Source organism: Amaricoccus sp. B4, from assembly GCF_043226085.1.
Classification (GTDB): domain Bacteria; phylum Pseudomonadota; class Alphaproteobacteria; order Rhodobacterales; family Rhodobacteraceae; genus Amaricoccus.
Genome location: NZ_CP171225.1, coordinates 954158 through 1010127, shown reverse-complemented (window position 1 = coordinate 1010127; position 55970 = coordinate 954158). Strand labels below are relative to the sequence as shown.

General features: G+C 67.2%; 50 protein-coding genes, 1 tRNA gene, 1 pseudogene and 2 riboswitches (2 of these 54 running past the window's edge). Of the genes and pseudogenes, 20 read left to right on the top strand and 32 right to left on the bottom strand.

Going from position 1 to position 55970, the window contains the following annotated elements:
* The 3 genes from ACF66B_RS04830 to ACF66B_RS04820 all read left to right on the top strand — a co-directional run.
* Positions 1–550 carry the 3' portion of a cytochrome b gene (locus ACF66B_RS04830; RefSeq protein WP_111430288.1) on the top strand. It extends 11 nt beyond the left edge of the window, so only the last 550 of its 561 coding nucleotides appear in the window; its start codon lies off the left edge, out of view; its stop codon occupies positions 548–550.
* Positions 551–637: 87 nt separating this feature from the next.
* Positions 638–1807, top strand: coding sequence for an exo-alpha-sialidase (locus tag ACF66B_RS04825; RefSeq protein ID WP_111430289.1), 1170 nt, complete (start codon positions 638–640; stop codon positions 1805–1807).
* Positions 1808–1843: 36 nt separating this feature from the next.
* Complete coding sequence (locus tag ACF66B_RS04820) at positions 1844–3091, top strand: AGE family epimerase/isomerase (RefSeq protein WP_111430290.1); 1248 nt, start codon at positions 1844–1846, stop codon at positions 3089–3091.
* A 9-nt stretch (positions 3092–3100) separates the two neighbouring features.
* Here the strand turns inward: ACF66B_RS04820 and ACF66B_RS04815 are convergent, their stop codons facing one another.
* The 9 genes from ACF66B_RS04815 to fdnG form a co-directional block, all read right to left on the bottom strand.
* Positions 3101–3814, bottom strand: a complete 714-nt coding sequence (locus ACF66B_RS04815; protein WP_392664190.1) for a DUF1003 domain-containing protein — start codon at positions 3812–3814, stop codon at positions 3101–3103.
* Between the two features lie 74 nt (positions 3815–3888).
* Positions 3889–4653 (bottom strand): SDR family oxidoreductase, encoded by a 765-nt coding sequence (locus ACF66B_RS04810; RefSeq protein WP_111430291.1) that lies wholly within the window; start codon positions 4651–4653, stop codon positions 3889–3891.
* Between the two features lie 26 nt (positions 4654–4679).
* A tRNA-Sec gene (locus tag ACF66B_RS04805) sits at positions 4680–4775 on the bottom strand.
* A 17-nt stretch (positions 4776–4792) separates the two neighbouring features.
* Positions 4793–6709: a selenocysteine-specific translation elongation factor gene (gene selB / locus ACF66B_RS04800; protein WP_111430292.1), complete on the bottom strand. Its 1917-nt coding sequence runs from the start codon at positions 6707–6709 to the stop codon at positions 4793–4795.
* Positions 6706–8082, bottom strand: a complete 1377-nt coding sequence (gene selA, locus ACF66B_RS04795; protein ID WP_111430293.1) for an L-seryl-tRNA(Sec) selenium transferase — start codon at positions 8080–8082, stop codon at positions 6706–6708. The genes selB and selA overlap by 4 nt, the downstream gene beginning before the upstream one ends.
* 13 nt (positions 8083–8095) lie before the next feature.
* Entirely contained in the window at positions 8096–9007 is a 912-nt protein-coding gene (gene fdhE / locus ACF66B_RS04790) for a formate dehydrogenase accessory protein FdhE (protein WP_111430294.1), read from the bottom strand.
* Between the two features lie 50 nt (positions 9008–9057).
* Positions 9058–9744, bottom strand: a complete 687-nt coding sequence (locus ACF66B_RS04785) for a formate dehydrogenase subunit gamma (RefSeq protein ID WP_111430295.1) — start codon at positions 9742–9744, stop codon at positions 9058–9060.
* Positions 9741–10721 carry a formate dehydrogenase subunit beta gene (gene fdxH / locus ACF66B_RS04780; protein ID WP_111430296.1) on the bottom strand — a complete coding sequence of 327 codons (981 nt, stop codon included), beginning with the start codon at positions 10719–10721 and terminating at the stop codon, positions 9741–9743. Before fdxH ends, ACF66B_RS04785 begins: the two co-directional genes overlap by 4 nt.
* Positions 10718–13801: a formate dehydrogenase-N subunit alpha gene (fdnG, locus tag ACF66B_RS04775; RefSeq protein WP_111430297.1), complete on the bottom strand. Its 3084-nt coding sequence runs from the start codon at positions 13799–13801 to the stop codon at positions 10718–10720. Before fdnG ends, fdxH begins: the two co-directional genes overlap by 4 nt.
* 186 nt (positions 13802–13987) lie before the next feature.
* Between fdnG and selD the strand changes: the two genes are divergently transcribed.
* The 7 genes from selD (at position 13988) to ACF66B_RS04740 (ending at position 19852) form a co-directional block, all read left to right on the top strand.
* Entirely contained in the window at positions 13988–15076 is a 1089-nt protein-coding gene (selD, locus tag ACF66B_RS04770) for a selenide, water dikinase SelD (RefSeq protein ID WP_111430298.1), read from the top strand.
* 32 nt (positions 15077–15108) lie between these two features.
* A complete protein-coding gene (locus ACF66B_RS04765; RefSeq protein WP_111430299.1) occupies positions 15109–15789 on the top strand; it encodes a sterol desaturase family protein in 681 nt (226 codons plus the stop codon).
* Between the two features lie 203 nt (positions 15790–15992).
* On the top strand, positions 15993–16211 hold the full coding sequence (locus ACF66B_RS04760; protein ID WP_111430300.1) for a hypothetical protein: 219 nt from the start codon (positions 15993–15995) through the stop codon (positions 16209–16211).
* A gap of 231 nt (positions 16212–16442) precedes the next feature.
* Entirely contained in the window at positions 16443–17207 is a 765-nt protein-coding gene (locus ACF66B_RS04755) for a glucose 1-dehydrogenase (protein WP_111430301.1), read from the top strand.
* 36 nt (positions 17208–17243) lie between these two features.
* The gene (locus ACF66B_RS04750) at positions 17244–18443 is read left to right on the top strand and encodes an acyl-CoA dehydrogenase family protein (RefSeq protein WP_111430302.1); all 1200 of its coding nucleotides are present in this window, start codon (positions 17244–17246) and stop codon (positions 18441–18443) included.
* A gap of 3 nt (positions 18444–18446) precedes the next feature.
* Positions 18447–19505 (top strand): phosphotransferase family protein, encoded by a 1059-nt coding sequence (locus ACF66B_RS04745; protein ID WP_111430303.1) that lies wholly within the window; start codon positions 18447–18449, stop codon positions 19503–19505.
* Positions 19502–19852 (top strand): DUF6285 domain-containing protein, encoded by a 351-nt coding sequence (locus tag ACF66B_RS04740; RefSeq protein WP_392664181.1) that lies wholly within the window; start codon positions 19502–19504, stop codon positions 19850–19852. Before ACF66B_RS04745 ends, ACF66B_RS04740 begins: the two co-directional genes overlap by 4 nt.
* Before the next feature lie 11 nt (positions 19853–19863).
* Here the strand turns inward: ACF66B_RS04740 and ACF66B_RS04735 are convergent.
* A pseudogene (locus tag ACF66B_RS04735) lies at positions 19864–20031 on the bottom strand (GntR family transcriptional regulator); the annotation flags it as partial.
* Positions 20032–20171: 140 nt separating this feature from the next.
* A riboswitch (TPP riboswitch) is annotated at positions 20172–20288 on the top strand.
* Between the two features lie 96 nt (positions 20289–20384).
* Between ACF66B_RS04735 and thiC the strand changes: the two are divergent.
* Together thiC and ACF66B_RS04725 are read left to right on the top strand one after the other, a co-directional pair.
* On the top strand, positions 20385–22199 hold the full coding sequence (gene thiC, locus ACF66B_RS04730; RefSeq protein ID WP_111430305.1) for a phosphomethylpyrimidine synthase ThiC: 1815 nt from the start codon (positions 20385–20387) through the stop codon (positions 22197–22199).
* A gap of 213 nt (positions 22200–22412) precedes the next feature.
* Complete coding sequence (locus tag ACF66B_RS04725; RefSeq protein WP_111430306.1) at positions 22413–22850, top strand: organic hydroperoxide resistance protein; 438 nt, start codon at positions 22413–22415, stop codon at positions 22848–22850.
* Positions 22851–22902: 52 nt separating this feature from the next.
* Here the strand turns inward: ACF66B_RS04725 and cysG are convergent, their stop codons facing one another.
* The 11 genes from cysG to ACF66B_RS04670 form a co-directional block, all read right to left on the bottom strand.
* Positions 22903–24297, bottom strand: coding sequence for a siroheme synthase CysG (gene cysG, locus ACF66B_RS04720; protein ID WP_111430307.1), 1395 nt, complete (start codon positions 24295–24297; stop codon positions 22903–22905).
* Between the two features lie 32 nt (positions 24298–24329).
* Positions 24330–26951, bottom strand: a complete 2622-nt coding sequence (locus ACF66B_RS04715) for a nitrate reductase (protein ID WP_111430308.1) — start codon at positions 26949–26951, stop codon at positions 24330–24332.
* Positions 26952–26956: 5 nt separating this feature from the next.
* Positions 26957–27295 (bottom strand): nitrite reductase small subunit NirD, encoded by a 339-nt coding sequence (nirD, locus tag ACF66B_RS04710; RefSeq protein WP_111430309.1) that lies wholly within the window; start codon positions 27293–27295, stop codon positions 26957–26959.
* Positions 27292–29736, bottom strand: a complete 2445-nt coding sequence (gene nirB, locus ACF66B_RS04705; protein WP_111430310.1) for a nitrite reductase large subunit NirB — start codon at positions 29734–29736, stop codon at positions 27292–27294. Before nirB ends, nirD begins: the two co-directional genes overlap by 4 nt.
* Positions 29737–29741: 5 nt before the next feature.
* Positions 29742–30191: a globin family protein gene (locus ACF66B_RS04700; RefSeq protein WP_111430311.1), complete on the bottom strand. Its 450-nt coding sequence runs from the start codon at positions 30189–30191 to the stop codon at positions 29742–29744.
* A 4-nt stretch (positions 30192–30195) separates the two neighbouring features.
* Positions 30196–30636, bottom strand: a complete 441-nt coding sequence (locus ACF66B_RS04695) for a globin domain-containing protein (protein WP_111430312.1) — start codon at positions 30634–30636, stop codon at positions 30196–30198.
* Positions 30636–32285 (bottom strand): nitrate ABC transporter ATP-binding protein, encoded by a 1650-nt coding sequence (locus ACF66B_RS04690; protein WP_111430313.1) that lies wholly within the window; start codon positions 32283–32285, stop codon positions 30636–30638. Before ACF66B_RS04690 ends, ACF66B_RS04695 begins: the two co-directional genes overlap by 1 nt.
* 22 nt (positions 32286–32307) lie before the next feature.
* Positions 32308–33387, bottom strand: coding sequence for an ABC transporter permease (locus ACF66B_RS04685; protein ID WP_111430314.1), 1080 nt, complete (start codon positions 33385–33387; stop codon positions 32308–32310).
* 14 nt (positions 33388–33401) lie between these two features.
* Positions 33402–34769 (bottom strand): CmpA/NrtA family ABC transporter substrate-binding protein, encoded by a 1368-nt coding sequence (locus ACF66B_RS04680; RefSeq protein WP_111430315.1) that lies wholly within the window; start codon positions 34767–34769, stop codon positions 33402–33404.
* A gap of 219 nt (positions 34770–34988) precedes the next feature.
* Positions 34989–36176, bottom strand: coding sequence for a CmpA/NrtA family ABC transporter substrate-binding protein (locus ACF66B_RS04675; protein ID WP_111430316.1), 1188 nt, complete (start codon positions 36174–36176; stop codon positions 34989–34991).
* Positions 36173–36757 carry an ANTAR domain-containing protein gene (locus ACF66B_RS04670; RefSeq protein WP_111430317.1) on the bottom strand — a complete coding sequence of 195 codons (585 nt, stop codon included), beginning with the start codon at positions 36755–36757 and terminating at the stop codon, positions 36173–36175. The genes ACF66B_RS04675 and ACF66B_RS04670 overlap by 4 nt, the downstream gene beginning before the upstream one ends.
* 352 nt (positions 36758–37109) lie before the next feature.
* Between ACF66B_RS04670 and ACF66B_RS04665 the strand changes: the two genes are divergently transcribed.
* Positions 37110–37907 carry a GH25 family lysozyme gene (locus ACF66B_RS04665; RefSeq protein WP_111430402.1) on the top strand — a complete coding sequence of 266 codons (798 nt, stop codon included), beginning with the start codon at positions 37110–37112 and terminating at the stop codon, positions 37905–37907.
* Between the two features lie 7 nt (positions 37908–37914).
* On the opposite strand, the gene ACF66B_RS04660 is transcribed toward ACF66B_RS04665, so the two are convergent.
* From ACF66B_RS04660 to thiD, 10 genes are all read right to left on the bottom strand, one after another.
* Entirely contained in the window at positions 37915–39507 is a 1593-nt protein-coding gene (locus tag ACF66B_RS04660; RefSeq protein WP_162683299.1) for a metallophosphoesterase, read from the bottom strand.
* A 570-nt stretch (positions 39508–40077) separates the two neighbouring features.
* Positions 40078–40827: an ABC transporter permease gene (locus ACF66B_RS04655; protein WP_111430319.1), complete on the bottom strand. Its 750-nt coding sequence runs from the start codon at positions 40825–40827 to the stop codon at positions 40078–40080.
* Complete coding sequence (locus ACF66B_RS04650) at positions 40824–41552, bottom strand: ABC transporter ATP-binding protein (RefSeq protein WP_111430320.1); 729 nt, start codon at positions 41550–41552, stop codon at positions 40824–40826. Before ACF66B_RS04650 ends, ACF66B_RS04655 begins: the two co-directional genes overlap by 4 nt.
* The gene (tenA, locus tag ACF66B_RS04645) at positions 41549–42238 is read right to left on the bottom strand and encodes a thiaminase II (RefSeq protein WP_111430321.1); all 690 of its coding nucleotides are present in this window, start codon (positions 42236–42238) and stop codon (positions 41549–41551) included. The genes ACF66B_RS04650 and tenA overlap by 4 nt, the downstream gene beginning before the upstream one ends.
* The gene (locus tag ACF66B_RS04640; RefSeq protein WP_111430322.1) at positions 42235–43173 is read right to left on the bottom strand and encodes an ABC transporter substrate-binding protein; all 939 of its coding nucleotides are present in this window, start codon (positions 43171–43173) and stop codon (positions 42235–42237) included. Before ACF66B_RS04640 ends, tenA begins: the two co-directional genes overlap by 4 nt.
* On the bottom strand, positions 43170–43787 hold the full coding sequence (locus ACF66B_RS04635) for a thiamine phosphate synthase (protein ID WP_111430323.1): 618 nt from the start codon (positions 43785–43787) through the stop codon (positions 43170–43172). Before ACF66B_RS04635 ends, ACF66B_RS04640 begins: the two co-directional genes overlap by 4 nt.
* Before the next feature lie 73 nt (positions 43788–43860).
* Complete coding sequence (locus tag ACF66B_RS04630; RefSeq protein WP_111430324.1) at positions 43861–44625, bottom strand: thiazole synthase; 765 nt, start codon at positions 44623–44625, stop codon at positions 43861–43863.
* A 4-nt stretch (positions 44626–44629) separates the two neighbouring features.
* Positions 44630–44827 carry a sulfur carrier protein ThiS gene (thiS, locus tag ACF66B_RS04625; RefSeq protein WP_111430325.1) on the bottom strand — a complete coding sequence of 66 codons (198 nt, stop codon included), beginning with the start codon at positions 44825–44827 and terminating at the stop codon, positions 44630–44632.
* Positions 44811–45791 carry a glycine oxidase ThiO gene (thiO, locus tag ACF66B_RS04620; protein WP_111430326.1) on the bottom strand — a complete coding sequence of 327 codons (981 nt, stop codon included), beginning with the start codon at positions 45789–45791 and terminating at the stop codon, positions 44811–44813. The genes thiS and thiO overlap by 17 nt, the downstream gene beginning before the upstream one ends.
* On the bottom strand, positions 45784–46608 hold the full coding sequence (gene thiD, locus ACF66B_RS04615; protein ID WP_111430327.1) for a bifunctional hydroxymethylpyrimidine kinase/phosphomethylpyrimidine kinase: 825 nt from the start codon (positions 46606–46608) through the stop codon (positions 45784–45786). Before thiD ends, thiO begins: the two co-directional genes overlap by 8 nt.
* A gap of 68 nt (positions 46609–46676) precedes the next feature.
* Positions 46677–46778: riboswitch (TPP riboswitch) on the bottom strand.
* 116 nt (positions 46779–46894) lie between these two features.
* Here thiD and ACF66B_RS04610 point away from each other — a divergent pair.
* The 5 genes from ACF66B_RS04610 (at position 46895) to ACF66B_RS04590 (ending at position 53890) form a co-directional block, all read left to right on the top strand.
* Positions 46895–48079 carry a serine hydrolase gene (locus ACF66B_RS04610; protein ID WP_111430328.1) on the top strand — a complete coding sequence of 395 codons (1185 nt, stop codon included), beginning with the start codon at positions 46895–46897 and terminating at the stop codon, positions 48077–48079.
* Positions 48080–48194: 115 nt separating this feature from the next.
* On the top strand, positions 48195–50468 hold the full coding sequence (locus tag ACF66B_RS04605) for an EAL domain-containing protein (RefSeq protein ID WP_162683300.1): 2274 nt from the start codon (positions 48195–48197) through the stop codon (positions 50466–50468).
* A 146-nt stretch (positions 50469–50614) separates the two neighbouring features.
* On the top strand, positions 50615–51631 hold the full coding sequence (locus tag ACF66B_RS04600) for a zinc-dependent alcohol dehydrogenase family protein (RefSeq protein WP_111430330.1): 1017 nt from the start codon (positions 50615–50617) through the stop codon (positions 51629–51631).
* A complete protein-coding gene (locus ACF66B_RS04595) occupies positions 51624–53204 on the top strand; it encodes a bifunctional aminoglycoside phosphotransferase/ATP-binding protein (protein WP_111430331.1) in 1581 nt (526 codons plus the stop codon). Before ACF66B_RS04600 ends, ACF66B_RS04595 begins: the two co-directional genes overlap by 8 nt.
* Positions 53201–53890: a class I SAM-dependent methyltransferase gene (locus ACF66B_RS04590; protein ID WP_111430332.1), complete on the top strand. Its 690-nt coding sequence runs from the start codon at positions 53201–53203 to the stop codon at positions 53888–53890. The genes ACF66B_RS04595 and ACF66B_RS04590 overlap by 4 nt, the downstream gene beginning before the upstream one ends.
* Positions 53891–53893: 3 nt before the next feature.
* Here the strand turns inward: ACF66B_RS04590 and meaB are convergent, their stop codons facing one another.
* Positions 53894–54901, bottom strand: a complete 1008-nt coding sequence (gene meaB / locus ACF66B_RS04585) for a methylmalonyl Co-A mutase-associated GTPase MeaB (RefSeq protein WP_111430333.1) — start codon at positions 54899–54901, stop codon at positions 53894–53896.
* Positions 54902–55078: 177 nt separating this feature from the next.
* Between meaB and ACF66B_RS04580 the strand changes: the two genes are divergently transcribed.
* Together ACF66B_RS04580 and hrpB are read left to right on the top strand one after the other, a co-directional pair.
* A complete protein-coding gene (locus tag ACF66B_RS04580) occupies positions 55079–55804 on the top strand; it encodes a DUF3108 domain-containing protein (protein ID WP_162683301.1) in 726 nt (241 codons plus the stop codon).
* An 11-nt stretch (positions 55805–55815) separates the two neighbouring features.
* A protein-coding gene (hrpB, locus tag ACF66B_RS04575) for an ATP-dependent helicase HrpB (protein ID WP_111430335.1) crosses the window boundary here: on the top strand, positions 55816–55970 show its beginning. The gene runs 2353 nt beyond the window's last position; only the first 155 of its 2508 coding nucleotides appear in the window; its start codon is at positions 55816–55818; the stop codon falls past the right edge of the window.

Here is a 55970-nt window from a genome sequence, read left to right as displayed (position 1 = left end):
TCTGACCGGATACCGCAGGACGGCACGCCTGTTTCATTGGGGTGTGGCGCTGCTTGTGCTCCTGATGATCCCGGCGGGCCTCGTGATGACCACGAAGGGGCTCGACCGGACCGTGCAGGACACGCTCTTCCTCTTTCACAAGAATGTCGGCGTGCTGCTCTTCTTCCTCGTTCTCGGTCGGCTGATCTACCGGCTGCGCCATGCGCCGCCGCCTCTGCCCGCGTCACTGCCGGCGTGGCAGCGGCGCGCCGCGGACCTGAGCCACAAGGGGCTCTATGCGCTGCTGCTCCTGATGCCGGTCTTCGGCTATGTGCGGGTGCGGGCGGGGCGCTTTCCGATCGAGGCGCTCGACGCGTTCGGGATCGGGACGCTGCTGCCGAAATCCGACATGCTGGCCAATACCGCGAAAGCGCTGCATTACGCCGGCGCGCTCGCGCTGATCGCGCTTCTGGGTCTGCACATCGCGGCGGCGCTCCAGCACGCGCTCATCCGCCGGGACGGGGTCTGGTCGCGCATGTGGCCGCCGCTCGGAACCGGGCGGGAGGGATAGGCTCCGCCCCCCGCGCGCATCCTTGAGCACGGGAGGCGGCAAGGCCGGGGCAAACCGGCCGCGGTCGAACGGCAGGAGGTATTTTCCATGTCTGCGGTTTCATCGGAGGGTGTCACCCTTCTGGTCGGCACCACCAAGGGCGCCTTCCTGATCGCGGGCGGCGTCGGGCGCAGCGGCTGGCGGCTTTCGGGGCCGCTTTGCGGCGGCTGGCCGATCAACCAGCTTGCCGCCGACCCGTCGACAGGCGCGCTCTGGGCCGGCGGCGGCAGCGACTGGCACGGCGCCGGGGTCTGGCGTTCGGAGGATGGCGGCGGGAGCTGGGAGCTCTGCCGCCTCACGCGCGGGCAGATGGATGACTGGGCCGAGAAGGATCCGGATTTCGCGGCGATGATCGGCTGGAACGCAGAGCCGCTCCCGTTCGGGGCGGCGTTCTCGCAGGTCTGGTCGCTCTCGCAGGCGCATGGCGTGCTCCGGGCGGGCACCAAGCCCGCGAGCCTGCTCGAAAGCCGGGACGGCGGGCGGAGCTGGGTGCGGCTCGACGGGCTCAACCGCCATCCCTCGGCGGAGAGCTGGATGCCGGGCGGGGCGGGGCTCGTGCTCCACACCATCGTTGCAGACCCGGATGTGCCCGAAAAGCTCTGGATCGGCATCTCGGCGGCGGGAGTCTTTGCCTCCGAGGATGGCGGCGAGACCTGGGAGCGGCGGAACCGGCTCTCGAACGCGGGGGCGACGCTCGAGGCTGGACATCCGGCGGGCCCGCGGGATGGTGAGGTCGGGCATTGCGTCCATAATCTCGCGCGCGCGTCCGGATCTGGTGATCTCCTCTACCAGCAGAACCACCACGGCGTCTGGCGCTCGGCCGACGGCGGCCGGAGCTGGGAGGATGTGACCGCCGGGCTGCCCTCGACCTTTGGCTTTCCGATCGCGGTGCATCCGCGCGACGGCGAGACGGTCTGGACGCTGCCGCTCAATGGCGACAGCGCCGGCCGCTTTCCACCCGATGCCGCGGCGGCGGTCTGGCGCACGCGGGACGGCGGGGCGAGCTGGACGGCACAGCGCAAGGGGCTGCCGCAGGAGAACTGCTTCTTCACCGTGCTCCGCCAGGCCATGGCGGCGGATCGGCGCGATCCGGCGGGGATCTATTTCGGCACCAACAGCGGTTCGGTCTTTGCCAGCACCGATGAAGGCGAGAGCTGGGACGAGATTGCGCGGCATCTGCCGACGGTGCTTGCCGTGGACGTGCTCGACCGGCATTGATGCCCGTGTGCGAGGAAGCAGGAAAAGAGAGCTGGCATGCAGGTGAGCGATCCGATCGGCAATGACACGCAGAAGGGAAGCTGGCTCGACGACCCGGCGCACCGGGACTGGCTCCGGCGCGAGGCGTTCCGGCAGCTTGATTTTTTCCGGGCAAGCCTGCGGCCCGATGGCGGGTTCGATGCGCTCGACGCGGCGGGGCGCGCGATGCCCGGTGTGGCGCAGGAGCTGCATGTCACGACGCGGCTCGTGCATTCCTATGCGCTCGGCAAGGCGCTGGGCGCGGACGGGTGCGATGCGATCATCGATGCGGGCATGGAGGCGCTCTGGCGGCGGCACCGCGATCCGGTGCATGGCGGCTATGTCTGGGCGGTCCGGGGCGATGCGATCGCGGATGGCACCAAGCTCGCCTACGGGCATGTCTTCGTGCTGCTGGCCGCGGCGAGCGCAAGACATGCGGGTCATCCGGATGCCGACCGGCTGCTTGCCGATGCCTCGGAGATCCTGGAGCGCCATTTCTGGGAGGAGTCGCGTGGGCTCTTCTGCGACGAGTTCCGCCGCGACTGGACGGAATTCTCGTCCTATCGCGGGATGAACGCGAACATGCACGGCGTCGAGGCGCTGCTCGCGGCCCATGAGGTGACCGGCGAGGGGATCTACCGTGACCGGGCCGGGCGGATTCTCGACTTCTTTACCGGGCGGATGGCGCCGGAGCACGGCTGGCGGATTCCCGAGCACTACACGAAGGACTGGCAGGCCGATGCGGCTTATGCGGGCAATCCGATGTTCCGGCCTGCGGGCACCACGCCGGGCCATTCCTTCGAGTTCGCGCGCCTTGCCCTGCAGCACTGGGACCTCTGCGGCCGGAGCGGGGGCAGCGCGCCGGAGCGGGCGCGGAATCTCGTGGCGCGCGCTCATGCCGATGGCTGGGATGAGGCCGCGGGCGGCGGCTATGTCTATACGCTGGGGGCCGATGGCGCGCCCGCGATCCGGTCGCGCTACTGGTGGCCGGTGACGGAGGCGATCGGGGCCGTCTCGGCGCTGCTGAAGGTGGATGGCCGCGCGGAGGACGAGGCGCTCTACCGCCGCCTCTGGCATTTCGCGGACGCCCATTTCATCGATGAGACCCGCGGCGGCTGGTTTCCCGAGATTGATGCGGCGGGCCGCCCGGCGGCGACGCAGTTCGCGGGCAAGCCCGACATCTATCACGCGCTTCAGGCGACGCTGCTGCCGCTGGTGCCCGGTCTGTCGCGGCTTCCGGACGAGCTCGAGGCCCTCGCGCGGTAGCCGGCGGGCTCAGCCCCGGCCTTCGCCGCGGTGTTCGAGCAGGTCGATCTGGATCTGCTGCAGCTCGGCCAGGCGCTCCCACTGCCGGGCGATCTGGTGGTCGATCTTCTCGTGGAGCTGGCGGATCTCGAGTTCGGCCTTGAGGTTCACCCGGTAGTCGTTCTCGGCGCGGCGGCGATCCTTCTCCTCCTGCCGCTTCTGGCTCATCATGATGATCGGCGCCTGGACGGCGGCGAGGCTCGACAGGACAAGGTTGAGCAGGATGAACGGATAGGGGTCGAAGGGGTGCGCGAGCAGCCCGGAGACGTTGAGCGCCATCCAGGCGATCAGCGTGACCGAAAAGCCGAGGATGAAGGTCCAGCTGCCGCCGAAGCTCGCAACGCGGTCGGCCATGCGCGCCCCGAGCGTGTCGGCTTCGTCCATCTCGACGGGGTTCTGCGAGACGAGTCCGCCGGTCTCGAAGCTCTCCGCCACCTGGCGTTCGAGCTGGCCGAGTTCGCCGCGCTCCTCGGCGAGCAGCTCCTCGACATAGGCGCGGCGGAAGCGGGCGAGATCGGAGCGGCAGATGAACTTGCCCGGCCCCCAGTCCGGGGTTTCCTTCGCGATCAGCGCGGAGACGCCGGGCCGCATCTGATCCCAGCTCACCAGATCCTTGCGGGCGTGCTCGCGGCCGCAGATCACGCATCTCTCACGGTGGGTCCGTTCGCGAATCAGCTTTTCCAAGATGTCCTCGTTCCAGCGGCCGGCAGTCCGGCGGGACCCTTTCTTGCCATCGGATGGCAGGGCGGTCCAGCGGATCAGAGGCTTGCGGTGATGCCGCCGTCGACGAAGAGCGTGTGGCCGTTGACGAAGGACGAGGCCTCGCCCGCGAGAAAGACCGCGGCGCCGACCAGCTCCCCGACCTCGCCCCAGCGGCCGGCCGGGGTGCGCCCCGAGAGCCATTCGGTGAAGGCGGGATCCTCGACCAGCGCCTGATTGAGCGGCGTGCGGAAATAGCCCGGTGCGATGGCGTTCACCTGGAGGCCGTGGCGGCCCCAGTCGGTCGCCATGCCGCGGGTGAGGTTGCGGACCGCGCCCTTGGTGGCGGTGTAGGGGGCGATGCCGGGCCGGGCGAGTTCGCTCTGGACCGAGGCGATGTTGATGATCTTTCCCCGCCCGCGTGCGATCATGCCGCGGGCCACCGCCTGGCCGACATAGAAGAGGCTCGAGATGTTGGTCTCGAGGAGTTGCCGCCAGCGGTCATGAGGAAAATCCTCAAGCGGCGCGCGGAACTGCATGCCGGCGTTGTTGACGAGGATGTCGATCGGCGCTTCGGCCTCGAGCGCGGCAATGGCGTCGGCGACGGCGCCGGGGTCCGTCACGTCGAAGGCTGCGGTGGCGACGGCATGGCCCTCGGCGCGGAGTGTTTCGGCCGCATCCTTCAGCCTGTCGCGGCTCCGGCCGTTCAGCACGACCTCGGCGCCATGCGTGGCCAGCCCGGCGGCGAGCGCGAAGCCGATGCCCTGGCTCGAGCCGGTGACGAGCGCGCGGTGGCCGCTGAGGTCGAAGAGGGGAAAGCTCATGAGCGGGGTCTCCTTCTCGGGGGCGCTGGCGGAGGGGAGCGGGAGTCGAACCCACCCGGGACAGGCTCGCTGCCCCAACCGGATTTGAAGTCCGGCCGCCCCACCGGGGACGATTCCCTTCCTTCGAGCGCCGCGCGGCTCAGCCGTCGAAAAGATCGGCTCGGTGCGGATTTATGCGGCGCAGATCGCCGCGGCGCAAGGTCAGGCCTTGGCGGTCGAAGAAATCGAGGATCTCGATCGCGACCTTCCGGCCGTTCTGGAGCCTGTCGCGGAAGGCGGGTGCCGCAAACCAGCCGTCCCTTGCGCAGGCCGCAACATCAAGCAAGATCCCGACCATTTCAGCAGTGACCGAGCGGTCGAAGAAATGGTCGCGGGCGATCTGGTCGGTGCGGCCGAGCTTCTGGGTGAGCTTGAAGACGCGGCGGATCTCGCGCTCCTCGATGCCGGTCTCCTTGGCAAAATCGCGTACCCGCGGTGGGCGAAAGCGGGTTTCGCCCTGAAGCTGAGGCAGAAGGCGGGTGAACAGCGCTTCGTCCTCGGGCGAGAGACGCACCTCGTGGCCGGGCAGGCGGACGAAGGCGCCGTCGAGAACGGCACGCCCGGCAAGTGCCTCCTGTCGGAGGAAGATGAGGAAGGCGTCCTTGGGCAGGCGTGGCGTGAGCGCAAGGCGCAGGCGCTCGCGGCTCATCCCGGCGAGATCGGGCTCTTCGGCGTGGAAGGCCGCGAGGGTTGCGGCCGCCCCGGTCCGGAGATCCGCAAGACAGCGCTGCGAGAGGACGAGAGCGCCGATCGGCTCGAGACCGGCGGCGGTCGTGAGCCCGGGCCCGGTCTCCGGGGCGAGCGAGCGGTCGCGGAGGAAGGCGGGGAGATCGACCGGGCCGATGGCGGCGAGGTCCGCAAGCGCGCAGGCGGGATCGGCGGTGCGGGCGGCCGCGATGCGGGCGATGCGCTCTGGGGTGCGGCGCTTGCGGGCCGGGCCCCGCAGGTCGAGGAAGCGGCCGCCGCCGATGGTGCGGCTGGCGGACACGTCGCGGAGGATGAAGCGCTCGCCCACCGCGGCGGCGATGGGGCGGTCGAGCACGAGCTGGACGAAGCCGCGCTCGCGCGGCGCAATCGGTTCGGCGAGCGGCACGATACGCGCGCCCGTCTCGACGGAGTGGCTGTGGAGACGGGCGGGGAACCATGTACCGAGCGCCCTGGGTTCGGAGCCCAGCGCGGTCAGTTCGGCATCGATCCGGTCGGTCGGGGCGTGGAGCCCGGGGGAGAGCACGACATTGCCGCGCCGGAGCGCCCCCTTGGTCACGCCCTCGCCGGTGAGGTTGAGGGCGCAGCGCTGCCCGGCGCGGCCTTCCGCCACCTGGCGGTTCTGGGCGTGAATGCCGCGGACGCGGGCGGCGAGGCCGCTCGGGCTCACGATCACCTCGTCGTCAAGGGTGACGCGGCCCGAGAGCAGGGTGCCGGTGACGATGGTTCCGGCGCCCGCGAGCGTGAAGCTGCGATCGACGGCGAGGCGGAAGGGGCCATCGGCAGGACGTGCGGCGGTCTCCGCCTCTGCCGTGGCGAGAGCGGCGCGGAGGGTCTCGACCCCTTCGCCGGTGAACACGGAGACAGGTGTCACCGGGGCGCCTGCGAGCCCGGTCGGGGCCAGAGCCTCCTGGATCTCGGCGGTAATGGCGGCGCGACGGGCTTCGTCGGCGAGATCGGCCTTGGAGAGGGCGACGATGCCGCGGGATATGCCGAGCAGATCGAGGATCGCGAGATGTTCGCGGGTCTGCGGCATCACGCCGTCGTCTGCGGCGATGACGAGGAGGGCGAAATCTATGCCACCCGCGCCCGCGAGCATGGTGTGGATGAGCCGCTCGTGGCCCGGCACGTCCACGAAACCGGTGATGGCGCCGGTGGGGGTGCAGGCGCCGAGATCGGCATAGGCAAAGCCGAGATCTATGGTGATGCCGCGCAACTTCTCCTCGGCAAGCCGGTCGGCATCGGTGCCGGTGAGCGCTTTCACCAGCGCCGTCTTGCCATGATCGATATGGCCCGCTGTTCCGACGATCATGGCGCGGGCAGCGCGTCCAGCAGGTCCGCGTCCCGTTCGAGGCAGCGCATGTCGAGGATCAGCGCGCCGTCCCGGATATGGCCGACGATCGGGCGAGGGAGTGCCCGGAGCCAGGCGGCGATCCGGTCCGGCGCATTGCCGCCGTGCCCCGTGAGCCGCAGGCCCGCGCTCGGGATCGTGTCGACCGGGAGTGCGCCGGAGCCGATCTGGCTTGCGCAGGCGCAGGGCTCGGCGGCGAAACTGAAGGGTGCGAGGCGGCGATGGACCTCCGGGGCGAGGCGCGCGGCCTGGGCTGCGATCTCGGCCTGCTGCCGGGCGAGGAGGCGGAGTGTGGGCAGGCGTTCGGCCAGTCGGTCGGGATCGCGGTAGAGCCGGAGCGTTGCCTCCAGCGCCGCGATGCGGATCTTATCGAGCCGGACTGCACGTTTCAGCGGGTTGCGGTTGATCGCGGCGATCAGATCGCGCCGTCCGACAAGAAAGCCTGCCTGCGGCCCGCCGAGCAGCTTGTCGCCTGAGAAGCTCACCAGTTCGGCGCCCTCGGCGACGGCCTCGGCCACCGTCGGCTCGCGCCTGAGGCCAAAGGCGGAGAGGTCGGCGAGCGAGCCCGAGCCGAGATCGTTGAGGAGCGGCACGCCCGCGCTGCGGGCGATGGCGGCAAGGCGCGGGGCGGGGACCTCGGCGGTGAAGCCCTCGATGCGGTAGTTCGAGGTATGGACCTTGAGGATGAGGCCAGTATCAGGTCCGAGCGCGGCTTCGTAGTCGTGGGGATGCGTGCGGTTGGTTGTGCCCACCTCGACGAGGCGGACGCCCGCCCGCGTCATGATGTCGGGCATCCGGAACGCGCCGCCGATCTCGATCAGCTCGCCGCGCGAGACGATGGCCTCGCGCCCCGCCCCGAGCGTGTTGAGCGCGATCAGCACGGCAGCGGCGTTGTTGTTGACGATGGTCGCATCCTCCGCGCCGGTGAGCTCGCAGAGCAGCCCGCGGAGATGGTCATCGCGCTGGCCGCGGCCGCCGCTTTCGAGGTCAAACTCGAGGGCGAGGGGGGCGGCCATCGCTGCGGTCGCCGCCTCGATCGCGGCCTCGGCGAGGATCGCCCGGCCGAGGTTGGTGTGGAGCACCGTACCGGTGAGGTTGAGGATCGGGCGGAGCCGCGAGTGCGCCCGGGCCGCGAGATCAGCTGCGACCTGCCCGGCGAGCCCGGCAGCGAGCCCGTCGCCCGCCTCGCCCGCACGGATCGCGCGCCGGGTCTCGTCGAGCCGGGCGCGCAAGGCGGCGAGGACCTCGGTGCGGCCGTGTTGCGCGATCAGCGCCCGGCCCGGCTCCGAGAGGAGGAACTGATCGACTGAGGGCAGCGCGCGCAAGGCCTTCATGCCGGAACCTGTTTCAGTAACCCACGAGGAAGGGATTGAACCCGCCGCGATTGAGTGCCGTCTCCTTCATCAGGAGGTCGAGACCGAGGCTTGCGACGTCGTCGGCGATCGGCTCGATCGTCGGGTTCTTCATGCTGTAGAAGATCTTCACCCAGCTCGCACATTCGCTGCAGACCTCGGCTTTCACGGTCGCATCGACCGTTTCGGCGGACCGGTAGCTGATCCCCTTGGTCGAGCCGCAGCAGAGGCATTTGATCCGGACCTCGTTCCAGCGCGTGGAGCAACCGGCACAGGCAGCATAGCGGATGTTCTCGATCCCTGGCGCGCCGGTGACGCTCGACGTGGCCGGTCGACCGCCACAGGCGGGGCAGATGCCGACATGGACCGGCACGAGCGCGCCGGCTTCGAGCTGGGCCGCGAGGCGCGCAAGGTGGATCTGCGCGGCCGCTGCTACGAAGAGATGCGGCGCGGCGCTGTCCTCGGGGATCGAATCCGTGAGCACGTTGGACATGAGCCAGCGCCTGTCCTCGGGCGGGGCCGCGGCGACGGCCTCAAGCGCCTTGCTTGCCGGATCGGGCATCGAGAGCGCGCTCGCCTCGGCACAGAGGCGCGCGAGCGTTTCAGCCAGTGCCGGATCTTCGATGAGCCGGCTCCGGTCTATCGGGGGCCGGTGGTCCGTTCGTGCTTCCGCGACCGCCCGTGCATCGAGCGGAGGAAGCGACGGCAGCTCGGCAGAGAGTCGGGCCTGAAGCTCCGAGAGCTCGCCCAGAAACGAGAGGTAGGGGCCGAGGCGGCTCGTGCCGGCGAGGAAGGCAAAGCGCTTTGCGCGGGTGGGGAAGATCTTGCCGGGATCAGGAAGAAACGCAAGCGGTGCGCTGGGAACGCCGCCCACGACCGAGGGGTCGGGCTTGATATCTGCTGTCATACTCTCACTTCCGGGCCGACCGGCCACAAGGATTGAGGTGTCTGGTCGAGCTACTCTGCCGATCCGGAGCCGCCGCGTCCAGCAAGTTCGCGCAGCCATTTCCGATGATGTTTCCAGGCCCAGCCGCCGGTGACAGTGCCGCGGGTCATCGCGCGGAGCGAGCCGCGGGTCCAGATCGCGGCATAAACGTGGAGGATGAAGACGAGGATCGCGAGTATCGCCGCGATGGAATGGACGAGCATGGCCGTCCTGCGGACGGGGATCGAGACGAGATGAGGGAAATACTGCTCCCAGATCATGACGCCGCTCGCGACGAGCAGGAGGATGAGCCCGGCCATCGCCCAGAAGACCACCTTCTGGCCGGCGTTGTACTTGCCGACTTCGGGCACGCGCTCCTCGTGACCGCTGAGGTAGTCGCCGAGATGCGTCGCCCATTGCACGTCCTCGCGCCGGGGCAGGTTGAGCCGCCACATCTGCACGAAGAGCAGGGCGAAGCTTGCGGTGAGCAGCAGGCCCGCGAGCGGGTGCAGCCAGCGCGTCGTCTGCCCGCCGCCGAAGAGGCCGGTGAGAAAGAAGAGTGCAGGGTGGAAGAGCGCAAGACCCGAGAGCAGCAGCACGACGAGCGCGGCGGCGGTGATCCAGTGGTTGATCCGGGTAAGGCCGCGGTAGCGACTGACCGCTATCGGGTCCTGCTTCTCGAGGTGATCGCCGGGAGCGGAGAAGGTGCGACCGGTCATTGTTCATCCTTTCCCTCGCCACTGCGCGCGACAAGCTCCGCGGCGTCCCATTCGTCTTCCACCGAGACCCGGTTGGCGCGGGCGAAGAGCCCGTGGAGCAGGGCGCCGGCGGCGGCGAGGCCCATGGCCGCGAGGCCGATGGATTTCGTCGCACCCTTCCAGGTCTCGACCAGCGGCGAGATCCGGGGTTCGTCGGGAAGGTTCGCGTAGAGCGACGGCTTGTCGGCGTGGTGGAGCACATACATGACGTGGGTGCCACCGACGCCCTCCGGGTCGTAGAGTCCGGCGTTCTCGTAGCCGCGCGACTTCAGGTCCTGGATCCGCTCCGCGGCATGGGCCTTCATGTCGTCCTTGGTGCCGAAGACGATCGCCTGGGTCGGACAGGCCTTGGCGCAGGCCGGGCCTTGGCCCACGGCCACGCGGTCCGAGCAGAGCGTGCACTTGTAGCTCTTGTGGGTGACCTTGCTGATGCGGGGAATGTTGAACGGGCAGCCGGTGACGCAGTAGCCGCAGCCGATGCAGTTGTCGTGGATGAAATCGACGATGCCGTTCGAATACTGCACGATGGCGCCCGGCGCGGGGCAGGCCTTGAGGCAGCCCGGATCCTCGCAATGCATGCAGCCATCCTTGCGGATCAGCCATTCGAGATCGCTCGTCTCGGGGTTCTCGTATTCCGTGAAGCGCATCAGCGTGAACATCTCGGGCGTGAGGTCGTGGGGGTTTTCGTAGACTCCCACGTTGGTCTCCAGCTCGGGATGGGTGTCGTTCCACTCGATGCAGGCCGACTGGCAGGCCTTGCAGCCGATGCATTTCGAGACGTCGATGAGCTTTGCGACCTTGGTGAGCTCGCGATCGGGCGGCGGCAGATCGGCCATGGCCGAAGCGCGCACGACGTCGCCCGCGCCGAGATTTTCCTCCATGGGCTGGACCGGCGGGTTGGCGACCGCCGTGGTTGGCTGCGGCGCGCGATCGGTCATGCCAGGGGCCCTTTCTCCACCGGTTCGATGTTGACGAGGAAGGCCTTGTATTCCGGGGTCTCGATGTTGGCGTCGCCCACGAAGGGGGTGAGGCTGTTGGGCCCGAACCCCTTGCGGGCGGCCCCCATGAAGCCCCAGTGCAGCGGAATGCCGATCACGTGCACGATCTTGCCGTCACAGGTGAGCGGCCTGATGCGCTTGGTGACCACGGCCTTGGCCCAGACCTCGCCGCGGCGGCCCCAGACCCGAACCTGAGATCCCCTGACAATGCCCTTCTCCGCCGCGAGTTCCTCACTGATCTCCACGAAGAACTCGGGCTGGAGCACCGCGTTCACCGGGTTGTGCTTGGTCCAGTAGTGGAAGTGCTCGGTGAGGCGGTAGGAGGTGCCCACATAGGGGAACTCGTCGCTGGTGCCGAGCTGGGCGAGGTCGTCATGGAAGATGCGCGAGACCGGGTTGCCGCGGATTGCCGGGTTGAGCGGGTTGGCGACCGGGCTCTCGAAGGGCTCCATGTGCGTCGGGAACGGCCCGTCGCGCATGAGCTTGCGCGAGAAGAGCCGGCCCACACCCTCGCCGGTCATGATGAAGGGCATGACCTCCTCGGGTTTCGAGGTGACGCCGATGTCGGGCACGTCGTAGCCGGTCCATTTCTCGCCGTCCCACTCGATCAGCAACCTCTCCGGATCCCAGGGCCGCCCCTGAAGGTCGGCGGAGGCGCGGTTGTAGAGGATGCGCCGGTTGAGCGGCCAGGCAAAGGACCAGTTGAGGAACATGCCTGCGTCGCCCGGGTCGGAATTGTCCCGCCGCGCCATCATGTTGCCATCCTCGTTCCAGCAGCCAGAGAAGATCCAGCAGCCGCACATGGTCGAGCCGTCGTCGCGGAGCTGGGTGAAGTTCTTCACCTGCTGGCCGGGCTTCGCGATGACGAGCGTCGGATCCTTCGCGTCGTAGACGGTGCCGAGGGCGCGGCCGTTCATCTCCCTGGCCAGTTCCTCGGGCGTCGGTTCTTCCGGGTCCGCATACTCCCAGGAGAGGTTCAGGATCGGGTCCGGGAAGGCGCCGCCTTCTGCCTCGTAGAGCTTCCTGAGCCGAAGGTGGATGTTGGCCATGATCCAGGTGTCGCGCCGCGCCTCGCCCGGCGGGGTCGCCCCAGCCCAGTGCCATTGCAGCCAGCGCCCGGAATTTACCAGCGCGCCTTCGTCCTCCGCGAAGCAGGTGGTGGGAAGCTCGAGCACCTCGGTCTGAATCGCGCCCGGGTCCACATCGTTGAAGACGCCGTGGTTTTCCCAGAAATGTGCCGTCTCGGTCTGGAGCGGGTCCATGACCACGAGCAGCCTGAGATTCGAGAGCGCCTCGGTGAGCTTCGTCCGGTTGGGGAAGGAGAGCAGCGGATTGAAGCCCTGGCAGAAGTAGAGGTTCACTTCCCCGTTCTTCATCATGTCGAACATGCGCAGGATGTCGTATGTCGGCACGTCGAGCTTGGGAAGGTAATCGTAGGCCCAGTCGTTCTCCGCCGTCGCGGCGTCGCCCCACATTGCCTTCATGAAGCTGACCATGAACTTGCGGTAGTTCTGCCAGTAGCTGGTCTGGTTCGGCCGGAGCGGCAGGTTTGCCCGGCTCGACATGTAGGTCTCGAAGTCGGGCTCGCTGTCCCTGGGAATGCTGAGATAGCCGGGGATCAGGTTCGACATGAGGCCGAGGTCGGTCAGGCCCTGGATGTTGGAGTGCCCGCGAAGTGCGTTCACCCCACCACCGCGCATGCCGACATTGCCGAGGATGAGCTGGAGCATCGCCATGCCGCGGATGTTCTGCGCGCCCTTGGAATGCTGGGTCCATCCGAGCGCATACATCGAGGTCATGACGCGGTCGGGGGCGGCACAGCCGGCGATCATCTCGCAGATCGCCGTGTAGCGCTCCTTCGGCGTGCCGCAGACCCGCTCGACGAATTCGGGGGTGTAGAGGTCGACATGCGCTTTCAGGAGGTTCCAGACGCAGCGCGGATCCTCGAGACTCGGGTCGATCTTCGCGTAACCGTCCTCGCCCATCTGGTAGTCCCAGTCGGACATGTCATAGCTGCGGGTCTCGGCGTCATAGCCGTTGAAGAGGCCGTCACTCCAGCCATACCCCTCCTTCACGAGGAAGGCGGCGTTGGTGTAGTTCTTCACATATTCCCACTGCACCTTGTCGTTCGCGATGCAGTATCGGATCACGCCCATCAGGAAGGCGATGTCCGAACCCGGCCGGATCGGTGCGTAGTAATCGGCGACACTCGCCGTGCGGGTGAAGCGTGGATCGACCACGATGAGCCGGGCGCCCCTTTGCGCCTTTGCTTCCGTCACCCATTTGAAACCGCAGGGATGCGCTTCGGCCGCATTGCCGCCCATCACCAGCACGAGGTCGGTGTTCTTGATGTCCGTCCAGGCGTTGGTCATCGCGCCGCGACCGAATGTTGGAGCCAGACTGGCCACCGTCGGTCCGTGTCAGACGCGCGCCTGATTATCAAATCCCACAATGCCGAGAGAGCGCACCACCTTGTAGGTGGTCCAGGCCGACTCGTTCGTCGAGCCCGACGCGGCGAGGAAACCCGCGGTCGTCCAGCGGTTCACCGTCACGCCCTCGGCGTTCTCCGCGATGAAGTTCGCGTCGCGGTCGTCCTTGATCGCGCGGGCGATCTTGTCGAGCGCCGCTTCCCAGGTGATGTCTTCCCACGCGGTTCCGCCCGGACGGCGGTAGCGCGGTGTGGTCGCCCGGGTCGGGGCGAGCGCGAAATCCTTGATCGCCGCCCCCTTGGGGCAGAGCGTGCCGCGGTTGGTCGGATGGTCGGCGTCGCCCTCGACGTGGAAGAGCTCGGCCTTCTCTCCGGCCCGCAGGTCGCCCTTCGAATAGAGGATGATGCCGCAGGCCACGGAGCAGTAGGTGCAGGTGTTGCGGGTCTCGGTGGTGGTCGTGAGCTTGAAGGCACGCACATGGGCGGCCTCGGCCGCCTCTGCCGCGCCGAAGCCCATCGCTCCCAGCGAGGTCCCGGCAACCCCCGCGCCCGCAAGGCCCAGAAAGCCGCGCCGCGAAAGGTCAATGTTCACGAAAATCTCCCTCTGTCATTCTCCAGTGACATGTCGGGGAATGCTCGGGCTTTCCCCGGTGCAAGTCAAGAAAGCCGGGCATCCGCCCGAAAAAGTGATCGCTCCGGCGGCTCTCCGGCCGGAGTGGCTTGCGCATGGCGTGCACCTGTTGTGATGCTGGCGGACGTTTCTGCAAGGAAGTCGGACATGACCGAAAGTCTCTCGCTCAGCGTCGCCGCGCCGGAAGCCGGCCCCTCCGCCGAGCCGCGTCTCACCTCGCTGGCCCATGGCGGCGGCTGCGGCTGCAAGATTGCACCGGGCGTGCTCGAGGGCATCCTGCGCGGAAGTGCTGCCCTGCCGGTTCCGCCGGATCTTCTGGTGGGTATCGAGACCTCGGACGATGCTGCGGTCTACCGGGTGAACGAACGGCAGGCCGTGGTGGCCACCACGGATTTCTTCATGCCGATCGTCGACGATCCGGAGGATTTCGGCCGGATCGCCGCGACCAATGCGATCAGTGATGTCTATGCCATGGGCGCGACGCCGATCCTTGCGCTTGCCATCGTCGGGATGCCGATCAACGTGCTTTCGGCGGCCACCATCGGCCGCATCCTCGACGGCGGGGCGTCAGTCGCGCGCGCAGCGGGGATTCCGGTGGCGGGTGGGCACACGATCGACTCGGTCGAGCCGATCTACGGGCTTGTCGCGCTGGGCCTGCTCGATCCGGCCCATCTCAAGCGCAATGCCGATGCCCGACCCGGCGACGTGCTGATCCTCGGCAAGCCGCTCGGGGTCGGGATCTTCTCGGCAGCCCTCAAGAAGGGCGCACTCGATGCGGCGGGCTATGCGCAGTTGATCGCGACGACGACCCGGCTCAACCGGCCCGGCCCGGATCTCGCGCGGCTGCCGGGTGTTCACGCGATGACCGATGTCACCGGCTTCGGGCTGGCTGGGCATGCGCTCGAGATGGCGCGTGGTTCGGGCTGCCGCGCCGTCATCGACTGGGCTGCCGTGCCGCTGCTCGAGGGCGCGCGGGCGCTGGCAGAGGCAGGACATGTGACCGGCGCTTCGGGACGGAACTGGGCGAGCTATGGCGCCTCGGTTGCGTTTGACCGCGAGTTTCCCGCGGTGGATCAGGCGCTTTTCTGTGACCCGCAGACGAGCGGCGGGCTGCTCGTGGCCTGCGCGCCCGAGAGTGCCGATGCAGTGCTCGGGCTCTTCCGTTCCGGTGATTTCGCGGAAGTCGCCGTGATCGGTCGGATGGAGGCCGGTGCGCCGGGGGTGACATTCGCCTGAGCTGGCGCAACCGCGTCTTGGCGACCCGGCGCATGGCGCGCCGGAAACTGGCGGCGGTCTGGCACCTGCTGCTGATCGGGCCGGAGTCCTGGGTCGGCTGGCCGCCGCTTGCCGTGGTGGTCGTCGCGATCCTTGCTGGAGATTTCGCCGGCTACTGGCGCCACCGGTTCGAACATACGCCGCTCCTCCGGCCTGCGCATGCCGTCCATCACTCCGACGACGAGATGACCTGGCTCACTCTCGAGCGCTTCCATCCGGTAAACCGGATCACGACCTTCGTGCTCGACAATGCGGCGCTGCTTCTGCTCGGGTTTCCGCCCTACGCGATCATCGCGAACAATCTCGTCCGGCATTACTACGGCTATCTCATCCATGCCGACCTGCCCTGGACCTTCGGCCGGGCCAGCCTCGTCCTCGTTTCCCCGGCGATGCACCGCTGGCACCACGCCGCCGATCCGCTGTATTTCCAGACCAATTTCGCCACCGTCTTCTCGATCTTCGACCGAGCTTTCGGAACCTACCGTGTGCCGGGGCCCTGCACGGCGCCGCTCGGGGTAACGGAGGCGCTGCGGCCGACGCTGGGCGGGGAGTTCGGCTACATGTTCGAGCCTCGCGCCTATCGCGGTTTGCGTTCGGGCGCCGCCGGGCTCTTTCGCTGGCCGCGGCGGCAGGGGCAGCCCCGTGGCGAGCCCCAACGCGAAATGATCGAGTGAGCGTTTCCGGGTCACTGGATCGGGCACTCGCGGCAGCGTAACCGGGAAAGCCCCACGCGTCGGACCAGCCCGGCGGGCGTCCCGGCCGACAGTGCGGAGGATGACCGACCTTCCCGATTCCGCCGACCTCGTTCCCATGCGATCGCGCGCCGGCGCAGTCCCGATCCGGGAGAGATCATGGCGGCGCAGAGCTTTGCCATCGATTGGCCAAACACGCGTCACTCGTCGAGCGCCCTGTGGCCGCGCGGAGGGCGGAGGCGACGACGATCCGTGTCGGCGGGCGGATCAACGAGACCCCGGACGACACGAATTCTGGCCGGCCGGTGGGTGTCTCGGCGGATGTGGGGGCCCTCGGCACAATTCCCTGCCGCGATCTCGACGACATGCCGGCCGCGCTTGAAGCGTTGCTGCCCGGCCGTTAGCTTTCCGCCAGATAAGTCGTTTCGTCGACCGCGTTATGCCGTGCGGCCCGTGCGCCGCAACTGTTTGCGTTCCTCTTCGAAGGCTTGCTCGCTACTCGTCGATGCGGCTCAAGGAGGCATGTAAAAGTTGTGCAAGAGCGGCAGGCGCGCGCAGCCTGGGTCGTGTGCGTGAGCTTCTGGTCGCTCCAAAGAAAAAGACAATAGTGATTACACCAATGACGGGAGGGGAGATTGACCTATTTCGACCTGACGGATCGCGTGGCCCTGGTGACGGGGGCATCCTCCGGGCTGGGGGCGCATTTCGCGCGGACGCTTGCGGCGGACGGCGCCTCCGTTGCTCTGATGGCTCGCCGCGCGGATCGGCTGGCAGCACTGGCCGAGGAGATCAGCGCGGCGGGCGGCACTGCCGTCCCGGTCGCTTGCGACGTGACGGATGCGGCCGATCTGCCCCGGGCGCTTGACGCGATCGAGGGCAAGCTCGGGGTCATCGACATCCTCATCAACAATGCAGGCCTCGCCGGAGAGCACGGTTTTCTTGGCGCCCCGGCAGAAGAGACAGCACGGGTTTTCGAGGTCAACCAGGCCGCGGTGTGGAATGTGGCGCAGCACGTCTGCCAGCGTCTTTGCGCAGCGGAACAGGGCGGGACGGTGGTCAACATCGCCTCGATTGCCGGGTTGCGCGCGGTCGGGGGCGCGGCCTCCTACGCGGTCAGCAAGGCGGCGGTCGCCCACATGACGCGCATTCAGGCGCTTGAACTAGCGCGCCACGGCATCCGGGTGAATGCGATCGCGCCGGGGTATTTCGAGACCGAGCTGACCCAGGACTTCCTCGCGAGCGAGGCGGGAGCGCGCCTGCGCAAACGCATCCCCATGCAGCGCATCGGACGGCTGGAGGAACTCGACGGGCTCTTGTTGCTGCTCGTCTCCGACCGGGGCAGTTTCATCACCGGCGCGGTGATCCCCGTCGATGGCGGGCATCTGCTCGCAAGCCTCTGACCGATCATCCGCGGCTCGACAGAACAAGGAACTGACATGGATTTCTCGCTTTCCCCCGAGATTGATGCGCTGAGAGAGAAGACCCGGACCTTCATCTCCGAAACGGTGCTGCCGCTCGAGGCGGACCCGGAAAGCTACGACGCACACGAAAACATCCGCACCGATCTGCTCGACGAGATCCGTGGGAAGGCCCGTGCGGCCGGGCTCTGGGCGCCCCAGGCTCCGACGGCGCGCGGCGGCATGGGGCTGCCCGTCACGGGCTGGGCGGCGCTTTACGAAGAGGCGAACCGCTCGATATTCGGCCCGGCCTGCCTCAACTGCGCGGCGCCCGATGATGGCAACATCAACCTGCTTTCCAAGGTCGCGACCGAGGCGCAGAAGGACCGCTGGCTCCAGCCGATCATCGACGGCAAGGTCCGCTCGGCCTTCGCGATGACCGAGCCGCATCCGGGTTCGGGCTCCGATCCGGGGATGATGCTCACCCGCGCTGAGAAGACGGACAGCGGCTGGGTGGTGAACGGTCGCAAGTGGTTCATCACCGGTGCCGAGGCGGCGCAGCATTTCCTTCTCATTGCCCGCACCTCCGACGATCCGCGCCGCGGGCTCAGCGCCTTCCTCTATGATGCGAACCAGCCCGGGCAGCGCATCGAGCGGCGCATTCCGATCATGGGGCCGGAAGAGCACGGCGGCCATTGCGAGATCGTCTACGAAGGGCTCGAGATACCGGAAGAGAACCTTCTGATGACGCTCGGCGACGGGTTGAAGGCGACCCAGATCCGCCTTGGCCCGGCACGGCTCACCCACTGCATGCGGTGGCTCGGCCTCGCGAAGCGGGCGATGGAAATTGCCGCGGAATACACCTCGCGCCGCGAAGGCTTCGGCATCCGCCTCGCTGACCGGGAGTCGGTGCAGATCAAGATGGGCGAGCTTGCCCACGAGATCAGCATCGGCCGGCTGCTCGTCATGCATGCCGCCTGGAAGCTCGATCAGGGGGATTTTGCCCGCAAGGAGATCTCCTCGGCAAAGGTCCATGTCGCCAACACGCTGCACAAGGCGGTGGATACGGCGATCCAGCTCAACGGCGCGCGCGGCTACTCCAAGGATACCGTGCTCGAATGGATCTACCGCTATGCGCGGCAGGCGCGGCTCGTCGATGGCGCCGATGAGGTCCACAAGATGGTGCTCGCGCGCAGCTATGCCGCCGAGGGCATGGACTACTGGCGGTGGGGTGTCTGAGCCATGAGCGAAGCTGCAACCAACACCTCTGACGCCGTTGCCGGCCGCTTTGCGGCTCTCGGGCCCTGGCTCGCCGAGGCGCTTGGCGCCCAGCGTGTCGAGATCACCGGCATGAGCAAGCTCGCAGGCGGCGCCATCCAGGAGAACTGGAGCCTCGATGCCATCTGCGAGGGCGGTTCCCGCCCGGGGCCGCAGGCCTGGGTGCTCCGGACCGACGCGCCCTCGACCATCGCGACCTCGCTGCCGCGCGCCGAGGAATACGCGATCCTGAAGGTTGCCCATGCAGCGGGCGTGGCCGCGCCCGAACCGATCGCGCTCTGCGAGGAGGAAAGCCTCATCGGCGGCGCGTTCTATGTCATGGCGCGCGGCAAGGGCACGGCGCATGCGCGCAAGATCGTGCGCGATCCGGCCCTGCCGCAGTTCGGTGCAGCACTGGCCGAGGAGCTCGGCGAGACGCTGGCGCGGCTCCATGCCGTGACGCCGCCCGTTGCCGATCTTGCCTTCCTGCCGGTGCCGGAGGGAAGCCCTGTCCTGCATCGGATCGCACAGTATCGCGCCGATCTCGACGCGCTGCCGGGCGGGCATCCGGTGCTCGAATATGCGCTCAACTGGCTCGAGGACAATGCGCCGCCGCCGCAGGGGCCGGTGCTCTGCCACACGGATTTCCGCACCGGCAACTACATGGTCGACGGCGGGCACCTGAGCGCTGTGCTCGACTGGGAATTCGCGAGCTGGAACGACCCGGACGAGGATATCGGCTGGCTCACCGCGCGTTGCTGGCGTTTTGGCAATGACGGTTGCGAGGTCGGCGGCGTCGCGGGGCTCGATCCGTTCCTTGCTGGCTACGAGCGTGTCGCGGGCCGCAAGGTCGCGCGCGCAATCCTTCCCTACTGGCAGGTAATGGCCGAGCTGCGCTGGGCGATCATCGCGCTTCAGCAGGGCGAACGCTGCAATTCCGGCACCGAGATCACCCTCGAGCTCGCGCTCACCGGGGTCATGCCGCCGGAGATGGAGCTCAACATTCTCAACCTGATCGACATGATCGAGGAGCCCCAACCATGAAAGCATCCCGGACCGCCCGCGGCCTGCTCGAGGCCGCCTGCGCCGAATACACCAACGAGATCCTGCCGCAGCTTCCCCCCAGTCAGCGCTATGCCGGGGCCATGCTCCGGCGGGCGCTGGATGTGCTGCTGGCCGAAGCCGCGGCGGCCGAGCCGCCCGAGGCCGTGTTGGAACGCGAGGGTCTCGGCACGGCGACGGAGCTTGCTGCGGCCTTGCGCCGCCGCGACGTCGACGACGGACCTGCGCTGCGCCGGATCCTTCGCAGCCATGTCGAGCGCAAGCTCGAAATCAGCAATCCCCGCTTCCTCGAGGAAACGCGGGCCGCAGGCGCAATCTCCCGGGCGTAGAAACGTCGATTGGGCACGAAGGTCATGACGTCCTCATGCACCAGCCGGTTGAGCGCCTGCCGCACAGGTCTGCGCGAGACGCTGAACATCTGGGCAAGCTTGACCTCGTTCATCCGCTCGCCGCGCCGGAAGCGATATCCGACCGCCTTCTCCTTCACATGGCGATAGGCCGTCTCCATCACATCCGCGGCGGGCTTGGTCCGGGCAGGTTTGGCGGCCCTGACGGCTTTGGCCGTTGGCATTGTGCATCCGCCGCGTGCTGCGTGCAGTCGCGCGATCCTTTCCGTTGACAAGCCCCGTGGCGCAAGGCCAAGGTCGGGGCCTTCACCTGGGGGGTCCCGTCAAGGGGCTGAGATACTGCTGGCTTAGGCAGCGCAGTGACCCATAGAACCTGATCCAGTTCACACTGGCGTAGGGATGGTGCGAGTGCTGCGCGGGGCGGATTTGTCCCCATACCTGGGTTCGGCCCGGCGGCATCTCATCCTTCCGGCTTCGAACTGGGTCTCCAACATCGAGCTTGGAGCCTCACGGAATGACCACAACCACCACCAACGGCATGCCGCAGATCACCACCGGGCCGCTGCCCGCGTCGCGCAAGATCTTTGAGCCCGGCCGGATCCACAACGAGATCCGCGTGCCCCTGCGCGAGATCGCGCTTCATCCCACTGCGGGCGAGCCGCCCGTCACCGTCTATGACAGCTCCGGCCCCTATACCGATCCGGCAGCCGAGATCGACATCACGCGCGGCCTGCCGCGCCTGCGCGAGAGCTGGATCGCCGCACGCGGCGATACCGAAGCCTGCGAGGGTCGCCGGGTGGAGCCGGCGGACAACGGCTTTGCCAGCGGTGAGCGCCTGACGCCCGAATTCCCGAACCTCGCCCGCCCGCGCCGCGCCAGGGAGGGCCGGGTGGTGACACAGCTTGCCTATGCGCGTGCCGGCATCGTGACACCGGAAATGGAGTTTGTGGCGATCCGCGAGAATCTCGGCCGCAAGGCCGCGGCGGAAGCCCGCGCCCGCGATGGCGAAAGCTTCGGCGCCGCGATCCCCGATTTCGTCACACCCGAATTCGTCCGCGACGAGATCGCGCGCGGCCGCGCCATAATTCCTGCCAACATCAATCACCCCGAGGCCGAGCCGATGGCGATCGGCCGGAACTTCCTCGTGAAGATCAATGCCAATATCGGGAATTCCGCCGTCACCTCGTCGATGGAAGAGGAGGTCGAGAAGATGGTCTGGGCGACCCGCTGGGGCGCAGACACGGTGATGGACCTCTCCACCGGCCGCAACATCCACAACATCCGCGAATGGATCATCCGCAACGCCCCGGTCCCGATCGGCACCGTGCCGCTCTATCAGGCTCTCGAGAAGGTCGGAGGCATTGCCGAGGACCTCACCTGGGAGGTGTTCCGCGACACGCTGATCGAGCAGGCGGAGCAGGGGGTGGATTACTTCACCATCCATGCGGGCGTCCGTCTCCACATGATCCCGCTCACCGTCGGCCGCGTGACGGGCATCGTCTCGCGCGGCGGCTCGATCATGGCCAAGTGGTGCCTGCACCACCATCGCGAGAGCTTCCTCTATGAACATTTCGAGGACATCTGCGATATCGTCCGCGCCTATGACGTCTCCTTCTCGCTCGGCGACGGCCTGCGCCCTGGCTCCATCGCGGATGCCAACGACGCCGCCCAGTTTGCCGAACTCGAAACGCTGGGCGAGCTGACCCGCGTCGCCTGGGCGAAGGAATGCCAGGTGATGATCGAGGGCCCCGGCCACGTGCCGATGCACAAGGTCCGGGAAAACATGGAGAAACAGCTCGGGGTCTGTGGCGAGGCGCCCTTCTACACCCTGGGGCCGCTCACCACCGACATCGCGCCGGGCTACGACCACATCACCAGCGGCATCGGGGCCGCGATGATCGGCTGGTTCGGCACGGCGATGCTCTGCTACGTCACCCCCAAGGAGCACCTCGGCCTGCCGGACCGCGACGACGTGAAGACGGGGGTCATCACCTACAAGATCGCCGCCCATGCCGCGGATCTCGCCAAGGGCCATCCGGCGGCGCGGATCCGCGACGATGCGCTCTCCCGCGCGCGCTTCGAGTTTCGCTGGGAGGATCAGTTCAACCTGAGCCTCGATCCGGAGACTGCGCGGTCGATGCATGACGAGACGCTGCCGAAGGAAGCGCACAAGGTTGCGCATTTCTGCTCGATGTGCGGGCCGAAGTTCTGTTCGATGCGGATCAGCCATGACATCCGCGCCGAGGCGCAGAAGGAGGGCATGGAGCGGATGGCCGAGAGGTTCCGCGAAGGGGGCGAGCTTTACCTGCCTCTCGACGCGGACGCCTGAAGGGCGCGCTTGCCCCGCGGCAATCCGGCGGGCGGGCCGGGGGAGCCCGGGATCCCGCCGGTCGCCCCGCGCATCGGGGGTTGCGCCTGCCGCACTGCCTGGCCGAGGTTGCCTTGTGCGGAATCATCGCTACGTCACTGCCGGTGATACTGCATGAACCGGCGCGCCGCCGCATGGGCGGCCGCCGATCCAGACGGGAGGGAGGCTTACTCCATGGATACGATCAAACCGGTTTTCACGGCGGTCGCGACCGCGACGGGCGGACGCAACGGGCATACGGAGGCCGAGGACGGCTCGGTTTCGGCCGATCTTTCTGTTCCGAAGGCCATGGGTGGCCCGGGCAAGCCCGACACGACCACGCCGGAGCATCTCTTCGCCGCGGGCTATGCCGCCTGCTACGGTGGCGCCATCGACTTCGTCGGCCGCCAGCACAAGAAGGATGCGAGCAACGCTTCCGTTACCGCCCATGTTTCGATCGGCGCCCGCGACGGCGGTGGCTTTGCCCTGGCCGTGCGCATGGTGGTCGAGGACCCCTCGCTGCCCCAGGCCGACCTCGAGGCGCTGGCCAAGGAAGCGCATGAACAGATCTGCCCCTATTCCCACGCAACGCGCGGCAACGTGGACGTGCAGATCGAGGTGAAGGGCGCCTGAGCCCGCCGGCCGCCCGGTTTCGCGCCGGGCGGCCCGCCTTCGGTTCGGCCTCTCAGGCCCCGGTCTTCAGATGGAGTGCCGGGGCCGCGCGATGATCCTTCGGGTGGCGCAGGAGCAGGATCGCGGGGTTGGCAATGCCCGCCGCCGCGATCTCCGGCGCCATCCGGTCGAGCCGGGTGTGCAGGATCTCCTGATCCGGTGCCGCGGCGCGGCAGACCACATCGACCGGCAGATCGCCGGGCAGGCCCTGGGCCAGCATGTCGGCCTGGATCCGGCCCGCATTCGCCACCGCCATGTAGAGCGCGAGCGTCGTGCCGGGGCGGAGCTGGCTCGCCCAGTCGCCCTGCGCCACGCCGTCGCGCGTCTGGCCGGTGGTGATGACGACCGTATCCGTCACCCCGCGCTCGGTGAGAAAGCCGCCGAGTGCTGCCGAGGCGGCCGAGGCCGAGGTCACGCCGGGCACGATCTCCCAGCCGATCCCGGCGGCGTCGAGAGCCGTGGCCTCCTCCGCGCCGCGGCCGAAAATTCCCGGATCGCCGCTCTTCAGCCGTACCACCCGCTTGCCCTCGCGCGCCGCCGCTACGATCACGCCATTGATCCGCTCCTGCGGCCAGGCAGGGAAGCCGACTTCCTTGCCGACATAGACGCGCTCGGCGTCGCGCCGGGCCAGCTCGAGCAGGCCGGGATCAACCAGCCGGTCGTAAAAGATGATATCCGCCTCCTGCAGCCGCTGCACGCCGCGGAGCGTGACGAGATCGCGGCTTCCGGGGCCGGCGCCCACAAGGCTCACGAAGCCCGCGGCGCTTTCCGCGCCAATGCCGCCCGCCGCAATCGCCTCCTTGAGCAGCCGCGCCGCATCCCGCTCGGCGCCGCGGGCATGGAGCCGCCGGGGCGCGTCCGAGAAGACCCAGCCCCAGAAGGCGCGCCGCCGGGCCGGGCTGATCTTCTCCGCGACCTGGTCGCGCAACCGCCCGGCCAGGGCTGCGAGATCGCCGAGCCGGGGTTCGAGCATCTCCTCGACGCGGGTCTTGATCTGGCGCGCGAGCACCGGCGCCGTGCCTTCCGTTCCGATCGCCACCACCACCGGGTCACGATCGACGAGCGAAGGGGTATAGGCGTCGCAGAGGTCGGGCGCATCGACCACATTGGCAATCACGCCTGCCGCCCGCGCGAAACCCGCGTAGGCCGCATCCCGCTCCGCGTCGCCCGTCGCGATGAAGGCCAGTGCCGCGCCCCGGAAGGTTTCTGCCGAGACCGGGCCCGCATCCTGCTCAATCCGGCCCCGGGCTGCGAGGGCCGCGAGCTCCGGATCGAGCTCTCCGGCGGCGACGACAATCGCCGCCTCGGTCTTCAGCATGAGCCGTGTCTTCTGCGCCGCTTGCTCGCCGCCGCCGGCAATCACCACGCGGCGGCCGTCAAGCCGCAGGAACATCGGGAAGGTCTTCATGACCGGTTCCTCTTCGAGATCCGCCGCTGCGCCTATTCGGCGGCGACATCAGCCGGCACGCTGGCCAGCAGGGCATTCAGTTCGGGGCGGCAGGAGCCGCAATTCGTCCCGGCGCTCAGCACCTCGCCGATTTCCGAGACCGTTCTGGCCGCACCCGAGGTTATAGCATCGAGGATGGTATTCACGCCCACATTGAAGCAGACGCAGACAACCGGCCCCGCATCGGGCTGCGCGGCGCCGGGCCGGCCTGCGAGCAATCCTCCCGCATCGCCCGATCCGAAGGCTCCTACCACATGGGCGCGGGAGACTTCCACTGGCTCGCGGGCGGTGAAAAGCGCCGCAATCACCCGGCCCTCGCGGAGCAGAGCGAAGCGCGCGAGCCCGCGCTTCGTATCGATGATGCTCGCGATCTCCGCATCCTCCGCGCCGAACATTGTCCGCACGAAGGCGTCCCAGTCCGCGGGCGTGGTTGTGCCCGCCATCTCTGTCCGCCAGCAGCCCTCGCCGCGCGCCAGCACCCAGTAGCCGTCGGCGCCGGTGAGCGCGGGTTTCTCCGCGCTCACCGCAAATCCGTGCCAGGCCGCCTCGAAGCGTTCCGCCTCGGCCCGGCCGGCCTTGAGTGCAGGCTGGCCTGAAACGGGATCGGTGACGGCAGGGATGAGCGTGCCGACCCGTCCGGCGCTCGCCGCCTGTCCCGTCCAGTGGATCGGCACGAAGAGCGCGCCCTCCGCCGTCCGCTCGGTCACCAGCGCCCGCACGATCACCGCGCCCCGCGGGCTCGAGACCCGGACGAGATCGGCGGCCCGGATGCCGCGCGCCGCGGCGTCCTTCGGATGGATCTCGGCAAAGGGTTCGGCGATGTGCTGGCTCAGGCGCGCCGATTTGCCCGTCCGCGTCATCGTGTGCCAGTGGTCGCGCACCCGGCCCGTGTTGAGTTTCAGCCCCGGTGCCGTGTCGCGGGCAGGCGGCGTGATCGCCAGCATCCGGCCCCGGCGGTCGCCGGTGAAAAAGCCGCCCTCGGCAAAGAACCGCGCCGGTCCCCCGACGGGCCACTGCACCGGTTCGAGCCGGTGATAGCCTTCGTCGTCGATTTCCGCGAGCGCACCGATGTCGAAATCCCGTCCGAGCCCGGCCGCAAGCCGCGACAGGGCGGCATGCTCGCGGAAGATGTCGGCCGCACTTTCATAGGGGAAGGCTTCCGCCCAGCCCATGCGCCGCGCGACTTCCGCCAGCGCCCACCAGTCGGGTTTCGCCGCGCCGGGGGCCATGAGAAAGCTCCGCTGCCGCGAGATCCGTCGCTCGGAATTGGTCACCGTGCCGGATTTTTCGCCCCAGCCCGCGGCCGGAAGCTGCACATGGGCAAGCTGCATCGTGTCGGTCGCGGCGTTGGTGTCGGATACGACGACGAAATCGCAGCCCCGGATTGCCGCCGCCACCCGGTCGGCATCGGGCAGGCTCACCACCGGATTGGTGGAGAGGATCCAGAGAAACCGGATCTGCCCCGCACCGCAGGCCTCGAAGAGATCGACCGCCTTCAGTCCCGGGCGCTCGACCATCGCAGGGGCATTCCAGAACCCTGCCACCGCCGCGCGATGTGCGGGGTCCTCGAGATCGAGATGTGCCGCGAGCATGTTGGCCAGGCCCCCCACTTCGCGCCCGCCCATCGCGTTGGGCTGGCCGGTGACCGAGAATGGCCCCATTCCCGGGCGCCCGATCCGGCCCGTGGCGAGGTGGCAGTTGATGATCGCGTTCACCTTGTCGGTGCCGCCACCCGACTGGTTCACCCCCTGGCTGAAGACCGTGACGACCCTTTCCCGCCCGATCCAGAGCCGGTAGAACGCGCTCAGATCGGCAAAGCTTATGCCGCAGGTCTCGGCCACCCGTTCGCGGCCCCAGACACGCGCCGCCGCCACCGCCTCGAAAAAGCCGGAGACATGCCGCGCCACGTAATCCGTGTCGATGGCCCCCTGTGCCTCGATCCGCGCGAGCAGCCCGTTGAAGAGCGCCGCATCGGTGTCGGGCCGGAGCCGCAGGTGCAGGTCGGCGAGATCGCAGGTCGCCGTCCGCCGCGGATCGATCACCACGACGCGCATCTCGGGCCGTGCAGCCTTTGCCGCCGCGATACGCTGGTAGAGCACCGGATGGCACCAGGCGAGGTTCGAGCCGACCAGCACCAGCGTGTCGGCTTCTTCGAGGTCCTCGTAGGTGCCGGGCACGGTGTCGGTGCCGAAGGCCCGCCGATGCCCCGCCACCGCCGACGACATGCAGAGCCGCGAATTGGTGTCGAGATTGCCGGTGCCGAGGAACCCCTTCACCAGCTTGTTCGCGACGTAGTAATCCTCCGTGAGGATCTGACCGGAACAGTAGATCCCCACCGCGTCGGGCCCGTGCGCCGCGATCGTCTCGCGCAGCCGCGTGGCAATCAGATCGAGCGCCGTGTCCCAGCTTGCCTCCGCGCCATGAACGCGGGGGGCAAGCAGCCGGTCCTCGAGGCCGAGCGTTTCGCCGAGCGCCGAGCCCTTGGAGCAGAGGCGGCCGAAATTCGCCGGATGATCGGGGTCTCCCTTCACCGCCGCCCCGCCTTTCCCATCCGGGGTGACGAGGACGCCACAGCCGACGCCGCAGTAGGGACAGGTGGTGCGAACCGGTGCCATGTCGCTCAGGCCCCCACGGCTGCGGCGTCGAGCAGGATGCGGCCATCCTCGACACGGACGGCATGGGCCCGCGTCCGGCCCTCGTCGGCGCCTTGCGCCGCGCCGGTCTCGAGGCTGATGACCCAGTTGTGCAGCGGGCAGGTGACGCTCCGGCCGTGCACGATGCCGTTTGAGAGCGGGCCGCCCTTGTGCGGGCAGCGGTCGTCGAGGGCATAGATCTCGCCCTCCGCGACCCGGAAGACCGCAAGGCAGCCATGCGGGGTCTTCACGACGCGCGCGCCGCGCACCGGGATGTCCTCGACCGATCCGATGTCGAGCCAGGTATCAGAGACGACGGCGTTCATTCTGCGGCCTCCTTGAAGCTGAAATCGGCCAGCGGGGTGAACTCGTGCCGGCTTCCGCCCTGTGCCCGCTCGGCCCAGGGATCCTTCTGGTAGATGGTCTGGCTGTGATCGAAGCGCGCGACGAGCGCTGCCCGTTCGGCGAGGTCATCGACGACGCGGGCCTTCACCCAGTCGAGCCCAACCTTCGCAATCCACTTGTAGGGCCGGTCGAGATACTTGGCGTTCTCCCGGTAGAGCTGGACGAACGCGACCGAGATCTCGATCGCCTCTTCCTCGCTCGCGACCGTGGTGAGCAGCTCGGTGGCCTTCAGGTCCATCCCGGCGGCGCCCCCGACCCCGATCTGGTAGCCCGAGTCGACGCAGACGATGCCGAGATCCTTGCAGGTCGCCTCGGCGCAGTTGCGGGGGCAGCCCGAGACGGCAAGCTTCACCTTGTGCGGTGTCCAGGAGCCCCAGAGCCGCTTTTCGAGCTTGATGCCGAGCCCCGTCGAATCCTGCGTGCCAAAGCGGCAGAAATCGGAGCCGACGCAGGTCTTCACGGTGCGCAGGCCCTTGGTATAGGCGTGGCCCGAAACGAGCCCGGCGGCGTTGAGATCCGCCCACATCGCCGGCAGGTCCTCCTTCTTCACGCCGAGGAGGTCGAGGCGCTGGCCGCCCGTCACCTTGAGGAGCGGCACGTCGTATTTCTCGACCGCATCCGCGATCGCGCGCAGCTCGGCGGGCGTGGTCACGCCGCCCCACATCCGCGGCACCACCGAGAAGGTGCCGTCCTTCTGGATGTTGGCATGGGCGCGCTCGTTGATGAACCGGCTCTGGTAATCGTCCTTGTAGTCGTCCGGCCAGTCGGCGAGCAGGTAGAAGTTCAACGCCGGGCGGCAGACATGGCAGCCGCAGGTGGTCTTCCAGCCGAGCTCCTGCATGACCGCCGGCATCGACTTCAGGTCCTGGGCCTTGATGAGCCGGCGCACGTCCTCATGGGTGAGATCGGTGCAGGCACAGACGGGTTTCACCGTCGGCAGGACGAAATCGTCGCCCAGCGTCACCGCCAGCACCTGCTCCACGAGCCCGGTGCAGGTCCCGCAGGACGAGGAGGCCTTGGTAACGGCCTTCACCTCGTCGAGTGTGGTGAGGCCGCCCTCGGTGATGGCCTGAACGATCTTTCCCTTGCAGACGCCGTTGCAACCGCAGATCTCTGCCTCATCCGGCAAGGCTGCAACGGCCGCCATAGGGTCCAGTGCGGCACCCCCCTGATATGACGGCCCGAAGATCAGCGTGTCGCGCATCTCCGAGATGGTCTCGCCATCGCGGATCAGCCCGAAGAACCAGCTCCCGTCGGCGGTATCGCCATACATCACCGCGCCGATCAACCGGTCGTTCTCGATGACGAGCCGCTTGTAGACGCCGCGCGCCGGATCGCGGAAGACGATATCCTCACGGCCCTCACCCTCGGCGAAATCTCCGGCCGAGAAGAGGTCGACGCCAGTGACCTTGAGCTTCGTCGAGGTCTGCTTCGGCATGAAGGCCCCACCCGCGCCATGCAGCGTGTTCGCCACCACCTTCGCCTGGTCATAAAGCGGTGCGACGAGGCCGAAGAGCTGCTTGTTGTGCTCCACGCATTCGCCCACCGCGAGAATGTCGGGGTCCGAGGTCACCATGTGATCGTCCACCACGATGCCGCGGCCGACCTCGAGCCCGGCATCGTTGGCAAGCCGCGTCTCGGGCCGGATGCCCACCGCCATCACCACGAGATCGGCCTCGATGCCGGTGTTGTCCTCGAGCATCACGCCCTCGACGCGCTCCTCGCCGAGGATCGCGGCGGTGGAGGCCCGGCACATGACCTTGATGCCGCGATCGGTCAGCGCCTTGCGCAGCAGGTAGCCCGCCGCCTCATCGAGCTGACGCTCCATCAGATGGCCCATGAGATGCAGCACGGTTACCTCCATGCCGAGCATCCGGAGCCCCGCCGCGGCCTCGAGCCCCAGCAGGCCGCCCCCGATCACCACAGCTTTCGCGCCGGGCTTTGCCGCCGCCCGCATCGTCTCCACGTCCTCGAGATCGCGGAAGGCGATGACGCCCGGCAGGTCCTTGCCCTGCACCGGGATGATGAAGGGCGCCGAGCCCGTCGCGATCAGCAGCTTGTCATAGGGCGTTTCGCCCCCCGCGCTCACCACCACCTTGCGATCGCGGTCGATCTGCGTGACCGCCTCGCCGAAGCGCGTGGTAATGCCATTGGCTTCGTACCAGGCGGTATCGTGGGTGACGATCTCCGCGAAGGTCTTCTCCCCCGAGAGCACCGGCGAGAGCATGATGCGGTTGTAGTTGCCCCGCGGCTCGGAGCCGAAGAGGGTGATGTCGTATTTCGCTGGATCGGTTTCGAGGATGTGCTCCAGCGCGCGGCCGGAGGCCATTCCGGCCCCGATGACGACGAGTTTCTCGGTCATGGCGGTCATTCTCCTGCTGCGGCCTCTGCTCCGGCGTTCCGGACGGCCGCGTTCGTGGCTGAGATCATGGCTTGGGAAATGTGGTCGTAAGCGGCGGTCCAGGCGTCACGCACCTCCGGGTTGAAGCTCTCGCCAAGCCCCTGTTCGAGGGCCCAGACCAGCGCGTCGCCGACGGGGGCGTAGTGTTCCGGCATCACGCCGTAGTGGAGATGCGAAACCGCGAGCTTCGCGGCGGCGGGTTCGAGCGCCTCGGGCCGGTCGAGCACGTCGACGATCTTGCCGAGCGTCGCCCAGAGCTTGTCGGCCTGGGTGAACATGTTCGCCCGGTCGAAGAGCGGCCTTACCTCCGGCGCGACGCTGAAGAGCCGCCCGTAGAAGAGCCCGGCCGCCTGATGCGAGACGGGAGCGATGAGATAGTAGCTCTGCTTCACGAGACCGATCTGATCGGGTGTCATCTGACTACTCCGCAGCTGAAAGTTCGGCGATGACGAGCTCGGGGTAGGCCGCGTCGATCATCGCTTGCGACAGGGCGCCGTAAGCGGCATCCCAGGCCGCCGCGGTCTCCGCGGTGAAGGCATCGCCAAGGCAGTCCTCGAGGCTTGCGAGAAGCGCCGTGCCGATGATCGCATGGTGATGCGGCGCAACCCCGTAGCTCACATGCCGCGAGGCGAGGCGCGAGATCACCGGCAGCAGCCCCTCGGCATCCCCGAGGCTCGCGACGATCCGGCCAAGCGTCTCCATCAGCACCTCTGCCTGCTCGCCCGGATCGGCCGGGAACATCGGCCGGAGCTCCGGCGCGATCCCGAAGAGCCGCTCATGGAAGCACCGGCCCGCTTCGGCCTGCATGCCGCCGAGAAGGGCAAAGCTCTCCGTGACGAGGTCCGTCTGGCGCGGCGTCATCACGCCGCGTCCTTCGTCTTGTGCGCGCCATGCTCGTACTCCTCGAGGAATTCGAGCACTTCCGCGCGGTAGTGGTAGTAGTCCGGATGCTCGAGCAGGGCCTTGCGGGTGCGGGGGCGGGGCAGGGGCACCTCGACGATCTTGCCGATGGTGGCCTCCGGCCCGTTCGTCATCATCACCACCCGGTCCGAGAGCAGGATCGCCTCGTCCACGTCATGGGTGATGCAGATCGCGGTGACGCGGGTCTGGCTCCAGACCTCCATCAGCACTTCCTGAAGCTCCCAGCGGGTGAGGCTGTCGAGCATCCCGAAGGGCTCGTCCAGCAGCAGGAGCTTCGGGCTGAGCGCGAAGGCCCGCGCGATCCCCACCCGCTGGCGCATGCCGTTCGAGAGCGAGGCGGCGGATTTGTCCATCGCATCCGCAAGCCCGACGCGTTCGAGATAGTATTCCACCACCTCCTGCCGCTCGGCCTGCGTCGCCTTCGGATAGACCCGGTCCACCCCGATCGCGACATTCTCCTTCGCGGTGAGCCAGGGCATCAGGTTCGGGCTCTGGAACACCACCGCGCGTTCCGGGTCCGCACCCTGCACATGGCGGCCGTCGAGAATGATCGCGCCCTGCGAGATCGGGTTGAGCCCCGCGGCCATGGTGAGCACCGTCGACTTGCCGCAGCCCGAATGGCCGATCACCGAGACGAACTCGCCCTTCTTCATGGTGAGGTTGAAGTCCCTGACCACCGTGAGGGGCCCTTTCGGCGTCGGATAGACCTTGTGGAGCTGCGAGAACTGCAGGTAGCGGTCCTCGGTCGTCGAGACGGCCGCGTCCGCATAGGCCGAGGGCAGCGCATGAAGCGGCACGACATTGGGCAGGCTGTGGGTCGCCGCGGATTTCGAGCGGATGCCGACATCCATGAGATAGCCGGTGATCTGCGCCCGCAGGGCCTTGAAGACCGCATTGTCGTTGAGCGAGGTCCGGTCGCGCGGCCGCTGGAGCGTGATTGCCACGTCCGGCCCCATGGTTCCGTCGGGATTGAGCACGAGAACCCGGTCCGCAAGCAGCACCGCCTCGTCGACATCGTTGGTGATCATCACCACCGTGCGGCGCTGGGCTTCCCAGATCCGCTCGATCTCGTCGGCGAGATTGGCCCGCGTGAGCGCATCGAGCGCCGAGAGCGGCTCGTCCATCAGCAGGACTTCCGGCTCCATGGCGAGCGCACGCGCCACCGAGACCCGCTGCCGCATGCCGCCCGACAGCTCGGAGGGCCGCCGGTCCCTGGCGTGGGAGAGCCCGACCATTGCCAGATACTTGTCGACCAGCGCGGCGCGATCGGCGCGGCTCCTGCCGCCATGCACCGCATTGACCGCGAGCCCGACATTGCTCGCCGCGGTGAGCCAGGGCATCAGCGCGTAGGACTGGAAGATCAGCGCACGCGACGGGTCGGGCGCGGCAATCGGCTTGCCCTTGTGGAGCGCCTGGCCCTGATCCGGCGTCTCCAGCCCGGCCAGAAGCGACATGAGCGTCGTCTTGCCGGTGCCGGAGAACCCGAGGATCGCGACGAACTCGCCATCCTCGACGCTGAGATTGATGTTCTTCAGGACAGGGGTGTCGCCGAAGCTCTTGGAGACGTTCTTCAACTCGAGGATGGCCATGTCGCTCTCCCTCAGGCGCGGCTCAGCTGCGCGCGTTGTGGCTGACGGCCGACTGGATCGCGAACATGATCCGGTCGAGGATGAAGCCGATGATTCCGATTGTGAGCACCGCGACGATGATCTTGGCGAGCGACTGCGAGGAGCCGTTCTGGAACTCGTCCCAGACGAACTTTCCGAGCCCCGGGTTCTGCGCCAGCATCTCGGCGGCGATCAGCACCATCCAGCCAACCCCGAGCGAGAGCCGGAGCCCGGTGAAGATGAGCGGCAGCGCCGAGGGCAGCACGAGCTTGGTGATCTTGGTCCAGGCCGAGAGCTTCAACACCTTGGAGACGTTGACGAGATCCTTGTCGATCGAGGCGACGCCATGGGCGGTGTTGATGAGCGTCGGCCAGAGCGAGCAGAGCGTCACCGTGATCGCCGAGACGAGGAAGCTCTTGGAAAACATGGGGTTGTCCGACACATAGAGCGCCGAGACCACCATGGTCACGATCGGAAGCCAGGCGAGCGGCGAGACCGGCTTGAAGATCTGCACGATCGGATTGAGACCCGCGTTCACCGCCGGGGAAAGTCCGGACGCGATCCCGAGCGGCACCGCGACCACCGTGGCGATCAGGAAGCCGAACATCACCGTCTTGATCGAGGTCCAGATCTGTCCGTAGTAGGTCGGCTTGCCGGTGTAGTCGCGCCACTTGACCCGGTCTTCCTTGCCCTGATCCACGAGCTGGGCGTTGCGCTCCTCCTGGCGTTCGTAGAAGGCGTCACGCTTGGCCGCCTCGCGGGCGGCGTCCTTGTCGAGCGCCACGGCCTGGTCCCAGACCTGCACCGGGCCGGGAATGGCGCCAAGCGAGGTCTGGACCTGCGGGGCCAGCCAGGCCCAGACCAGCAGGAAGAGAAGGATCGAGACGAGGGGTATGCCCACGATCCGTCCCGCCTGCCGGAGGTTGGCGGCCGGAGCGTCCCCGGCGGCAGCGCGCAGAAGCGGCGGCACGAAGCCGAGCGCCAGCACGTTGAGGGTGCCTTCCATCCGGGCGATGCGGGCAAGGCGGCGGTTGAGACGCTCTTCGCGGAGGGCGTCGGGGGCGGTGTCGGCTGCGATTGCCATGGTCCTCGGTCTCCTCAGCCTTCGACGCCGTTGCCGGTGACGGTCTGATCGCCCTTGAGGCCGATCGGGAACTGCTCGAGATAGGCGTTGGGCGTGTGGCCGTCATAGGCGACGCCATCGATCATGTCGGAAACCGGGGCGCGGTAGCCGTCGGCGTCCCAGGGGAAGTCCGCTTCGTCGGCGAGCCCCTCGTCCACGAGCATCCGCGCAGCCTCGAGGTAGATCTCGGGCTTGTAGACCGACTTCGCGACCTCGTCGTACCAGCTGTCGGGTTTGGCTTCGGCGATCTGGCCCCAGCGGCGCATCTGGGTGAGATACCAGACCGCATCCGAATAGTAGGGATAGGTGGCGTTGTAGCGGAAGAAGACGTTGAAGTCGGGCACCTCGCGGGTGTCGCCCTTCTCGTATTCGAAGGTGCCGGTCATGGAATTGGCGATGACCTCCGGGTCGGCGCCGACATATTCCGAGCGCGACAGGATCTCGACCGCTTCCGGACGATTGGCGTTGTCGTTCTCGTCGAGCCAGATGGCGGCGCGGATCAGCGCCTTGGTGATGGCAAGCGTGGTGTTGGGATTCTGCTCGACGAACTCCGCCGTGAGCCCGAAGACCTTCTCGGGATTGTTCGGCCAGATCTCGTAATCGGTGATCACCGGCACACCGATACCCTTGAACACCGCCTGCTGGTTCCAGGGCTCACCCACGCAATAGCCGTTGATCGTGCCAGCTTCGAGGGTCGCGGGCATCTGCGGCGGCGGGGTGACCGAAAGCAGCACGTCGGCGCCGATCTGGCCGGTGATGTTCTGCGGGCTGTAGAATCCCGGCTCGAGCCCGCCGGCGGCGAGCCAGTAGCGCAGCTCGTAATTGTGCGTCGAGACCGGGAAGACCATGCCCATGTTGAAGGTCTTGCCCTCGGCGCGGAAGGCCTCGACCACCGGCTTGAGCGCTTCGGCCGAGATCGGATGCACCGGCTTGCCATCCTCGCCCACCGGGATGTTCGGCTTCATCATCTCCCAGACCTCGTTCGACACGGTGATGCCGTTGCCGTTGAGGTCCATCGAGAAGGGGGTGACGATGTGGGCTTCCGTGCCGAAGCCGATGGTGGCGGCCAGCGGCTGGCCGGCGAGCATGTGCGCGCCGTCGAGCGTGCCGTCGATCACGCCGTCGAGCAGAACCTTCCAGTTCGCCTGCGCCTCGAGCGTGACGAAGAGGCCCTCGTCCTCGAAATAGCCGTTCTCGTAGGCCACCGCGAGCGGGGCCATGTCGGTCAGCTTGATGAAGCCGAAGGTCAGCTCGTCCTTTTCGACATCGAGCATTTCCGCATGGGCGGTGCCGAGCGAGGCGAGAAGGCCGAGGGCGGTGGTGGTCGCAAGGATGGAACGCATTCGTCTCTTTCCTTCAGGGAGTCAGGGGAGGGCAGAGGCCCGGAAACGGAAAAAGCCGCCCAATCCGAATCGCGATCTTGCGACTGGATTGAGCGGCTTTGCTCGGACTGCCCCAGCATCGGGGCGGAATTCTGACCGGTTCAGCGTCGAACCGTTGCGGACCTTATCTCACCGCTGCACTGCAATATCAAGTAATTTTTTACACCTTTTACGCCGGCCTCATTGCGCGGGTCCGGCAACGGGGGCCAGGTCCTCGGGATCGAACACGCGCCCGTCGCAGAAGCTGTCGGGCCCGAGGATGAGCCGGCCGAGGGTCGAGGCGACCTCGGTGCGGTGCTGCAGCGCCCCCTCGAGCTTTTCCGAGGCGCCCGGCAGATCCGCGCCGATCGGTCCCACGGCCGCGCGGTAGATGTCGCTCCGGAAGCAGCTTCGCGCCACGTCGCGGAGCGGCCCGGCCGGCAGGCCGGTCTCGCGCGCCAGGGCTTCGGCGATCCAGAGCGCCTGACTCCGCCAGGGAAACGTCGCGGCAGCGTCGAAGAACTCCACGCTCCGCCGCACCCGCTCGACCCGTCCATGGCCGTTGACCACGATCCGCCCCGAAAGCACCCGCTCGAGGATTTCCGCCGGCACGCCGAGATAGCGGTCGAGTGCCAGGAGCTCGGTGGCGACGCCGATATTGCCCCGCTCCGAGATCCACTTCGCCGCCCGCCACACCGCGCGGACCAGCGCCTCGGCGACACGCGGATTGGCCTCCGCCCAGTCCCGCCGCACCGCCAGCACCTTCTCGGGCGCGAATTGCCAGATCGCCTTGGTCGGCAGCAGCAGATCGGCCGCCCCGCGCTCCACCGCGACGGACCCCCAGGGCTCGCCGACGCAGAAGATGTCGATGTCGCCACTCGCCACCGCGTCGGCCATCTGCGGCGGGGGGACGACCACGAGCTGATGAGCCAGCGGCTGGCCGGGTCGGTTCAGCCAGTAACCGAGCAGCAGCGCATGCATCGAATAGGGGAAGGGCACCCCGATCCGCAGCCTGCCGCGCGCGGTGCGGGCAAGCGCCTCGCCCACCGCGGCGGCATCCGTGAAGCCGAGATCGGCCGCGCCCATGCGGTCGGCCATCTCGGGCCGAACCCCGATCATCGAGCCGTTGACCGAGAGCACCGAGAGCGCGTCGAGTTCCGCCTTGAGCCCGCCGATACCGGCCGAGAGCGCCACCACCATCGGCGCCACCATATGCGCCGCCTGATACTGCCCCCAGACCAGCCGGTCGCGCTGGGTCGCCCAGGAAGCCTCGCGGTGAAGCGTGAGTTCGAGCCCTTCCTCGGCGGCAAAGCCGATCTCGCGGGCCACCACCAGAGGGGCCGCGTCGACCAGCGGCACGAAGCCCACATCTACCGGCACATGGCTCATTTCAGCAGTTCCAGCGCGGTGATGAGGGCCGCCGCGATCTCGGCAAGCTTCTTGCCCTGATCCATCGCCGTGCGGCGCAAGAGCGCATAGGCCTCCTCCTCTCCGATCCCCTTCGCCTTCATCAGCAGGCCCTTCGCGCGGTCGACGGTCTTGCGCTCCTCGAGTGCGGCCTTGGTCGCGTCGAGCTCGGAGCGCAGGCGGGCCACCATGTGAAATCGCGCGATCGCCGCCGTCAAGACCGGCCGGATCCGCTCGCGCGCCAGCCCGGCCACCACATAGGCGCTCACGCCCGCCTCGATCGCCGCCCGCATCACCTGCTCGTCGGAGCGGTCGACGAACATCGCGACCGGGCGTTCCTGCGGGCTTGAGGCAAGCGTCAGCGCCTCCAGCACATCGCGGTTCGGGTTCTCCAGATCGATGAGGACCACATCCGGGTCGATCGCGGCGAGCTTGCGGGCAAGCCCGGTGTCATCGCCGATCACGGTGACATCGTGATCGCCGGTGTCCTGCAATCCGTCGATGATCATCATGGCCCGGTCGCGGTCCTTCTCGACGACGACGATCCTCAGCCTGTCTGCCACGCGCGATACCCCTCCCGGGTGTGCCCTGCGGACCCGCACCAGCGGGCCGGGCCTTGCTCCAATCGGCCATCGGCCGCGCCCGAGATCAACCGGAAAGCGCGGCCGGGTGCCGGAAATCTCGCCGCCGCGCGTCAATCTGCCGAGGATTGCACCAGTGCATTTCCCTAAAATTGCACATGTGCATCCGGCGGGGCACGGTGCGGGAAGATTGCCGCAGGACCGTCAATCTGATACGCTTTCGACCACGCGCGAGGCGAACAATGCCAAAGAAGCAGATCGCCCGAGCGTGACAGGCAGAGACATACCGGAGCAGAGATCCTTGCGCGGCCTATCCGTACTCCTTGCGGCAGTGATGCTCGCCGCCTGCGGACCCTCGCGTCCGCCATCCCCCCCGCCCGCCACCATGGCCACGAGCCCGGTCATCGCGGCCCTGAGCGCCAGCCGCGCCGTCGCCGTCGCCCCGCGATTCGACGACAGCGATCCCTGGGAATGGTCGGCCGTCGCCCCCTGGCACTACCCGGTTCACGGCGTGGACGTCTCGAAATACCAGGGCGACATCGACTGGACCCGGGTGCGGGCCTCCGGCGCCTCCTTCGCCTTCATCAAGGCAACAGAAGGTGGCGATCACACGGACGACCGGTTCTTCGACAACTGGCGCGGCGCCGCGGCCGCCGGCCTCCCCCGCGGCGCCTATCACTACTACTACTTCTGCCGCCCCGCAGCCGAGCAGGCGCGCTGGTTCATGGACCATGTGCCGCGCGATGCCTCCGCCCTGCCGCCGGTGCTCGATGTGGAATGGAACCACCTCTCGCGCACCTGCCCGCTGCGTCCCGCAGCCGAGCGCGTGCGGGCGGAGATGACAACCTATCTCGGCCTCGTCACCCGGCATTACGGCAAGCGCCCGCTGATCTACACCACGGTGGATTTCTATCGCGACAACGAGCTCTGGCGGGTGAAGGGCTACCAGTTCTGGCTCCGCTCGGTCGCCGATCACCCCTCCAACACCTATCCGGAACAGCACTGGACGTTCTGGCAGTATACCGGCACCGGTATGGTGCCGGGGATTGCCGGGGATACCGACATCAACGTCTTCTCCGGCACCCGGGACGAATGGCTGCTCTGGGCGGGCGTGGCGCTGCCGCCGACCTGAGGCGCGGTCAGCTCTCGACGCCGAAGGTCACCGAGAACGGATGGCCGTAGCGGGCGATGCTGCCGATGGGCCCCCAGGGCCCGTTGGGATCGCCCGCCTTCGTCTTGAACCAGCTTCCGCCCGAGCAGGTATTCGGCAGGACGCCGGTCGGGCAGTCGAAGGCGAAGGTGTAGGAGGCGCCGCCCGGATACTGGTAGGTCACCGAGCCGTCCGATCCATGCCCACCCGGATAGTCGGTGAGCCAGATGCGCGCCACCGAGTTCGGCGCGATCTGCTGCGGCAGCGGTCCGGTGAGATAGCCGTGCCCGATCGTCGATCCGGTGAGGGTCAGCGGAAAGCCCTGGTTGTTCTCGATGGTGATGTAGCAGGAAAAGTCCATGGCCGGGGGCGGCACGGGCGAAACGCTCGCCGCCGGGCAGGGCACGATCTCGATCGGCCCGGAAGAGGACTTGCGCGCCTGCAGCAGCGTTGTCTGCTTCGTGTCGCGGTCGATCACCGCAAACGAGATCTGCTGGGTGCCCATGTCCGGAACCGACGGGCATTCGAAGCCCGAATTGACATAGTTGATGACGCCCCCGGTCATGCCCGCGATCGGCACATGCGTGTGGCCCATGACCACGAGGTCGTATCCATTCTGGATCGAGGCCTGTTGTGCGAACCAGCCGAGATACCAGGCCAGTGCATCGGCAAGCGCAGCCTTGTAGGCCGCGATCTGCCCTGCCTCGGGGCTGTTCATCAGCGCGGCCTGCCGTGCGGCCCAGTTGGACCAGAGGTTCTGGTAGACCGTTTTCACCTCGTCGAGCGTCGTCGTGCCGCCATCGAGCATCACGATGGGATTGGTGTCGTTCCACCCCATCTGCCCGGCGACCCAGTTGAGGAGCAGCGCGGGGATGTTCGCGTTGTTGCCGCCCGATTTCCAGGGCTCCGAAAGGGTCGCGAGCAGGAAGGGCAGCATGGTGATACCCATCGGTGCCCCCTGTCCGGGCAGATCCGCGACCGTCTGCCCAGGCTGGAGCGTCCTGGCCCAATGGCTCGCGATCATCCGCGTGACGAAATGGCCGACCGGCATCGGTTCCCAGCTGGTATTCTCGTCGGGCGCATTGAAGAGCGTGTAGTAATGCCCGTGCCCGAGCGCGATGCCCGAGGGTGCGCCGCTCGGCAGCATCGGCTGATAGAACCCGAGCTCATCGAGCCCGTTGCCCACATCGAGGAACTTCGGCGAGTGCCCCTGCGGGCTCACGATCTCGCCAATGTCTGCCGCGGTCACGTTCATGTCGTGATTGCCGGTAAGGTAGTAGACCTCGCCGCCGAGCGCATCGATCGTCGCGCCGAGCGCGCCTGCGCTCCCGAAGATGTTGGGATTTGCTCCGGTGATGTCGGTGAAGCCGGGCAGGGGGTTCTCGCAAGGGTAGGTCCAGAAATCCACCAGATCGCCGAGCAGGACGAGCTGGTCGATCGAGGCCGCATTGTCCTTCACCCATTGCAGGATCGCGATGAGGTAGGGCTCATGCACGCTTGCCTGATACCAGCATGTCGGCTGGTTGGTCCCGATATGCACGTCGCTCAGCACGACGATGTTGCTCTTTGTGTCGAAGTTCACTGTGATATCCCCCCCGTGTTGGGAGACGGGGCCCGGCAGGTCCCGTCCCTTGCGGTCTCATTGCGGGCTGACTCGGTAAGGGCGCGGTTGCAAAGCTCCGCGTCGGGAACAGGTCAAATCTCTCACGCTCCGCAGTTCGCCCCCTGTATTTCCAGAGGGTCTCTATGCCGTTTCGCGGTTTCCGTGATGGAGGCGGCCCGGTAGATCTGCGCGGTATCTTCCAGATCGGTGCAGAGTTCCGAGTCTCATCTCGCTATCCTTTGGGAATAGTATGTTCAGAAACCCTATTCCTCAAACGATTATTTGAGATATTTTTTGACGTGAATGGGTCCGGTGTCGCGCTGCGGCCGAAAGCCATCCGGGCCGGGCAGGGTGGTCCCGCTGGCAAAAGCCCGCCGCGTCATGGGCTTGTTCGGGCCTCCTCAGGGCATCCGGCCTGACAGTCCCGCGGCGGGTCAAGGTCTTCGTGCGGGCGCTCGGCAGGGGCGAACCTGGCCGCGGCGTTGCCATACGATTGCCATATGGATTCCATATCGATTCCATATGGAATCCAGACGCGCCGAATCCGGCCTATCCGTGGTCCGGCGCATAGCGCGCGGTGATCGCCCGGCTGCCCCGGTCCACCGCCGTATGGAGCAGCACCGTCATCGCCGCGAGCACGAAAAGGGCGGCAAACATCACGTCCGTCTGCGCCCGCCCGTTGGAGAGCAGCATGAGATATCCAAGCCCCTTCGAGGCCCCGACCCACTCCCCGATCACAGCCCCGATCGGCGCATAGACAGCCGCCAGCCGAAGCCCCGAAGCGAGCGCCGGAAGGGCATTCGGAATCCGCACCCGGAGCATCACCGCCCAGGGCCGCGCCTCCATTACCCGGGCGAGGTCGAGATAGCCCTGAGGGGTGCGGGTGAGGCCGTCATAAAATGCTGATGTTACAGGAAAAAATATGATGAGCAGCGCCATCGCCAGCTTCGACCAGATGCCGTAGCCGAGCCAGAGCGTCAGGATCGGCGCCAGCGCGAAGACCGGCACGGCCTGGAAGAAGACCAGCATCGGCCGGATGAGCGTGCGCGCCAGCGGAAAGAGCGCGAGCTGGATCGCCGTCAGCGCTCCGAGCACGGCGCCGAGCACAAGCCCCGCCAGCACCTCCACGAGCGTCACCACGGCATTCTCCGCGATCGTCTCCCGCGAGGTCCAGAGCGCCCGTGCCACCCGGTCCGGCGCCGGCAGGATGAACGGAGGCAGCCCCGCGAGAATCACCACGAGCCACCAGGCGCCAATCCCCACCAGCGCCGATACCACTCCGTTCCGCACCCCGCTCATTCAGCCCCCCGCCCCAGCTCCGCAAAGAGCGCCATCTGGATTTCAAGCGTCGCCGGATCGCTCACCGGCCGCAGCGGCGGCATTTCAGGCCGTGGCATTTCACGCAGTCCTGCTTCGTCGATGACGAGGATCCGGTGTCCGAGGCGGGCGGCCTCGGCCGGGTCATGAGTGACGAGAAGCACCGTGCGCCCGGCGAGCAGGCTGGCAGCAAGTGATTGCATTGCCGCACGATTCCGCGCATCGAGCGCGGAGAAGGGCTCGTCGAGCAGGATGACGGGCCGATCCTCCATCAGGGTTCGCGCCAGCGCAGCGCGTTGCCGCTGCCCGCCCGAGAGGGCGGCGGGCCGTTTCCCAGCATGATCCGTCAGGCCGACACGCCCGATCAGCTCGCGGGCCCGCGCCCGGTCGGGCGCTGTCCCCCGCAGCGCGGCGCCGAGCAGCACGTTTTCCGTCACGCTGCGCCAGGGGAAGAGCAGGTCGCTCTGCGCCATGTAGGCGATCCGTCCCGCAAGCGGCGCGCCGTCTCCGGTCGTCACGTGACCCGTGAAATCGATGCCCGTCTCGAGCCCTGCGATGATCCGGAGCAGGCTCGATTTTCCGACACCCGAAGGCCCGAGCAGGCAGGTCCACTCGCCGGCCCCAAGGCGCAGCGAGACCGGCGGAAAGAGCGGCTGTTGGCCCAGCCGGGCGGAGCCTTCCACGGTGACGGCGGGCGCAGGCGTCATTCCGGCCGGAGCCCCATGTCCCAGAATCCGACCTCGAGACGCGAAGCCATGGTGAACCGATCGCAGAGCGCCTGCCAGCGCGGCAGCCCTGTCCAGCCAGTGCCGAAGCGGCGCGCCAGTGCACCGTCGATCAGGCGGCCGGCCTCGACGCAGGCGGTCTGGTAGTCGGGTCCGCCATAGGTTTCGATCCAGTCGCGATAGGGCGTGTCCTGTGCGGCTTCCGTGAGGAGCCGCGCACCGATCTCGCCATAGCCGAGCACGCAAGGCGCAAGTGTCGCCAGCAGATCGAGAAAGTCGCCGGAATAGCCTGCCTCGAGCACGAAGCGCGTATAGGCGAGGTTCTCCGCCCGTTCCACTGTGGCTTCGAGCTCCGCCTCGGAGATGCCGGCCGCGGCGCATGTCCGCACGTGAAGCTGCATCTCCTCAAGGAGCAGCACTCGGACGGTCTCGGCCGCCGCACGCATTTCGTCGAGCGTATCCGCCTTCACGACGGCAAGTGCCCAGGCCCGAGAGAAATGGATCAGGAAGACGTAATCCTGCCGGAGATAATGCAGGAAGCTCTCCCGCGGCAGGCTCCCGTCGGAGAGACCCGCGACGAAGGCATGGCGGGTATAGTCGTCCCAGACCGGCCCGGCACGCTCGCGCCAGAGCCGGAAGGCGGTGCCATACTCTAGGTGCGTGCTCATTCCGCGGTCACGTCCACAGCGATATCGGAGACAGGGTTGACCGAGGGAATGAGGCCGTAGTCCTCGAGATAGGTTTCGAAAGCCGCGTAGCGGCCCGCATCCATTGCCGCCGGGCGGGTAGCGAAGCGGGGGTAGGTGTCGGACCAGGCCTTCTTGTTGAGTTCGTTCCGAAGCTCGGCAGAGGTCGCGGAAAAGGTCTCCCAGGCGTCCTCGGGATGGTTGAGGATATACTGGGTTGCACGCTCCGTCGCGCCGAGGAAACGGGCGATCATGGCTTTGTCCATCGTCTCGGGATTGGCGACGTAGATCAGCTCGTCATAGGCAGGCAGTCCCTCCTCCTCGACATAGAAGCAGCGGCCGGGACGCCCCTCGATCTCCATCTGGTTCAGCTCGAAATTGCGGTAGGCACCGATCACCGCATCGACCTGGCCGGACATGAGCGCCGAGGAGAGCGCCCAGTTCACGTTGATGAGCTCCACGTCGTCGAGGCTGAGCCCGTTGGCCTTGAGGAGGGCGGAGAGCATGGCCTCTTCGACGCCCGCGACCGAGAAGCCGATCTTGCGGCCCTTGAGATCGGCTATGGTCTTCACCGGGCCGTCGGCCTGCACGAGAAGGCAGTTGAGCGGGGTCGCGACGAGGGTCCCGACGCGCTTGAGCGGCAGGCCTTCGTGTATCTGGAGATGGAGCTGCGGCTGGTAGGAGACCGCGAGATCCGCGCGCCCCGCCGCGGCCATCTTCGGCGGGTCGGAGGGATCGGCGGGCGCGATCACCTCGACCTCGAGCCCTGCATCGGCAAAGAATCCCTTTTCCTCTGCGATGATGATTGGCCCGTGGTCGGGATTGACGAACCAGTCGAGCATGAGCGTCATCTTGTCCTGCGCGGCGGCAGGCAGGGCAAGGCAGCTCGCAAGGAGCGCGGGTATCAGGCGGTTCATGGCATTTCCTCGGGAATTTCGGTGCGTGTTGCCGCGATCCAGGCGCGCACGCGCTCTTCCGGATCAGAGTTGAGGGTGATGTCGGTGACGACCGAGAGGATGTCGGCGCCCGCAGCGATGACGCCGGGCGCGCGCTCGACCGTCAGCCCGCCGATGGCGCAGAGCGGCACGTCGCCGATGCTTTCCTTCCACTCGCTGACGCGCTCGAGCCCCTGTTCGTGCCAGCGCATCTTCTTCAGGATGGTCGGATAGACCGGGCCGAGCGCAATGTAGTCGGGTTCCAGCGCGAGCGCACGGTCGAGCTCGAGGTGGTCATGGGTGCTGACGCCGAGCCGCAGGCCCGCATCACGAATGGCGCCGACATCGGCCTCGTCGAGATCCTCCTGGCCGAGATGGACGAAGCTCGCCTCTTCCTCAATGGCGAGACGCCAGTGGTCATTCACCACAAGGGTCGCGCCGTATTCCTCGCAGAGATCGAGCGCTTCGCGGATTTCGGCGCGGATTTCCTCCTCGTCGCGGTCCTTGATGCGAAGTTGGGCGAAGGTGACACCGAGGGGGAGCATGCGTGCAAGCCAGTCCGCGCTGTCGAAGATCGGATAGAAGCGGTCGATCATGGGCAAAATTCCATTGCGCAGAAGTGTAGTGCCGGGTGGTGGAGGTGCGTCCGGCCGTGAGAGCAGGGATCGGTCATGCGAGCCAGGCCTTGCCGATGACCGGGGTCGAGGGCGTGGCCATGTCCCGCGGTTCCATCGGATCGGCTGCGTGGGCCAGTGTGCCGGCCTCGATCGCGAGCGCGAAGGCGCGTGCCATGGCCACCGGATCGCCAGCCTTCGCAACCGCCGTGTTGAGGAGGGCCGCATCATAGCCCATTTCCATCGCCGCCGCTGCCTGGGAGGGCAGGCCGAGCCCCGCGTCGATCACGAGCGGGATGTCGGGGAAATGCGCGCGCAGGGTGCGAAGGCCGTAGATGTTGTTGAGCCCCAGCCCGGAGCCGATCGGCGCCCCCCAGGGCATCAGCACGCGGCAGCCCGCCTCGACGAGCCGTTCGGCCAGCACAAGATCCTCGGTGGTATAGGGGAAGACGTGAAAGCCGTCCTCGGTGAGGATCCGCGCGGCCTCGACCAGCGCAAAGGGATCCGGCTGGAGCGTGTCGGTATGGCCTATCACCTCGAGCTTGATCCAGGGGGTCTCGAAAACCTCACGCGCCATATGGGCGGTGGTGACGGCCTCCTTGACCGTGTGGCAGCCGGCGGTGTTGGGCAGCACACGCACGCCGAGGTCGCGGATGAGTGCCCAGAAATCCTGGCCTGCGCCCTGCTCGCGGCGGAGCGAGACGGTGGCAACCGCAGCCTTGGAAGCGCGGAAGGCATCCGCAAGGATCGCCGGCGAGGGATATTGCGCCGTTCCCAGCATGAGCGGGTTGGCGAGGGTGACACCGTAAAAATCGCGCATGCGCTCAGCCTCCCTGCATCGGGGCCAGGATCTCGACCCTGTCGCCCTCGGTGAGTGTTCTCTGGCTGCGGGCGAGGGCAGGGACGAACTCGCCGTTCACTGCCGTCGCAATCTTTGTTGCCGCGAAGCCGGCTTCCTCGACGAGGGCGGCGAGGGTCGGGCCGGCGGTTTCGCGGTCTTCTCCGTTAAGACAGATCTTCATCGCAGAACTCCGGTTTGCGGCCGTCGAGTGCCAGATCGGCCACCTGCCGCGCGAGCGCGGGTGCGAGCAGGAAACCGTGGCGGTAGAGGCCGTTGGCGTGGATGATCCCGCCCCGGCGGCGGATGCGGGGCAGGTTGTCGGGGAAGGCGGGGCGCGCATCGACGCCGATCTCGAGGATTTCGGCTTCGGCGAAGGCGGGGTGCAGCGCCCAGGCCGCCGAGAGCAGTTCGAGCATCGAACGCGCGGTGATCCGCCCGCGCTCTCCCGTCTCGATCATGGTGGCGCCGAGCATGAAGACACCATCGCCGCGCGGCACCACATAGAGCGGAATGCGCGGATGCAGGAGCCGGACCGGCCGCGACAGTGTGACGTCAGCGCAGCGTAGCACGAGCATCTCGCCCTTCACGCCGCGCAGATCTGAGAGTGCCTCGCGCGCAGCCAGCCCGCGGCAATCGATCATGCCGGGCTTGAGCACGCGTTGCTCGTTCGCGATCTCGATCCCCTGGCTGCGCAGCCCGTCGCGGAGAGCCGCGAGGGCCATGCGCGGGGCGAGGTGGCCTTCGGCGGGAAAAAAGAGCGCGGTGCGGAAGCGCCCGGCAAGATCGGGTTCGAGTGCCGCGATGCCGTCGGCGGTGCACCATTCGAAGTCGCTGGTGCGACGGGCGAAGCGGTCGAGCTCGCGCCGGTCGCGTTCGGGGGCCACAACGAGCGTGCCGTTCATCGTGACGCCGCCTGCGTGGCGCGCCCACCAGCCTGCAGCCTCCTGACCGAGGCGCACGACCGGCTCCTCGGCGCTCTCACCCTCGCACCAGGGTGCAAGCATTCCCCCCGCCCACCAGGAGCAGGCATGGCCGCCGGGGCCGCCGCCGGCATCCGCAATCGCGACCCCGGCACCGCGGGCGGCAAGCTCGGTTGCGACTGCGAGGCCCGCAACACCGGCGCCGATGATCGTGAAATCAGGCATGCTCTCGCCGAACCTCCGCGGGCCAGAGCGCATGGAAATGATGCACTGGGCCGTGACCCCCGCCGATGCCAAGCCGATCAGCTGCGGCAATTGCGCCCTGAAGATAGGCATGGGCCTCGCGAACCGCGGCTTCCAGCTCGAGCCCGCGGGCCAGCCCCGCCGCGATTGCTGCAGAAAGGGTGCAACCGGTGCCGTGCGTGTTGGCCGTGGCGATCCTGGGGGCGGAAAGGCTGACGGGATCGCTCCCGACCCGGATCAGAATGTCGGTGCAGACCGGGCCGCCGCCATGCCCGCCCTTCATCAGCACCGCCCTTGGCCCGAGGGCGCAGAGCGCTGTGCCCTGGGCCATCATTTCCGTATCGCTTGCGGCTTCGGGCTCGGTCAGCAACCGCGCGGCCTCGGGCAAGTTCGGCGTGATGAGATCGGCGCAGGGCAGGAGCTCGGAAACGAGCGCGGCGATGGCGTCTTCGGCCAGAAGCGCATCCCCTGATTTCGCCACCATGACCGGGTCAAGCACCACCGGCACATCGCGCCCGGCAAGTGCTTCTGCTACAGCCCGGATCACGTCGGGGGTTGCGAGCATGCCGATCTTCACCGCGCCGATGTCGATGTCGTCGAAAACCGTATCGATCTGGGCGCGGACCATGGCCGGGCTGATGGCCTCGACCCCTGAAACACCGCGGGTGTTCTGCGCCGTGATGGCGGTGAGAGCACTGGTGCCGAAGACCCCGAGGGCGGAGAAGGTCTTGAGATCCGCCTGGATCCCCGCGCCGCCTCCGCTGTCGGAGCCCGCAATCGTGAGTGCAACCGGATGCATGGCGCCTCGTCCTTCCTTGGCCGTTCGGATCCGGCTTGCACGGCCTGGGATGATACGGACGGGGAGGAGGCTCACCTGCATCCGTTCCCTACGCCGGCGCAACCCGGATCAGGTTCGATGGGTTGGCGACGTCGCCTCTCAGCCCCGGATGGGCACCCCAACGGATCATGAGACTCGTTAACATCCACCATCTCCCCTTGCAAGGGGCCGCCAATCGCTGCGCGCGGGCTTCCATCTGTCTGCTGGGGGCGCCTATTGTGCGGCCGCGCCGCCAAGGGAGAATGCGATGCCCGCCAGACTGCTGACCGCCGCCATCCTGAGCTCGGCTCTTGCGTCGGCTGTTCCACTCCATGCCCAGACGGCGGATCCGCGGGCAACCCTCGAGGCCATCGCCGGTGGTAGGGCGGAAGAGGCGGCGCAATTCGCGCCGGGCTTTCTCCAACAGATCGCGTCGGAGGACGTGGCTGAAATCACGGCGGGCCAGCGCGCGAAATGGGGCACGCTCGAAGAGGTCATTTCACGGAAGGATCGGTTCATCCTCCGTTACCAGCGCGCGGATGTTCCGACCGATATCGTGCTCGATGATGACGGCCGTGTCGCGGGTCTCTGGTTCCATCCACCGCAGCCGCGCGGCAATCTGCAAAGTCTCGCGGCTGCGATCACCAGCTTGCCAGGGCAAGTGTCGCTTCTTGTCGTCACTGATGGCGAGGTGATGTTCGAACACGAAGCCGATAAACCGCTTCCTGTCGCCTCGGCCGCGAAGCTCGCAGTCCTTGCTGCCCTCCAGGATGCGATCGCGTCAGGCCAGATCGGCTGGCCGGACGTTGTTACACTCCGCCCGGAATGGCGCTCACTGCCGTCAGGTCGGCTGCAGGACTGGCCCGAAGGTTCCGCGGTCACGGTCGAGACGCTGGCGAACCTGATGATCTCGGAGAGTGACAATACGGCGACCGATGCGCTGATTGCGCTTGTAGGACGCGATGCGGTCGAGGCGAAGGCGCCGCGCAACCGCCCATTCCTGACAACACGCGAGCTGTTCATCCTCAAGAGCCGGGGCAATCGAATCCTGAGAGCCGAATGGCGCGCCGGGGATGAAGCGGCGCGGCGGGGGATTGTCGAGCGCCTTGCCGATGATCCGTTGCCGGAGGTCGAGGCGATCGGAACCGCGCCGACACCGGAGGTCGAGTGGTATTTCACAGCGCGTGAACTCTGCGCCGTGCTCGGAGCCACCGATGGCTCGCCGAGCCTCGGTATCAACCCGGGCGTGGCGGAACGCGCGGACTGGAACACTGTCGCCTTCAAGGGCGGCTCCGAACCGGGCGTGGTCAATCTCTCGACTCTCGCGACGGATCATGACGGGCGCCAGCATTGTGTTGTCGCGACCTGGGTCGCGGGAGAAGTGGTGGACGAGGATCTGCTCTTCACGCCCTATCGTGGTCTGCTCGGTCTGCTTGCCCGAGGGCCAAATTGACCCGAACATCCGGCACTAAAGTGGTACGGAAATATCGCTTTGGCAGTAACGGATTAATGTGAAAAAAACATTTCCCGGTCATATTTCGCCGCAGGTGGACAAGGGCCGATCCGTGATGGAACAGCGACAGGATCCAGAAACGCCCGATGGCGGCGTGGTACAGCAGGGCGCTGACCCGGTGGAAGCCTATTCCCCCAAAGGGATTTCGGGCCTTTCGAAGGTCCATACCTTTTCCAGGCAGATCTGGGTCACCGTTATCGCGACCATCTTGCTCGCCATCGTACCCGTTCTGTTTATCGGGGCCTGGGCGATGTCAGAAGTCGACGCGCTAGCAGAGGTGCGCGAACAGACGCTGCTCGCACGCGCGCTCGAGGATGAGAAGGCCCAGATCGCGCAGGAGCAACAGAGCGTTACGGTCTGGGATGATGCGTATCTCGCGACGCGACGTGACGACCAGATCTGGATGGAAGAAAACCTCGGTGTCTGGCTGCATGACTTCTATGGTCATGATCAGGCCTTTGTCCTCGATGCAGTCGACGAGCCAGTTCATGCCATGATCGATGGCAAGACCGTGCCACCCCGTACATTCAACGCGGAGAAGGGGGAAATCCTGCCACTGGTCCGCGATCTGAGAAACGAGGTGGCCGAGGCGGATGATCCGGGGGAGGCCGGTGTTGTCAATTTCCTGCGGGTTGCAGGCCACCCGGCCATTGTCAGCATTCGGGCGATTGTGCCCGATACCGACCGACTGTCCTACGAGCCCGAAGATGTCTATGTACATGTCGTCTTGCGCTATCTCGACAGCGATCTTCTTCCGCGCATCGGGAAGCGCAACCTGATCCACAAGCTCGGCTTTGTGACAAAGGGCCAACCGCTGCCGAAGGGCGCGTGGCTGCCGGTGACAAGCGAGCAGCAGGGCGTGCTGGGCCATGTGGTCTGGGAGCGGGAGCGGCCAGGTCTTGCGGTCATGCGCAGGGTGGCTCCTGGCACCATGGCTGCCGCGCTCGTGCTTCTCGGCCTGATCGCCTGGCTTATCGGAAATCTGCGGGGAGCGATCCGTGAGGTGCACGAGAGCCGGATCGAGATCCAGCATCTCGCTTTCCACGACACGCTGACTGGCCTGCCGAACCGCAACCTCTTCAATGACCGGCTCGGTCAGGCGATTGCGGAGGTTAGGCGGGGCCGCAACCGGGTCGCGCTGCTCTATATCGACCTCGACCGCTTCAAGAACGTGAATGACACACTCGGCCATCCCGCCGGAGACGAGCTCATCCGGCAGGTTGCGGAGCGCCTGGCGGCTGTCGTGCGCGAGACGGACACGGTGGCGCGTCTTGGCGGTGACGAGTTCGTGGTGATCCAGACCGGGGTCAAGTCGCGACGGGATCCTGAAATCCTCGCCGAGCGCATCATGGAAACGATCCAGAAGCCATTCCTGCTACATGCCGACCAGGCCTTCGTGGGATCGAGCATCGGCATCGCGCTTGCGCCAGACAGTACGCGGGACGGCCGCGAACTCTTGCGCATGGCTGATATCGCACTCTACCAGGCCAAGAGCGGCGGCAAGGGGCGGCTCTGTGTCTTCGAGGATTCCTTCGATGACATCGTGCGCCGCAAGCGGAGCGTGGAGCGGGATTTGCGGACAGCCCTTCATGGCGGGCAGGGTCTCGCCCTTCTCTACCAGCCGCTTTTTGCGACCGATGGCGTAACGCTGCGGGGCGCGGAAGCGCTTTTCCGCTGGAATCATCCTTTGCATGGCGAGCTTCCGCCGCAGGTACTCATTGGTATCGCCGAGGAGCGCGGACTGGGGGGGGAGCTCGGGGCGTGGATCCTGCGCGACGCTTGCCGCACGGCACTTGCGACCGCACTGCCACTGGTCTCGGTCAATGTCTCGCCGCAGCAATGTGCGGATCCGGACTTTGCCGACGCTGTTCTGGGTATTCTTGCCGAGGTCGGCCTTCCGGCCCGGCGCCTGCAGCTCGAAATCGCCGAGAACACGCTCATCGAAGCCGACGACATGGTGGCGGCGGCCATCAGCCGGCTTCGGGGCGAGGGGGTCTCCATCGCGCTGGACGAATTCGGCGCCGGGTATTCACTGCTTCGCTACCTGCATCGGTTCCGGGTCGATCGGATCAAGATCGACCGCACCTTCATCCAGAACATGGGAGCGGGCCGGGATAACGATGCGATGATGCGCGTGATGTTCGATCTTGCCGATGCGCTCGGGATTGAGGTTGTCGCGGAAGGTGTCGAGACGGACGGACAGTGGCAGATGCTTGCCCAGCTCGGCTCTCCGGATCTGCAGGGATTTTTCTTCTCGCGGCCTGTCGATGCCGCCGAACTCGCCCGGATCGTGCAGAGGGCACCCGGCGGCGCTATCCGCAGGGCCTGAACCAAGGCACCCCAGCCTGCCTCCAGACGGGGCAGACAGCGCGGATTCGCGCGCCGCAGCACGATTTCCAGGCGCCCCAACCTTGACTCCCGGCACGGAAGCCTTGCGCAATGGCGTTGGAACGGGAACGTCCGGGGAGGCCGGTGATGCGCGCCATGGTTCTCGAGCGGCCAGGAACGCTGCTGCAGTTGCGGGATCTGCCCATGCCGGCTCTCGCGGACGACGAGATTCTCATCCGAGTCGAGGCTTGTGGGGTGTGCCGGACAGATCTGCATATCCTCGATGGTGATCTCAGGGGGCCCGTGCTGCCGCTCGTGCCAGGACACGAGATCGTCGGCCGGGTCGAGGCGCTCGGCGCGGCGGTCGAGGGACCCGCGCCCGGTGCGCGCGTTGGGGTGCCCTGGCTCGGCGGCACCTGCGGGCGGTGCCACTACTGCACGCACGGGGCGGAAAACCTCTGCGACGGACCGGAGTTTACCGGCTACACGCGCAATGGCGGTTTTGCCGAGTATTGCGCGGCGCGCTCCCGCTATGTCTTTCCGCGGCCGGAGGCCGGAGATCCGGTCGAGCTGAGCCCGCTTCTCTGCGCGGGCCTCATCGGCTATCGCACCTTGAAGCTCGCCGGAGACGCGGGCCGCATCGGCATATACGGTTTCGGTGCAGCGGCGCATATCCTCTGCCAGATCGCGGTCTGGCAGGGCCGGGAGGTTTTCGCCTTCACCCGTGACGGCGATGAAGCCGGACAGGCGTTCGCCCGCCGCCTTGGAGCGAGCTGGGCCGGCTCCTCGAGCGAGCTGCCGCCCGAACTCCTCGATGCCGCACTAATCTTCGCGCCGGTCGGGGCCCTGATCCCGCGTGCGCTGAAGGCTGTCCGCAAGGGGGGCAGCGTCGTATCTGGCAGTATCCACATGAGCGACATTCCGTCCTTTCCCTATGCTGATCTCTGGGAGGAGCGGGTGATCCGCTCGGTTGCCAACCTCACTCGTGCCGACGGGAAAGAGTTCTTTCCGCTTGCCGAAGCCGCTGGTGTCCGGACCGAAGTTGTGCCCTATCCGCTCGAGGCGGCAAATGCGGCGCTCGACGATCTGAAGCAGGGGCGCCTGACCGGTGCGGCTGTCCTGGTTCCCTCGATGAAAACGGAGGCCTCTCGACACGATGGATGATGCGTTGAACGGGCTTCGGGATGAGCGACCGCAGGACGGCGGCAGCCAGGATGAGGTGATCCGTTTTCTTTCGAATCCTGCAATTTATGGGGAAGACGGCCCGGTCGAGCGGGTGGAGACCCACGCCGCCCATGTCTTTCTGTGCGGGGATACCGCGCTCAAGATCAAGCGGGCCGTAAAATACGACTACCTCGATTTCTCGAGCCTCGAACAACGCCAGGCGATGCTGCATCGTGAGCTCGAACTCAACCATCCCACCGCCCCGATGATCTACGAGGATGTCGTTCCCGTCACCCGCGAGGCGGACGGGAGCCTCGCGCTCGACGGCAATGGGCCACCGGTCGAGTGGGTCCTGAGGATGTGGCGTTTTCCGGCCGAGATGGAGTTTTCCGCAATTGCCGAACGAGGTGAGCTCACCGACGTGCTCGCCGATCGTCTGGGCCATGCGATCGCAGATTATCACGCCAATTCCGAACCGCGCGAGGATGATGGCGCGGTGCTCATGGCGGAGATCGTCGAGGAACTGCGCCTGGCTTTCAGCGAGATGGAAGAAGAACTCGGTACGGAACGGATCGCGGGGTTTCTCGAGGGGTGCGAGCGGCAGCTTGCGGCGGTCGCGGAGACCCTTACCGCGCGAAGCTCGGCGGGGCACGTGCGCCGCTGCCATGGCGACCTGCATCTCTGCAATATCGTGCTGGTGGATGGCCATCCGGTGCCCTTCGATGCGCTCGAGTTCAACGAGACCTTCGGGATCTGTGATGTACTCTACGACCTCGCTTTTCTTGTGATGGATCTTCGCCACGAAGGACTTGGCCGCGCGGCGAACATGGTCTTGAACGCCTATCTCTACACCGAGCGTGGCATGGAAGACCCTGGGGTTGCCGCGATGCCACTTTTCATCGCGGTCCGGGCAGGCATACGGGCGATGGTCGAGATCCATACCGATCATGCCCGCAGCACGCCGGGGCGCTCAGTTGCCGAGGCGCGGGCCTATCTCGATGAGGCGCTGGAAGTACTCTCGCCGCCGGCGCCGCGCCTCATCGCCATCGGCGGCCGTTCGGGATCGGGAAAATCGACACTATCCCGTTCGCTTGCACCGCTTTTCGGCGCGGCGCCCGGCGCCGTGCATATCCGCAGCGATCTCGAGCGCAAGGCTATCTTCTGCGTCGATCCGCTGACGCACCTGCCGCCTGACAGCTATTCGAAGGTCGTGAACCGACACGTGCATCAGCGGTTGAGAATCCGGGCCGAGACGATCCTCGCGGCAGGTTATTCGGTACTTCTCGACGCGGTCTATCTCACCGGTTCCGAGCGCGTGGCGCTTGTGGAACTTGCCGAGCGTATCGGGGTGCCCTTCGACGGGATCTGGCTTGAAGTCGATCCGGATAGGCTCCTTGCGCGCGTTGCCGCACGTCAGGACGATGCCTCCGATGCCGATGAGACTGTAGTGCGCCAGCAGCTTCTGAACGATGCGGGCGAGGTCGAGTGGCCGCATGTGGACGCAACCGGACCGCGGGAGCAGACCTTCGAGCAAACCTGCCGGATCCTCGGCTTGAACGGAGGCGCAACATGACGCTGGCCGCGCCGCCATACCTCGATTTCGAAACGGTACTCTCGCGCGCGCTGGGGAGCCTGCAGGGTCTTCGGGTGCTCGACATGGGCGCGGGCCGTGGCGATGTGACGCGGCGCCTTGCTGCGGCCGGCGCGGATGTGACCGGTGTTGAACCCTCGCGCGAGGCACTCGACGCGGCGGTGCAGTCAGGCGGCGGGCCGAGCTACGTCCTTGCCGGCGCGGAGGCTACAGGGCTCGCCTCGGCTGCCTTCGATCTCGTCTTCTTCAGCAAGAGCCTGCATCACTGTCCCGACATGACAGCGGCCCTCGTCGAGTCGATCCGCCTGCTACGGCCCGCGGGCCGGATTGCTGTGCTTGAGCCGGTGAGTCCTGATCCGTTCTGGCCAGTCATGCGGCATGTGGACGACGAGAGTGCTGTTCATGCCGAAGCCGTCACTGCTATCGAGGCTCAGGTCGCCGGAGGCTTCTGCCGTCGCGAGGCCCAGCTGCTCTTCGCAACGAAATTCCGCACGGAAAGTGTCGATGCGCTCGTTGAACTGCTGCTCTCGGTCGATCCGCGCCGTAGGCTTGACGCCGAGGGGCGCGCGGCAATGGAGCGCGCCTTCGCGACCGCTTGCGAGACGGATGCCGTGGGGCGTTTCATCCCGCACTGGCTTCGGCTCGACGTGCTGCGTGCCGTGGCGTGAGCCTCAGGAGGGGTGTGAAACCGGCGCGAAGGCATCGAGAAGGGTTTCTGCCGCAATATCCGGTGTGAGTTCCCCGTCGGCAACCTGTCGCGCGAGCTCTGCTCTCCGCGCGGCCGCCTCTGGGTTCTTGTGAAGCCGCGCGATGAGGCCGGTCTCGATCGCATGGGAGAACCAGGTCTGAGCCTGCGCGCGCCGCCGTGCCTCCCAGCTGCCGTTGGCTTGGCGGCCTTTCGCGAGCTTCTCGATCGTCTCCCAGGCCGCCTCGAGACCGTCGCCGGTGTAGGCCGAAACGGTGCGCGCGCAGGGAAAGCCCTCCGGGTCGCCGGGGCGCGCGCGCAGCAGGCGCAACGCCCCACCATAGTCTGCACAGGTCCTGAGCGCCTGGGACTTCAACTCGCCGTCGGCCTTGTTGACGAGGATGATGTCGGCCATCTCCATGATGCCGCGCTTCACGCCCTGCAGCTCATCGCCGCCCGCCGGCGCGAGCAGGAGGACGAAGATGTCGGTCATGTCCGCGACCATGGTCTCCGACTGACCGACGCCGACAGTCTCGATGACCACGATATCCGCGCCCCAGGCTTCGACCAGCCGGATGGTCTCGCGGGTGCGCTGACCCACGCCGCCCAGCGTGGCTTGGCTTGGGGAGGGGCGAATGAAGGCGCCGGGTGTGCGCGCGAGTTTTTCCATGCGGGTCTTGTCGCCGAGGATGGAGCCGCCCGAGCGCGCCGAGGACGGATCCACTGCAAGAACGGCCAGCCGCAGCCCGCGTTCGGTCAGCAGGAGGCCGAAACTCTCGGTAAAGCTCGACTTGCCGACGCCGGGCGTCCCGGTCAGGCCGATGCGGAGAGCCGGGGTCTCGCGCGGGGGCAGGGAGGCGAGGAGCGCGCGGGCCTCGGCCCGGTGATCAGCGCGGCTCGACTCGATCAGCGTGATCGCCCTTGCCAGCGCGCGCCGGTCGCCCGATGCAAGCCTTGCCGCAAGTTCTGTCGTGCCGCCATCCCTATCGCTCATGCCGTCCAGTCCTTCACGCAAGCTTCAACACACCGTACGGGTTCGTGCTTGGCCCCGCCCCGCGGCTTTGGCATACACCAAGACGCGCTGCCCGCTGTCAACCTCATGCCCGCCCGCTTCACCCGTCCTGCCGACGCCTGGCCTGTCGCGACGCCCCTTGATCCGAGGTTTCTCCCAATGATGCTCCGCCCGATCCGAAATGCCCTTCTGGCGCTGGCAGTTGCGCCGCTCGCGGCAGCACCTGCCGCGGCGGCGGAGACCTACGAGGCTGCCTTCGATTTCCGTATCGCCGGCATCCGGGCGGGGGAGATCTCGATGGGGGGTGTCGAGTCCGGCCGCACCTACGAGGCACGGGCCAAGGTGAACACCGCCGGGCTGGTCGGGATCTTCGCGGATTTCCGTTTCGATGGCACGGCGGCCGGAGGCGTGGCGGGGGACGGTCGAATCGTCCCGCAGGTCTTCCGGGCCTCTTCGGTTTCGCCTCGCGCCGCGCGCGAGACGCGGATCGACTGGGAAAACGGGACGCCAGTCTTCGTCTCGGTGAAGCCCGAGCGCAGTACCTCGCCGGATCCCTCGAACCAGACAGGCACGCTCGATCCGGTTTCGGCAAGCTTCGCGCTCCTGCGCGATGTGCCGGTCGGCGAGGTCTGCGGGAAGTCGGTGGATGTCTTCGACGGCTCGAGGCGCTCGCGGATCACGCTCGGGAAGCCGGAGATGCAGGGCGATGGCGAGATCCTCTGCAATGGCCGCTACGAGCGGCTGGAGGGGGAAGAGCAGACCTTCAACACCTCTTCGTCCTATCCTTTCAAGGCGATCTTCCGCGATCGCGGCGACGGCGTTGCGCAACTCCAGCGGCTGGACACCAAGACCCAGTTCGGCCGTGCCGCGCTCGTGCGAAAATAGGCGCGGGCAGCATGGCGCAACTGCCGATCGAGCCGGTCCTGCCCGCGCTCGGCGCCGCCCTTGCGGCGCGCGGCTGCGCCGTGCTCCAGGCTCCTCCTGGTGCAGGCAAGACGACCCGGGTGCCGCTTTTCCTGCTCGAGGCCGGCGCTGTCGACGGGCGTATTCT

What these genes read in the sequence shown, in the direction of transcription:
- ACF66B_RS04825 (WP_111430289.1), top strand. Translation starts at nt 638, where the DNA reads ATGTCTGCGGTTTCATCGGAGGGTGTCACCCTTCTGGTCGGCACCACC.
- ACF66B_RS04820 (WP_111430290.1), top strand. Translation starts at nt 1,844, where the DNA reads ATGCAGGTGAGCGATCCGATCGGCAATGACACGCAGAAGGGAAGCTGG.
- ACF66B_RS04810 (WP_111430291.1), bottom strand. Translation starts at nt 4,653, where the DNA reads ATGAGCTTTCCCCTCTTCGACCTCAGCGGCCACCGCGCGCTCGTCACC.
- selB (WP_111430292.1), bottom strand. Translation starts at nt 6,709, where the DNA reads ATGATCGTCGGAACAGCGGGCCATATCGATCATGGCAAGACGGCGCTG.
- selA (WP_111430293.1), bottom strand. Translation starts at nt 8,082, where the DNA reads ATGAAGGCCTTGCGCGCGCTGCCCTCAGTCGATCAGTTCCTCCTCTCG.
- fdhE (WP_111430294.1), bottom strand. Translation starts at nt 9,007, where the DNA reads ATGACAGCAGATATCAAGCCCGACCCCTCGGTCGTGGGCGGCGTTCCC.
- ACF66B_RS04785 (WP_111430295.1), bottom strand. Translation starts at nt 9,744, where the DNA reads ATGACCGGTCGCACCTTCTCCGCTCCCGGCGATCACCTCGAGAAGCAG.
- fdxH (WP_111430296.1), bottom strand. Translation starts at nt 10,721, where the DNA reads ATGACCGATCGCGCGCCGCAGCCAACCACGGCGGTCGCCAACCCGCCG.
- selD (WP_111430298.1), top strand. Translation starts at nt 13,988, where the DNA reads ATGACCGAAAGTCTCTCGCTCAGCGTCGCCGCGCCGGAAGCCGGCCCC.
- ACF66B_RS04765 (WP_111430299.1), top strand. Translation starts at nt 15,109, where the DNA reads ATGGCGCGCCGGAAACTGGCGGCGGTCTGGCACCTGCTGCTGATCGGG.
- ACF66B_RS04750 (WP_111430302.1), top strand. Translation starts at nt 17,244, where the DNA reads ATGGATTTCTCGCTTTCCCCCGAGATTGATGCGCTGAGAGAGAAGACC.
- ACF66B_RS04745 (WP_111430303.1), top strand. Translation starts at nt 18,447, where the DNA reads ATGAGCGAAGCTGCAACCAACACCTCTGACGCCGTTGCCGGCCGCTTT.
- ACF66B_RS04740 (WP_392664181.1), top strand. Translation starts at nt 19,502, where the DNA reads ATGAAAGCATCCCGGACCGCCCGCGGCCTGCTCGAGGCCGCCTGCGCC.
- thiC (WP_111430305.1), top strand. Translation starts at nt 20,385, where the DNA reads ATGACCACAACCACCACCAACGGCATGCCGCAGATCACCACCGGGCCG.
- ACF66B_RS04725 (WP_111430306.1), top strand. Translation starts at nt 22,413, where the DNA reads ATGGATACGATCAAACCGGTTTTCACGGCGGTCGCGACCGCGACGGGC.
- cysG (WP_111430307.1), bottom strand. Translation starts at nt 24,297, where the DNA reads ATGAAGACCTTCCCGATGTTCCTGCGGCTTGACGGCCGCCGCGTGGTG.
- ACF66B_RS04715 (WP_111430308.1), bottom strand. Translation starts at nt 26,951, where the DNA reads ATGGCACCGGTTCGCACCACCTGTCCCTACTGCGGCGTCGGCTGTGGC.
- nirD (WP_111430309.1), bottom strand. Translation starts at nt 27,295, where the DNA reads ATGAACGCCGTCGTCTCTGATACCTGGCTCGACATCGGATCGGTCGAG.
- nirB (WP_111430310.1), bottom strand. Translation starts at nt 29,736, where the DNA reads ATGACCGAGAAACTCGTCGTCATCGGGGCCGGAATGGCCTCCGGCCGC.
- ACF66B_RS04700 (WP_111430311.1), bottom strand. Translation starts at nt 30,191, where the DNA reads ATGACACCCGATCAGATCGGTCTCGTGAAGCAGAGCTACTATCTCATC.
- ACF66B_RS04695 (WP_111430312.1), bottom strand. Translation starts at nt 30,636, where the DNA reads ATGACGCCGCGCCAGACGGACCTCGTCACGGAGAGCTTTGCCCTTCTC.
- ACF66B_RS04690 (WP_111430313.1), bottom strand. Translation starts at nt 32,285, where the DNA reads ATGGCCATCCTCGAGTTGAAGAACGTCTCCAAGAGCTTCGGCGACACC.
- ACF66B_RS04685 (WP_111430314.1), bottom strand. Translation starts at nt 33,387, where the DNA reads ATGGCAATCGCAGCCGACACCGCCCCCGACGCCCTCCGCGAAGAGCGT.
- ACF66B_RS04680 (WP_111430315.1), bottom strand. Translation starts at nt 34,769, where the DNA reads ATGCGTTCCATCCTTGCGACCACCACCGCCCTCGGCCTTCTCGCCTCG.
- ACF66B_RS04675 (WP_111430316.1), bottom strand. Translation starts at nt 36,176, where the DNA reads ATGAGCCATGTGCCGGTAGATGTGGGCTTCGTGCCGCTGGTCGACGCG.
- ACF66B_RS04665 (WP_111430402.1), top strand. Translation starts at nt 37,110, where the DNA reads ATGCTCGCCGCCTGCGGACCCTCGCGTCCGCCATCCCCCCCGCCCGCC.
- ACF66B_RS04655 (WP_111430319.1), bottom strand. Translation starts at nt 40,827, where the DNA reads ATGAGCGGGGTGCGGAACGGAGTGGTATCGGCGCTGGTGGGGATTGGC.
- ACF66B_RS04650 (WP_111430320.1), bottom strand. Translation starts at nt 41,552, where the DNA reads ATGACGCCTGCGCCCGCCGTCACCGTGGAAGGCTCCGCCCGGCTGGGC.
- tenA (WP_111430321.1), bottom strand. Translation starts at nt 42,238, where the DNA reads ATGAGCACGCACCTAGAGTATGGCACCGCCTTCCGGCTCTGGCGCGAG.
- ACF66B_RS04640 (WP_111430322.1), bottom strand. Translation starts at nt 43,173, where the DNA reads ATGAACCGCCTGATACCCGCGCTCCTTGCGAGCTGCCTTGCCCTGCCT.
- ACF66B_RS04635 (WP_111430323.1), bottom strand. Translation starts at nt 43,787, where the DNA reads ATGATCGACCGCTTCTATCCGATCTTCGACAGCGCGGACTGGCTTGCA.
- ACF66B_RS04630 (WP_111430324.1), bottom strand. Translation starts at nt 44,625, where the DNA reads ATGCGCGATTTTTACGGTGTCACCCTCGCCAACCCGCTCATGCTGGGA.
- thiS (WP_111430325.1), bottom strand. Translation starts at nt 44,827, where the DNA reads ATGAAGATCTGTCTTAACGGAGAAGACCGCGAAACCGCCGGCCCGACC.
- thiO (WP_111430326.1), bottom strand. Translation starts at nt 45,791, where the DNA reads ATGCCTGATTTCACGATCATCGGCGCCGGTGTTGCGGGCCTCGCAGTC.
- thiD (WP_111430327.1), bottom strand. Translation starts at nt 46,608, where the DNA reads ATGCATCCGGTTGCACTCACGATTGCGGGCTCCGACAGCGGAGGCGGC.
- ACF66B_RS04610 (WP_111430328.1), top strand. Translation starts at nt 46,895, where the DNA reads ATGCCCGCCAGACTGCTGACCGCCGCCATCCTGAGCTCGGCTCTTGCG.
- ACF66B_RS04605 (WP_162683300.1), top strand. Translation starts at nt 48,195, where the DNA reads ATGGAACAGCGACAGGATCCAGAAACGCCCGATGGCGGCGTGGTACAG.
- ACF66B_RS04600 (WP_111430330.1), top strand. Translation starts at nt 50,615, where the DNA reads ATGCGCGCCATGGTTCTCGAGCGGCCAGGAACGCTGCTGCAGTTGCGG.
- ACF66B_RS04595 (WP_111430331.1), top strand. Translation starts at nt 51,624, where the DNA reads ATGGATGATGCGTTGAACGGGCTTCGGGATGAGCGACCGCAGGACGGC.
- ACF66B_RS04590 (WP_111430332.1), top strand. Translation starts at nt 53,201, where the DNA reads ATGACGCTGGCCGCGCCGCCATACCTCGATTTCGAAACGGTACTCTCG.
- meaB (WP_111430333.1), bottom strand. Translation starts at nt 54,901, where the DNA reads ATGAGCGATAGGGATGGCGGCACGACAGAACTTGCGGCAAGGCTTGCA.
- ACF66B_RS04580 (WP_162683301.1), top strand. Translation starts at nt 55,079, where the DNA reads ATGATGCTCCGCCCGATCCGAAATGCCCTTCTGGCGCTGGCAGTTGCG.